56 protein-coding genes (2 of these 56 only partly in view) are annotated in these 55,739 nt (G+C 70.4%); 40 read left to right on the top strand and 16 right to left on the bottom strand.

Annotated features, from left to right (window positions below; genetic code table 11):
* Positions 1 to 194, top strand: the final stretch of a protein-coding gene (locus EFK50_RS19240) for a nuclear transport factor 2 family protein (protein ID WP_123229212.1). It extends 244 nt beyond the left edge of the window; only the last 194 of its 438 coding nucleotides appear in the window; its start codon lies off the left edge, out of view; the stop codon is at positions 192 to 194.
* 61 nt (positions 195 to 255) lie between these two features.
* Positions 256 to 816 (top strand): hypothetical protein, encoded by a 561-nt coding sequence (locus EFK50_RS19235; protein WP_123229211.1) that lies wholly within the window; start codon positions 256 to 258, stop codon positions 814 to 816.
* 18 nt (positions 817 to 834) lie between these two features.
* On the opposite strand, the gene EFK50_RS19230 is transcribed toward EFK50_RS19235, so the two are convergent.
* Both EFK50_RS19230 and EFK50_RS19225 read right to left on the bottom strand, forming a co-directional pair.
* A complete protein-coding gene (locus EFK50_RS19230; protein ID WP_221177503.1) occupies positions 835 to 1,677 on the bottom strand; it encodes an aldo/keto reductase in 843 nt (280 codons plus the stop codon).
* Between the two features lie 10 nt (positions 1,678 to 1,687).
* Positions 1,688 to 2,641, bottom strand: coding sequence for an EamA family transporter (locus EFK50_RS19225; protein ID WP_123229209.1), 954 nt, complete (start codon positions 2,639 to 2,641; stop codon positions 1,688 to 1,690).
* Between the two features lie 39 nt (positions 2,642 to 2,680).
* On the opposite strand from EFK50_RS19225, the gene EFK50_RS19220 reads away from it, so the two are divergent.
* From EFK50_RS19220 to EFK50_RS19190, 7 genes are all read left to right on the top strand, one after another.
* Positions 2,681 to 3,178 carry a MarR family winged helix-turn-helix transcriptional regulator gene (locus EFK50_RS19220; protein WP_123229208.1) on the top strand — a complete coding sequence of 166 codons (498 nt, stop codon included), beginning with the start codon at positions 2,681 to 2,683 and terminating at the stop codon, positions 3,176 to 3,178.
* A 193-nt stretch (positions 3,179 to 3,371) separates the two neighbouring features.
* A complete protein-coding gene (dnaK, locus tag EFK50_RS19215; RefSeq protein WP_123229207.1) occupies positions 3,372 to 5,231 on the top strand; it encodes a molecular chaperone DnaK in 1,860 nt (619 codons plus the stop codon).
* Positions 5,228 to 5,824 (top strand): nucleotide exchange factor GrpE, encoded by a 597-nt coding sequence (grpE, locus tag EFK50_RS19210; protein WP_123229206.1) that lies wholly within the window; start codon positions 5,228 to 5,230, stop codon positions 5,822 to 5,824. The genes dnaK and grpE overlap by 4 nt, the downstream gene beginning before the upstream one ends.
* An 83-nt stretch (positions 5,825 to 5,907) precedes the next feature.
* A complete protein-coding gene (dnaJ, locus tag EFK50_RS19205; protein WP_123229205.1) occupies positions 5,908 to 7,041 on the top strand; it encodes a molecular chaperone DnaJ in 1,134 nt (377 codons plus the stop codon).
* Positions 7,041 to 7,463, top strand: a complete 423-nt coding sequence (locus tag EFK50_RS19200) for a heat shock protein transcriptional repressor HspR (protein ID WP_123229204.1) — start codon at positions 7,041 to 7,043, stop codon at positions 7,461 to 7,463. Before dnaJ ends, EFK50_RS19200 begins: the two co-directional genes overlap by 1 nt.
* Before the next feature lie 203 nt (positions 7,464 to 7,666).
* Positions 7,667 to 8,977 (top strand): DUF445 domain-containing protein, encoded by a 1,311-nt coding sequence (locus tag EFK50_RS19195; RefSeq protein WP_246004243.1) that lies wholly within the window; start codon positions 7,667 to 7,669, stop codon positions 8,975 to 8,977.
* Positions 8,974 to 9,852, top strand: a complete 879-nt coding sequence (locus tag EFK50_RS19190; protein WP_221177486.1) for an Abi-alpha family protein — start codon at positions 8,974 to 8,976, stop codon at positions 9,850 to 9,852. The genes EFK50_RS19195 and EFK50_RS19190 overlap by 4 nt, the downstream gene beginning before the upstream one ends.
* Before the next feature lie 43 nt (positions 9,853 to 9,895).
* Here the strand turns inward: EFK50_RS19190 and EFK50_RS19185 are convergent, their stop codons facing one another.
* Together EFK50_RS19185 and EFK50_RS19180 are read right to left on the bottom strand one after the other, a co-directional pair.
* Positions 9,896 to 10,576: a hypothetical protein gene (locus EFK50_RS19185; RefSeq protein WP_123229203.1), complete on the bottom strand. Its 681-nt coding sequence runs from the start codon at positions 10,574 to 10,576 to the stop codon at positions 9,896 to 9,898.
* A gap of 92 nt (positions 10,577 to 10,668) precedes the next feature.
* Complete coding sequence (locus EFK50_RS19180; RefSeq protein WP_123229202.1) at positions 10,669 to 11,133, bottom strand: MarR family winged helix-turn-helix transcriptional regulator; 465 nt, start codon at positions 11,131 to 11,133, stop codon at positions 10,669 to 10,671.
* Positions 11,134 to 11,244: 111 nt separating this feature from the next.
* Between EFK50_RS19180 and EFK50_RS19175 the strand changes: the two genes are divergently transcribed.
* The 4 genes from EFK50_RS19175 (at position 11,245) to EFK50_RS19160 (ending at position 17,248) form a co-directional block, all read left to right on the top strand.
* Entirely contained in the window at positions 11,245 to 12,669 is a 1,425-nt protein-coding gene (locus tag EFK50_RS19175) for an MFS transporter (protein ID WP_123229201.1), read from the top strand.
* Between the two features lie 157 nt (positions 12,670 to 12,826).
* Positions 12,827 to 15,406, top strand: coding sequence for an ATP-dependent chaperone ClpB (gene clpB / locus EFK50_RS19170; protein WP_123229200.1), 2,580 nt, complete (start codon positions 12,827 to 12,829; stop codon positions 15,404 to 15,406).
* A 65-nt stretch (positions 15,407 to 15,471) separates the two neighbouring features.
* Positions 15,472 to 16,140: a hypothetical protein gene (locus EFK50_RS19165; RefSeq protein WP_123229199.1), complete on the top strand. Its 669-nt coding sequence runs from the start codon at positions 15,472 to 15,474 to the stop codon at positions 16,138 to 16,140.
* Between the two features lie 61 nt (positions 16,141 to 16,201).
* Positions 16,202 to 17,248, top strand: coding sequence for a hypothetical protein (locus EFK50_RS19160; RefSeq protein WP_123229198.1), 1,047 nt, complete (start codon positions 16,202 to 16,204; stop codon positions 17,246 to 17,248).
* Here EFK50_RS19160 and EFK50_RS19155 read toward each other — a convergent pair.
* Complete coding sequence (locus EFK50_RS19155; RefSeq protein ID WP_123229588.1) at positions 17,245 to 18,399, bottom strand: pyridoxal phosphate-dependent aminotransferase; 1,155 nt, start codon at positions 18,397 to 18,399, stop codon at positions 17,245 to 17,247. The genes EFK50_RS19160 and EFK50_RS19155 overlap by 4 nt on opposite strands.
* Positions 18,400 to 18,429: 30 nt before the next feature.
* Between EFK50_RS19155 and EFK50_RS19150 the strand changes: the two genes are divergently transcribed.
* Together EFK50_RS19150 and pyrE are read left to right on the top strand one after the other, a co-directional pair.
* Positions 18,430 to 19,176, top strand: coding sequence for a class E sortase (locus EFK50_RS19150; protein ID WP_246004242.1), 747 nt, complete (start codon positions 18,430 to 18,432; stop codon positions 19,174 to 19,176).
* Between the two features lie 25 nt (positions 19,177 to 19,201).
* Complete coding sequence (gene pyrE / locus EFK50_RS19145) at positions 19,202 to 19,741, top strand: orotate phosphoribosyltransferase (RefSeq protein ID WP_123229197.1); 540 nt, start codon at positions 19,202 to 19,204, stop codon at positions 19,739 to 19,741.
* Here pyrE and EFK50_RS19140 read toward each other — a convergent pair.
* Positions 19,724 to 20,437: a DedA family protein gene (locus EFK50_RS19140; RefSeq protein WP_246004241.1), complete on the bottom strand. Its 714-nt coding sequence runs from the start codon at positions 20,435 to 20,437 to the stop codon at positions 19,724 to 19,726. The genes pyrE and EFK50_RS19140 overlap by 18 nt on opposite strands.
* 135 nt (positions 20,438 to 20,572) lie before the next feature.
* On the opposite strand from EFK50_RS19140, the gene EFK50_RS19135 reads away from it, so the two are divergent.
* Positions 20,573 to 21,220 carry a TrmH family RNA methyltransferase gene (locus EFK50_RS19135; RefSeq protein ID WP_123229585.1) on the top strand — a complete coding sequence of 216 codons (648 nt, stop codon included), beginning with the start codon at positions 20,573 to 20,575 and terminating at the stop codon, positions 21,218 to 21,220.
* Here EFK50_RS19135 and EFK50_RS19130 read toward each other — a convergent pair.
* Entirely contained in the window at positions 21,217 to 21,576 is a 360-nt protein-coding gene (locus EFK50_RS19130) for a hypothetical protein (protein ID WP_123229196.1), read from the bottom strand. The genes EFK50_RS19135 and EFK50_RS19130 overlap by 4 nt on opposite strands.
* A gap of 72 nt (positions 21,577 to 21,648) precedes the next feature.
* Here EFK50_RS19130 and fbaA point away from each other — a divergent pair, with 72 nt between their 5' ends.
* Positions 21,649 to 22,680: a class II fructose-bisphosphate aldolase gene (gene fbaA, locus EFK50_RS19125; protein ID WP_123229195.1), complete on the top strand. Its 1,032-nt coding sequence runs from the start codon at positions 21,649 to 21,651 to the stop codon at positions 22,678 to 22,680.
* A gap of 106 nt (positions 22,681 to 22,786) precedes the next feature.
* Here fbaA and EFK50_RS19120 read toward each other — a convergent pair whose 3' ends face one another.
* Both EFK50_RS19120 and EFK50_RS19115 read right to left on the bottom strand, forming a co-directional pair.
* Positions 22,787 to 23,854: an acyltransferase family protein gene (locus EFK50_RS19120; RefSeq protein WP_123229194.1), complete on the bottom strand. Its 1,068-nt coding sequence runs from the start codon at positions 23,852 to 23,854 to the stop codon at positions 22,787 to 22,789.
* Between the two features lie 55 nt (positions 23,855 to 23,909).
* Positions 23,910 to 25,400: a DHA2 family efflux MFS transporter permease subunit gene (locus tag EFK50_RS19115; RefSeq protein WP_246004240.1), complete on the bottom strand. Its 1,491-nt coding sequence runs from the start codon at positions 25,398 to 25,400 to the stop codon at positions 23,910 to 23,912.
* A gap of 36 nt (positions 25,401 to 25,436) precedes the next feature.
* On the opposite strand from EFK50_RS19115, the gene EFK50_RS19110 reads away from it, so the two are divergent.
* Positions 25,437 to 25,850 (top strand): DUF3151 domain-containing protein, encoded by a 414-nt coding sequence (locus EFK50_RS19110; protein WP_123229193.1) that lies wholly within the window; start codon positions 25,437 to 25,439, stop codon positions 25,848 to 25,850.
* On the opposite strand, the gene EFK50_RS19105 is transcribed toward EFK50_RS19110, so the two are convergent.
* Complete coding sequence (locus tag EFK50_RS19105) at positions 25,829 to 26,752, bottom strand: diacylglycerol/lipid kinase family protein (protein WP_246004239.1); 924 nt, start codon at positions 26,750 to 26,752, stop codon at positions 25,829 to 25,831. The two genes, EFK50_RS19110 and EFK50_RS19105, sit on opposite strands and share 22 nt — an antisense overlap.
* A gap of 152 nt (positions 26,753 to 26,904) precedes the next feature.
* Between EFK50_RS19105 and EFK50_RS19100 the strand changes: the two genes are divergently transcribed.
* From EFK50_RS19100 to EFK50_RS19090, 3 genes are all read left to right on the top strand, one after another.
* A complete protein-coding gene (locus tag EFK50_RS19100; RefSeq protein ID WP_123229192.1) occupies positions 26,905 to 28,191 on the top strand; it encodes an adenylosuccinate synthase in 1,287 nt (428 codons plus the stop codon).
* 203 nt (positions 28,192 to 28,394) lie between these two features.
* Positions 28,395 to 28,670: a hypothetical protein gene (locus EFK50_RS19095; protein ID WP_148046237.1), complete on the top strand. Its 276-nt coding sequence runs from the start codon at positions 28,395 to 28,397 to the stop codon at positions 28,668 to 28,670.
* On the top strand, positions 28,642 to 30,195 hold the full coding sequence (locus EFK50_RS19090; protein WP_123229190.1) for a hypothetical protein: 1,554 nt from the start codon (positions 28,642 to 28,644) through the stop codon (positions 30,193 to 30,195). Before EFK50_RS19095 ends, EFK50_RS19090 begins: the two co-directional genes overlap by 29 nt.
* On the opposite strand, the gene EFK50_RS19085 is transcribed toward EFK50_RS19090, so the two are convergent.
* Positions 30,126 to 30,704 (bottom strand): TetR/AcrR family transcriptional regulator, encoded by a 579-nt coding sequence (locus tag EFK50_RS19085; protein WP_221177485.1) that lies wholly within the window; start codon positions 30,702 to 30,704, stop codon positions 30,126 to 30,128. The genes EFK50_RS19090 and EFK50_RS19085 overlap by 70 nt on opposite strands.
* Before the next feature lie 103 nt (positions 30,705 to 30,807).
* Between EFK50_RS19085 and EFK50_RS19080 the strand changes: the two genes are divergently transcribed.
* The 6 genes from EFK50_RS19080 (at position 30,808) to EFK50_RS19055 (ending at position 36,870) form a co-directional block, all read left to right on the top strand.
* Complete coding sequence (locus EFK50_RS19080) at positions 30,808 to 31,662, top strand: alpha/beta hydrolase (protein ID WP_123229189.1); 855 nt, start codon at positions 30,808 to 30,810, stop codon at positions 31,660 to 31,662.
* 85 nt (positions 31,663 to 31,747) lie between these two features.
* Entirely contained in the window at positions 31,748 to 32,971 is a 1,224-nt protein-coding gene (gene purD, locus EFK50_RS19075; protein WP_123229188.1) for a phosphoribosylamine--glycine ligase, read from the top strand.
* Positions 32,972 to 33,087: 116 nt separating this feature from the next.
* A complete protein-coding gene (locus EFK50_RS19070) occupies positions 33,088 to 33,633 on the top strand; it encodes a Uma2 family endonuclease (RefSeq protein ID WP_123229187.1) in 546 nt (181 codons plus the stop codon).
* A gap of 23 nt (positions 33,634 to 33,656) precedes the next feature.
* Positions 33,657 to 35,075 (top strand): adenylosuccinate lyase, encoded by a 1,419-nt coding sequence (gene purB / locus EFK50_RS19065; RefSeq protein ID WP_123229186.1) that lies wholly within the window; start codon positions 33,657 to 33,659, stop codon positions 35,073 to 35,075.
* Between the two features lie 68 nt (positions 35,076 to 35,143).
* The gene (locus tag EFK50_RS19060) at positions 35,144 to 35,731 is read left to right on the top strand and encodes an RNA polymerase sigma factor (RefSeq protein WP_123229581.1); all 588 of its coding nucleotides are present in this window, start codon (positions 35,144 to 35,146) and stop codon (positions 35,729 to 35,731) included.
* Positions 35,728 to 36,870 (top strand): hypothetical protein, encoded by a 1,143-nt coding sequence (locus EFK50_RS19055; RefSeq protein WP_123229185.1) that lies wholly within the window; start codon positions 35,728 to 35,730, stop codon positions 36,868 to 36,870. The genes EFK50_RS19060 and EFK50_RS19055 overlap by 4 nt, the downstream gene beginning before the upstream one ends.
* A gap of 122 nt (positions 36,871 to 36,992) precedes the next feature.
* Here EFK50_RS19055 and EFK50_RS19050 read toward each other — a convergent pair whose 3' ends face one another.
* Positions 36,993 to 37,658 (bottom strand): TetR/AcrR family transcriptional regulator, encoded by a 666-nt coding sequence (locus EFK50_RS19050; RefSeq protein WP_123229184.1) that lies wholly within the window; start codon positions 37,656 to 37,658, stop codon positions 36,993 to 36,995.
* An 80-nt stretch (positions 37,659 to 37,738) separates the two neighbouring features.
* Here EFK50_RS19050 and EFK50_RS19045 point away from each other — a divergent pair, with 80 nt between their 5' ends.
* The 3 genes from EFK50_RS19045 to EFK50_RS19035 all read left to right on the top strand — a co-directional run bounded on the left by EFK50_RS19045 (position 37,739) and on the right by EFK50_RS19035 (position 41,432).
* Positions 37,739 to 38,881, top strand: coding sequence for a phosphotransferase family protein (locus tag EFK50_RS19045; protein ID WP_123229183.1), 1,143 nt, complete (start codon positions 37,739 to 37,741; stop codon positions 38,879 to 38,881).
* On the top strand, positions 38,878 to 39,996 hold the full coding sequence (locus EFK50_RS19040; protein ID WP_123229182.1) for an Rv3169 family protein: 1,119 nt from the start codon (positions 38,878 to 38,880) through the stop codon (positions 39,994 to 39,996). The genes EFK50_RS19045 and EFK50_RS19040 overlap by 4 nt, the downstream gene beginning before the upstream one ends.
* Before the next feature lie 185 nt (positions 39,997 to 40,181).
* Positions 40,182 to 41,432 (top strand): hypothetical protein, encoded by a 1,251-nt coding sequence (locus EFK50_RS19035; protein ID WP_148046236.1) that lies wholly within the window; start codon positions 40,182 to 40,184, stop codon positions 41,430 to 41,432.
* A gap of 129 nt (positions 41,433 to 41,561) precedes the next feature.
* Here the strand turns inward: EFK50_RS19035 and EFK50_RS19030 are convergent, their stop codons facing one another.
* Complete coding sequence (locus tag EFK50_RS19030) at positions 41,562 to 42,098, bottom strand: DUF421 domain-containing protein (protein ID WP_246004238.1); 537 nt, start codon at positions 42,096 to 42,098, stop codon at positions 41,562 to 41,564.
* Positions 42,004 to 42,867, bottom strand: a complete 864-nt coding sequence (locus tag EFK50_RS19025) for an RNA polymerase sigma factor (RefSeq protein WP_123229580.1) — start codon at positions 42,865 to 42,867, stop codon at positions 42,004 to 42,006. The genes EFK50_RS19030 and EFK50_RS19025 overlap by 95 nt, the downstream gene beginning before the upstream one ends.
* 116 nt (positions 42,868 to 42,983) lie before the next feature.
* Here EFK50_RS19025 and EFK50_RS19020 point away from each other — a divergent pair, with 116 nt between their 5' ends.
* The 8 genes from EFK50_RS19020 to purQ all read left to right on the top strand — a co-directional run bounded on the left by EFK50_RS19020 (position 42,984) and on the right by purQ (position 50,425).
* Positions 42,984 to 44,282: an MFS transporter gene (locus tag EFK50_RS19020; RefSeq protein ID WP_246004237.1), complete on the top strand. Its 1,299-nt coding sequence runs from the start codon at positions 42,984 to 42,986 to the stop codon at positions 44,280 to 44,282.
* 13 nt (positions 44,283 to 44,295) lie between these two features.
* A complete protein-coding gene (locus EFK50_RS19015) occupies positions 44,296 to 44,784 on the top strand; it encodes an RAD23 family protein (RefSeq protein ID WP_123229178.1) in 489 nt (162 codons plus the stop codon).
* 58 nt (positions 44,785 to 44,842) lie between these two features.
* Positions 44,843 to 45,742 carry a phosphoribosylaminoimidazolesuccinocarboxamide synthase gene (locus tag EFK50_RS19010; protein ID WP_123229177.1) on the top strand — a complete coding sequence of 300 codons (900 nt, stop codon included), beginning with the start codon at positions 44,843 to 44,845 and terminating at the stop codon, positions 45,740 to 45,742.
* 121 nt (positions 45,743 to 45,863) lie between these two features.
* A complete protein-coding gene (locus EFK50_RS19005; RefSeq protein WP_123229176.1) occupies positions 45,864 to 47,414 on the top strand; it encodes a long-chain-fatty-acid--CoA ligase in 1,551 nt (516 codons plus the stop codon).
* Between the two features lie 70 nt (positions 47,415 to 47,484).
* Positions 47,485 to 48,921, top strand: a complete 1,437-nt coding sequence (locus EFK50_RS19000) for an LCP family protein (RefSeq protein WP_148046235.1) — start codon at positions 47,485 to 47,487, stop codon at positions 48,919 to 48,921.
* A gap of 57 nt (positions 48,922 to 48,978) precedes the next feature.
* The gene (locus EFK50_RS18995) at positions 48,979 to 49,449 is read left to right on the top strand and encodes an SRPBCC family protein (RefSeq protein ID WP_123229174.1); all 471 of its coding nucleotides are present in this window, start codon (positions 48,979 to 48,981) and stop codon (positions 49,447 to 49,449) included.
* A 71-nt stretch (positions 49,450 to 49,520) separates the two neighbouring features.
* On the top strand, positions 49,521 to 49,766 hold the full coding sequence (gene purS, locus EFK50_RS18990) for a phosphoribosylformylglycinamidine synthase subunit PurS (RefSeq protein WP_123229173.1): 246 nt from the start codon (positions 49,521 to 49,523) through the stop codon (positions 49,764 to 49,766).
* Positions 49,763 to 50,425 carry a phosphoribosylformylglycinamidine synthase subunit PurQ gene (gene purQ / locus EFK50_RS18985; RefSeq protein ID WP_123229172.1) on the top strand — a complete coding sequence of 221 codons (663 nt, stop codon included), beginning with the start codon at positions 49,763 to 49,765 and terminating at the stop codon, positions 50,423 to 50,425. Before purS ends, purQ begins: the two co-directional genes overlap by 4 nt.
* A gap of 13 nt (positions 50,426 to 50,438) precedes the next feature.
* Here purQ and EFK50_RS18980 read toward each other — a convergent pair whose 3' ends face one another.
* Positions 50,439 to 51,827 carry a glycoside hydrolase domain-containing protein gene (locus tag EFK50_RS18980; protein ID WP_183407920.1) on the bottom strand — a complete coding sequence of 463 codons (1,389 nt, stop codon included), beginning with the start codon at positions 51,825 to 51,827 and terminating at the stop codon, positions 50,439 to 50,441.
* A gap of 236 nt (positions 51,828 to 52,063) precedes the next feature.
* Here EFK50_RS18980 and purL point away from each other — a divergent pair, with 236 nt between their 5' ends.
* On the top strand, positions 52,064 to 54,325 hold the full coding sequence (purL, locus tag EFK50_RS18975; protein WP_123229170.1) for a phosphoribosylformylglycinamidine synthase subunit PurL: 2,262 nt from the start codon (positions 52,064 to 52,066) through the stop codon (positions 54,323 to 54,325).
* Positions 54,326 to 54,372: 47 nt separating this feature from the next.
* Positions 54,373 to 54,663: a sterol carrier family protein gene (locus EFK50_RS18970; RefSeq protein ID WP_183407919.1), complete on the top strand. Its 291-nt coding sequence runs from the start codon at positions 54,373 to 54,375 to the stop codon at positions 54,661 to 54,663.
* Positions 54,664 to 54,673: 10 nt separating this feature from the next.
* Here the strand turns inward: EFK50_RS18970 and EFK50_RS18965 are convergent, their stop codons facing one another.
* Positions 54,674 to 55,739: the 3' portion of an ELWxxDGT repeat protein gene (locus EFK50_RS18965; protein ID WP_123229169.1), read on the bottom strand. It continues 635 nt past the right edge of the window; only the last 1,066 of its 1,701 coding nucleotides appear in the window; the start codon falls outside the window, past its right edge — the gene reads right to left on this strand; the stop codon is at positions 54,674 to 54,676.

Below are 55,739 nucleotides of genomic sequence, written 5' to 3'. Positions count from 1 at the left end.
TGCCGGACGGTGAGATCCAGGCGAACGCCTACTTCCACAACCCGATGACCTTCGACTTCGGCGAGCAGAAGTTCCCGGTCGAGGTGACCGGGATCTACCGGCACACCTTCACCCGTACGGCGGACGGCTGGCGCTCGCGGAAGCTGCACGAGACCGTGCTCTGGCGCCGCGGGTTCGAAGCGCTCGGGATGTAGCGGCGGGGACGGCGGCCCACGATCGGCTGCCCCGGGCTTGACCGGCCCCTATCCTTGGCGCGTGAGCGAGAGCGAACCGGACCAGGACCGACAGCAGCAGATCATCGCTGCCGTCGTCAAAGTCGTCGGCGTCGCGCTCGCCATCGGCCTGGCGATCGGCCTGGGTACCTGGATCCTGGTCAAGGCGCTCGGCCTCGACAGCACCGACACCACCGGCCAGCCGATCCAGGTCGACCCGATCACGCCGTCGGCGCTGCCGACCACCGCCCTGCCGGACCCGACGCAGAGCAGCGACCCGACCGAGACCGAGTCGCCGTCCGAGCCGAGCTTCACCAGCAGCCCCGGTGACGAGAAGCTCCTGCTGAGCGCGTCCCCGCTCTTCGTCGACCCGATGCAGCGGATCAACCTCACCGGCCAGTGGCCCGGCCGCGATGCGGTGCCGCTGCTGGTGCAGCGGTTCGAGGACGGCGAGTGGGTCAACTTCGGCGTCCAGGTCCAGGTGACGGTCGGGACGTTCGACACCTACGTGCTGACCGGTCGCGAGGGCGACAACAAGTTCCGCGTCTTCGACCCCGAGACCGAGACCGCCTCGAACGCCGTCTCCGTCACCGTCGGCGACTGACCCGCGACGCGGCGACGGTCAGGGGATCCAGTCGAAGGTCGACGGGTTCGGTCCCCGGCGGCCGGACTCGCCCCGGTCCAGGGCGGTGATCGCTGCCAGGTCGTCGGCGCCGAGCTCGAAGTCGAAGATCGCCGCGTTCTCGCGCATCCGGGCCGGCGAGAGCGTCTTGGGGAAGACGACGTCGCCGCGCTGGACGTGCCAGCGCAGCGTCACCTGCGACGGCGTCCGGCCGAGGCGCTCGGCGATCGCGACGACGATCGGGTCGTCGAGGACGGCGCCCTGCGCGATCGGCGACCAGGCCTCGGTGAGGATGCCGGCCGCGGCGTCGGCAGCGCGGACCTCCTCGTTGCCGAAGTACGGGTGCACCTCGATCTGGTTCACCGCCGGTACGACGGAGGTCTCGGCGGCGAGCCGGGCCAGGTGGTCGACCTGGAAGTTGGAGACGCCGATCGAGCGGGCCCGGCCGTCCGCGGCGAACTCGATCAGGGTGTTCCAGGTCGAGACGTAGTCGCCGTCGTACCTCGTCGGCAGCGGCCAGTGGATCAGGAACAGGTCGACGTGGTCGGTGCCGAGGTCGGTCAGGGACTGGTCGAAGGCGCGGCGGGCGTCGTCCGGGCGGTGGAAGCCGTTGTTGAGCTTGGTGGTCAGGTAGACCTCGTCGCGGGCCAGTCCCGAGGCCCGGAACGCCTCGCCGACACCCTTCTCGTTGCGGTACATCTGCGCGGTGTCGATGTGCCGGTAGCCGGCCCCGAACGCGTCGGAGGTGACCTGGGCGGTGTCGGCCGGCGGGACCTGGTAGACCCCGAACCCGAGCTGCGGGATCGTGCTGCCGTCGTTGAGGGTCAGGTTCGGGACGTCGATGGAAGTCATGTCAGGCATGACAAGGGCGCGGCTCCGGGTATTCCCGGACGGCCACGGCGACCGGGGGAGTACGGCGGGTGAGCCGCTGGCCGGCGACCACGCCGCCGAGCACCAGGGCCATCCCGAATGCCTGAGCCACCCCGAACACCTCCGCCGCGAAGACCACGCCGAGCAGGGTGCCGACGACCGGGTTCACGAGTCCGATCAGCGAGGCGGCCCCGGCCGGCATCCGGGAGAGGTCGCGGAACCAGCAGTAGTAGGCGAGCGCGGTGCCGGCGATGCCGAGCCAGGTGAAGCCGAGGACGGCGCGGCCGTCGAGCGCCGGCGGGGCGCCCTCGACCAGCAGGCCGACCGGGAGCAGGGCCAGGCCGCCGACGACGAGCTGCCAGGAGACCAGGGTCAGCATGTCGGGCCGACCGCCGACGGAGTGCGCCGTCGTCGGAGCCGGCCAGCGCTTGATCAGCACGAACCCGACGGCCGAGACCAGCACCGAACCGGCCGCGGCGAGCAGGCCGACCGCGTCGACGTTCCCGGTGCTGCGCAGCACCAGCAGGGCGACTCCGGCGAGGCCGACCAGGGCGGCTCCGATCCGGATCGCGGGCGGGCGCTCGCCGATCACCGGCCAGGCGATCGCCATCACCGCGAGCGGCGAGGTGGCCTGCAGGGTGGCGGCCAGCCCGCCGGGCAGGTGGTACGCCGCCAGGAAGATCAGCGGGAAGAACAGCCCGATGTTGCACAGGCCCAGCACGATCGCCTTCCACCACCAGTCGCCGTGCGGCAGCTGGCGCCGGAAGGCGAGCAGGATCAGGCCGGCGGGGAGCGCACGGACCGTCGCCGCGAACAGCGGCCGGTCCGGGGGCAGGAAGTTCTCGGTCACGATGTACGTCGTGCCCCAGGCCAGCGGTGCGACCGCGGTGAGCAGGACGGTGCCGATGCCGGCCGATCCGGAGGACTTAGTTTCCATGGAAACAATAATAGTTTCCGAGGAAGATAAGATCAAGGCATGAGCGCAGAACTTCAGGACGGCATCGACCGGATCATCGGCCAGTGGGCCGTCGAGCGCCCGGAGCTGGACGCGTCCCCGATGGGCGTCGTGGCCCGGGTGCACCGGGCGGCCGACCTGCTCGACATCGGCCTGCGCCCCCCGTTCGCCGCCGAGGGCCTCAGTCACGGCGACTTCGACGTGCTCGCCTCGCTGCGCCGGGCCGGGGCGCCGTACCGGCTGAGCGCGACCGGGCTCAGCGCCACGATGGTGGTCACTTCCGGTGCGGTGACCAAGCGGGTGGACCGCCTGGTCGCCGCCGGCCTGGTCTCCCGGAGCGTCGCCGAGCACGACGGCCGTGGTCGGCTGATCGAGCTGACGCCGCTGGGCCTCGAGGTCACCGACCGGCTGGTCGCGCGGCACTGGGCCAACGAGGAGCGCCTCCTGGCCGGGCTCACGGTCGCCGAACGCGACCAGCTCGCGGGTCTGCTGCGCAAGCTGCTGGTCTCGCTGGAGTAGGGCTCCGCGAAGTTCGTGGCCGGATCGGGGAACAATCCGCGCTCGGTGCTGCGTTGAGCCCTGTGACAAGAGTTGAGTTGATCAGACTCAAGTTATTTGTCAGACTCTGCACCGCGGACCACCATGGTCCGCAACAGACTTCATCAGAAGAAAGCGCCCGGACTTCCCGGGCCACTCACGGAGGTAGAACAACATGGCACGTGCGGTCGGCATCGACCTCGGGACGACGAACTCCGTCGTCTCGGTCCTCGAGGGTGGCGAACCCACCGTCATCGCAAACGCCGAAGGAGCCCGTACGACGCCGTCTGTCGTCGCCTTCGCCAAGTCCGGAGAGGTCCTCGTCGGCGAGGTCGCCAAGCGTCAGGCGGTCACCAACGTCGACCGCACGATCCGCTCGGTCAAGCGCCACATGGGCACCGACTGGAAGGTCGACATCGACGGCAAGGACTTCACGCCGCAGCAGATCAGCGCCTTCGTGCTGCAGAAGCTGAAGCGCGACGCCGAGGCCTACCTGGGCGAGACCGTCACCGACGCGGTGATCACCGTGCCGGCGTACTTCTCCGACGCGCAGCGCCAGGCGACCAAGGAGGCCGGCGAGATCGCCGGCCTGAACGTCAGCCGGATCGTCAACGAGCCGACCGCCGCGGCGCTCGCCTACGGCCTGGACAAGGGCGACTCCGACCAGACGATCCTGGTCTTCGACCTCGGTGGCGGCACGTTCGACGTCTCCCTGCTCGAGATCGGCGAGGGCGTCGTCGAGGTGAAGGCCACCAGCGGTGACAACCACCTCGGTGGTGACGACTGGGACCAGAAGGTCGTCGAGTGGATGACCAAGAAGTTCAAGGACAACAACGGCGTCGACCTGGCCGCCGACAAGATCGCCCTGCAGCGACTCCAGGAGGCCGCGGAGAAGGCCAAGATCGAGCTCTCCAGCTCGGCCGAGACCACCATCCACCTGCCGTACATCACCCACGGCGAGTCCGGCCCGCTGCACTTCGAGGAGAAGCTCACCCGCGCCGAGTTCCAGAAGCTGACCTCGGACCTGCTCGAGCGCACCAAGAAGCCGTTCCAGCAGGTCCTCAAGGACGGCGGCGTCGCGGTCTCCAACATCGACCACGTGGTCCTCGTCGGCGGCTCGACCCGGATGCCCGCGGTCACCGATGTCGTCAAGGAGCTGCTCGGCGGCAAGGAGCCCAACAAGGGCGTCAACCCGGACGAGGTCGTCGCCGTCGGCGCCGCGCTCCAGGCCGGCGTGCTCAAGGGCGAGGTCAAGGACGTGCTGCTCCTCGACGTCACCCCGCTGAGCCTCGGCATCGAGACCAAGGGCGGCGTGATGACCACCCTGATCGAGCGGAACACCACGATCCCGACGAAGCGCTCGGAGATCTTCACCACCGCCGACGACAACCAGCCGTCGGTGGAGATCAAGGTCGCCCAGGGCGAGCGCCAGATGTGGGCGCAGAACCAGGCGCTCGGCAACTTCGAGCTGACCGGCCTGCCGCCGGCCCCGCGTGGCGTCCCGAAGGTCGAGGTCACGTTCGACATCGACGCCGACGGCATCGTGCACGTCACGGCCAAGGACCAGGGCACCGGCAAGGAGCAGTCGATGACGATCTCCGGCGGCAGTGCGCTGTCGAAGGACGACATCCAGCGGATGGTGGCCGACGCCGAGCAGTATGCCGAGGAGGACGCCAAGCGTCGCGAGGCCGTCGAGGTCCGCAACCAGGCCGACAGCCTCGTCTACTCGACCGAGAAGTTCCTCTCCGAGAACGACGAGAAGCTGCCCGAGGAGGTCAAGACCGAGGTCCAGGCCGACGTCGACGCCCTGAAGGCGCTGCTCGAGGACGAGAACGCCGAGGCGGACGCGCTGAACGCGGCCATCACCAAGCTGGGCGAGTCGAGCCAGAAGATGGGCGCGGCTCTCTACGCGGCCTCCGAGGCCGAGGGTGCCGAGAGCGCCGAGTCGGCCGACGCCGCGGGCGAGGACGACGACGTCGTCGACGCCGAGATCGTGGACGAGCCGGTCGAGGGCGCCGAGGACGAGTCCAAGTGACCTCGGACGTCCCCTTCGAGGGTGGGGAGCCGGCCGAGCCGGCTCCCCACGTCGAGGTCCCCGACGACATCTCCGGCATCGACAACCTGCTCGAGGAGGGCGGGCCGTTGGAGCCGCAGGACATCGCCGACGTCGAGGGCGTGGTCCTGGACCCGCTCGAGGCTGCTCAGCAGGAGGCGGCCGAGCGGACCGCGGACCTGCAGCGGCTCCAGGCGGAGTTCCTCAACTACAAGCGCCGGGTCGACCGGGACCGCGACCTGGTGCGCGAGAACGCCGTCTTCGCGGTGCTGGTGCCGATGCTCGACGTGCTCGACAACATCGACCGGGCTCGCGAGGCCGGCGAGCTCGAAGGTGGTTTCAAGGGCGTTGCCGAGCACCTCGAGCGGATCGTGGCCGGCCTCGGCCTGACCCGGTTCGGCGAGCCGGGCGACGCCTTCGACCCGACCCTGCACGAGGCCCTGTCGCACGTCGGCACGGACCCCGAGGTCGAGGTCGCGACGGCCAAGCACATCGCCAAGGCCGGCTACCGGATGGGCGACCGGGTGGTGCGAGCAGCGCAGGTGCTGGTCGTCGACCCGGAGAACGAGAACTGATCGGACGTCGAGCCTGTCGAGACGCGGTGCGAAAGTGCATCTCGACAGGCTCGATGTCCGGATGACCCCGAGAGGAGGGGTGGATGAGCAACGCTGACTGGGCGAACAAGGACTTCTACAAGGTCCTCGGTGTCGACAAGGACGCCGACCAGGGCGTGATCAAGAAGGCCTACCGCAAGCTCGCCCGCGAGAACCACCCCGACTCCAAGCCGGGGGACAGCGTCGCGGAGGACCGCTTCAAGCAGGTCGCCGAGGCGTACGACGTCGTCGGCGACGCCGGCAAGCGCAAGGAGTACGACGAGATGCGCGCGCTGTACGCGGGCGGTTTCGGCGGGCACCCGAACTTCGGCGGCCAGCCGGGCGGGAACTTCGGGGGGCAGGGCGGCTTCGACATCTCCGACCTCCTCGGCGGGTTCTTCGGCGGTGGTGGCGGTGGTGCGCCGCGCAACCAGCGCCGGGCGACGCGAGGGTCCGACCTCGAGACCGAGGCCACGATCTCCTTCACCGATGCGCTCGACGGCACCACCATCTCGTTGCGGCTCTCCGCGGAGTCCGCCTGCGAGACCTGCCGGGGGACCGGTGGCAAGCCGGGGACCAAGCCGCACGTCTGCCCGACCTGTGGCGGCGCCGGCATGGTCGTGAACAACATGGGCGGTGGTTTCGCCATGAACGAGACCTGCCCCGAGTGCCACGGCCACCAGGTCGTCTACGACGAGGCGTGCCCCACGTGCCGCGGGTCGGGCCGGGGCACCTCCAGCAGGACGATCCAGGCGCGGCTGCCCGCCGGCGTCAAGGACGGCCAGCGGATCAGGCTCAAGGGCAAGGGTGCGCCCGGGGAGTCCGGCGGTCCGGCCGGCGACCTCTTCGTCAGCGTCCGCGTCGCCGCCCACCCGATCTTCGGGCGCAAGGGCGACAGCCTGACGCTGACCGCGCCGGTGTCGTTCGACGAGGCCGCGCTCGGTGCGCAGATCACGGTGCCGGTGCTCGGCGGCACCCCGGTGACGCTGCGGATCGCGCCGGGCACGCCGACCGGGCGGGTGCTCCGCGTCCGCGGCCGGGGCGTCACCGGCAAGGGCGGGGTCAAGGGCGACCTGCTGGTGACCGTCGAGGTGCAGGTGCCGAGCGAGCTCAACGCCGCCGCCCGGGAAGCGCTGCTGGCCTATCGTGAAGCCACCAGCGGAGACGACCCGCGCGCGGGCCTGGTGGACGGGAGCTGATGATGCCGCGATCGGGAGCAACCCCGGGTGGCCGAGGCCCCGGCCCGGCGACGCCGGTCTACGTGATCAGCGTCGCGGCCGAGCTCACCGGCCTGCACCCGCAGACCCTGCGCCAGTACGACCGGATCGGCCTGGTCTCGCCCGGGCGGACCGGGGGCGGCGGTCGGCGCTACTCGCTCAACGACATCGAGGCGCTCCGGGTCGTCGCCGAGCTGACGGCCGCCGGCATCGGCCTCGAAGGCGTACGCCGGATCATCGACCTGGAGAACCAGGTGCTGGCGCTGCGCGCGCGCAACGCCGAGCTGCTCGAGCGGGCCCGCGCGTTGCAGGCAGCGCTCGACCAGACCGCCGCGGCGCTGGCCGAGCGCCGACCCAACCTTCCGGCGATTCGACCGCCGGGGACGTTGCACCGGTTGCTGTAGGGCGCGCGGCCCAGGCTCCTCCGCCCTGCTCGGGGTGGCCCCGTTCCGCTGCTCCGGGACCGTTTTCGGACCAAATCGGCGCATTGGGACCCCGAATCGGTCCGTTGGCTGGCGAGCAGTGACTGAACCTGCTCCAAGCCGTTAGTGTCAGCGACTATCTCGTAAGGGACCGAACGCGACGATTGCGGGGAACAGTGGCGGCGTTGGAGACTGACTGGTTCTTCCGTGACGTGGACCTGCACGGCTGGATCCACATCGCGACGATTCCGGTGTTCACCGGCGTGATCGGTTTCCTGATCAACTGGACCGGCCTGATCATGCTGTTCTCGCCGGTGCGGTTCTACGGCTTCTCGGTCCCCGGGCTCAAGCAGCTGGCGCGAGTCCTGCCGCGGAAGCTGCAGGAGGTTCCCGGCATCCTGCAGGGCGGGGTCGGCTGGCAGGGCATCGTCCCGGCGCGTGCGGCGAAGATGGGCAGCATCGCGGTCGACAAGGCGATCACCAAGCTGGGCACGCCCGGTGAGTTCTACCAGCAGCTCGAGCCGGACCAGATCGCCGAGCACATCGTCAGCGTCTTCGAGCCCGACATGCCGCGGATGATCGAGGACATCATGGCCCGCGAGCACCCGAACCTCTGGCGCGACCTCCCGCGGCCGGCCCGGCAGGCGATCATCGCCCGGGTCCAGCTGCAGATGCCGACGGTGGTGCACGGCATCACCGACGAGATCGGCGTGCACATCGACCAGCTCCTCGATCCGAAGATCATGGTGATCGACCACTTCGAGGCGAACCCGGCGCTCGTCGTCCGGATCTTCCGGGACTTCGGTCAGAAGGAGCTGAACCTGATGGTGGCCTTCGGGTTCATCTTCGGCTTCCTGCTCGGCATCCCGGTGGCCATGGTCGACCACTGGTTCGGACTCTGGTGGCTGCTGCCGATCCTCGGCATCATCGTCGGCTGGGTGACCAACGCGCTCGGCATGTGGCTGATCTTCGAGCCGCCCGAGCCGAAGCGGATCCTCGGGATCACCTGGCACGGCCTCTTCCTGCGGCGCCAGGACGAGGCCGCCGAGGTCTACGCGCAGATCATCGCGGACGACGTGATCACCCTGGAGCGGATCGGTGACTTCCTGCTCGACGGGCCGCGCGGCGACCGCACCCGGCAGATGATCGCCACCGCGATGCTGCCGGCGATCGACCAGGCGGCCGGGCCGGTGCGCGGCGCCGTACGGATCGCGATCGGCTCGAAGCGCTTCGACAACATCCGGGACGCCGTCGCTGCCGAAGCCGTCGACCGGACCATCACGCCGTTCCGCGATCCCGAGTTCAGCAAGCGCCAGGCCGACAAGATCCGGACGCTGGTCGCGGCCCGGACCAAGGAGCTGCCGCCGCGCGACTTCGTCGACATGATGCGCTCGGCGATCAAAGAGGACGAGTGGATGCTCTACGCCCATGGCGCGATCATGGGATTCGCCGGTGGGGTCATCCACCTGGCGCTCTTCGGGGTAGGGGGAAAGTGAACACCAACGGGAACGACCGCACGGAACGAGATCGCGCGCCCGCCGTCTGGGAGGGCGCGGCCGACGCGCTGCCCGGGGTGGCCCGGATCGCCGGTACGGCGTGGCTGCGGTCCGCGTCCTGGGCGGCCGGCTCCAGCGCCCGCTCGGCGCGCAACCTCGCGCGCGCGTTGACGGATCCCACCGCGGCCGGCGAGCTGGTCCGCGGTGTCGCCACCGATCTCGCCGACGCCACCCGGGCGATCTCCACGGTGGCCGCCAAGGTCTCCAGCGGCGTACCGATCCCGATGGCGTTGTTCGAGGCCAGCGTGACGCTGACGTCGGTGATGACGCCCGAGGAGCCGGAGCGCCAGCGCGAGCTGTCGTTGCGCGAGCGCGGCGAGGACCTGCTGCGGCGCTCGCGGGACGTGTGGAGCGAGGACGTGGCGCACCCGGCGTACGGACGGATCCTCGACGAGGTCGCTCCCGACGAGGCCCGGATCCTGATGCTGTTGCTCCGCGGCGGCCCGCAGCCCTCGGTCGACGTCCGCACCGGCGGGCCGGTCGGGATGGTCAGCTCGTCGCTGCTCTCCGCCGGCCTGACGATGATCGGCCCGCGCGCCGGCGTCCGCTACCTCGACGAGGTGCCGGCCTACCTGAACAACCTTTTCCGGCTCGGCCTGATCTGGTTCTCCCGCGAGCAGCTCGAGGACCCCCTGGAGTACCAGGTCGTGGAGGCGCAGCCCGACGTGCTCGAGGCGATGCACTCGGTCCGGTTCGCGAAGGTGATCCGGCGCTCGATCCACCTGACGCCGTTCGGGACCGATTTCTGCAAGACCTGCCTGGTCGACGCCGAGGAGACCAAGGACCTGCCCGAGCACGAGGTCCCGGAGGACTGACGAACGGCCGCCCCCGAGGGAGCGGCCGTGCGTCGAGGCAGGGCTACTTGCTGCTGCGGCCGGCGAGCCGGGTGTGCGGCAGGGTCGCAGCCGGGTTCAGCGTGTCGATCCGGGTCGCGGCGATCTGGATCGGCTCGGAGGGCAGCGTCGAGAAGTTGTTCGTCGCCTCGCAGTGCAGGGCCACCGTGGTGCCGGCCGGCAGCCGGACGATCCCGCTCCCGGTGAGACCGGCGGACACGGAGCCGGGCGCGACCCGGTTCTCCGCGAAGTACGTCGTGCCGCTGCCGGTGTTGCGGAAGAAGTAGCAGGCCGCGTAGCCGCTCGAGGTTCCGGCCAGGTACGCCGAGTAGTCGAGGAGGTAGTTGCCGGCGGGCAGCGGGATGGCGATGTTGGTCGACGACGTCGCGCTGTCGATCGCCGTGGTCCAGACCCAGGACGTCGTCTTGAGCTGTGACGAGTCGAGGCCGTCGACCCGGTCGGCGTTGAGGTTGACGACCTTCCCCTTGCCGTTGACGGCGAGGGGCGCGTTGGCGGTGGACTTGGTCTTGACCTGGAGGCCGGTGCCCGGGGTGGTGCGGGTGATCGAGGTCATCTTGGAGGCGGTGTTGATCTTGCCGGCCAGGATCGCCTTGCCGGTGGTGGCGAGTGCGACGGTGTTGGCGGCGAGGACCAGCACGGTGACCGCGCCGATCACGGTGAGCAGGGTCGTGAGCTTGGAGCGCATGGGAGTCCCGATCTTGTTGGTGGGGCGGACTCTCCATCGTGATCGGGGGCCACCGCGCGCAACAGTCGGGTTTCCGCTCGTTCGTCAGCGGATCAGGGACGGGGCCAGGGCCTGCCTTCGCGGTCCTCGATCGAGGTGTTCAGCTTCGCCAGCAGGCGGTGCAGCTGATCGACGTCGTCCGGGTCCCAGGTGGCGAGCAGCTGGCTGATGTGGCCGCGCTTGACGTTCCGGTCGCGTTCCAGCAGCTCGAGACCGGTCCTGGTCGGCTGCAGCAGCTGGGCGACTCCGCCCGCCGGATCCGCGACCCGTTCGACGAGGCCCTTGTGGCGCAGCGCGGCGATCTGCCGGTTCACCGTGGAGATGTCCAGGCGGAACGCCTCGGCCAGCTGCTTGAGCGTCATCGCCCCGACCTCCAGGCGGCAGAGCAGCTGGTAGCCGGATCGGTCCAGGCCCAGGTCGGGGGCGTGCTGGGCCGAGCTCAGCTGGTGGCGCGCCAGCAGGGTGAGCTCCAGCTCGAGGACGCGGACCGTCGAGGCGATGTCGGTCGTGGTCGGCACTGTGACGCTCCTCTCGTGGGCACCTGGATGTGCATAGTACACACGATGTGTACGATACACATCGGTACGGCGCGCTCAGCCGCGGTGCCTCCGCTGCTTGGAAGGACCCTGATGACGCAGACCGCGTCCGCCCCGATCGGACTCGACCCGGACCGGAAGGTCGCGCACCCCACCGCGATCGTCGCGATCGGGTGCTTCTGCGGCATCGTCGTCGCCCTGACCCAGACGATGATCGTCCCGCTGGTCCCGCTGCTCCCGAGCCTGCTGCACACCTCGGCCGCGAACGCCTCCTGGGCGGTGACGGCGACGCTGCTCACCGCGGCGGTGATGATGCCGATCTCCGGTCGCCTCGGCGACATGGTCGGCAAGCGGCTGATGCTGGTGCTCAGCCTGGCGGCGCTGGTGATCGGCTCGGTGCTCTGCGCACTCTCGGACAGCCTGCTGCCGATGGTCGTGGGGCGCGGTCTCCAGGGCGTCTCGATGGGGGCGATCGCCCTCGGGATCAGCATCATGCGCGACGAGCTCCCGGCGGACCGGGTCGGCCCCGCCGTGGCCCGGATGAGCGCCACCCTCGGCGTCGGCGGTGCGATCGGGCTCCCGGTCGCCGCGGTCATCGTCGAGAAGGCCAACTGGCACGCACTGTTCTGGATCGCTGCCGGGCTCGGCGCGCTCTGCCTGATCGCCGTCCTCGCCGTCGTCCCGGAGTCCCCGGTGCGCACCCCCGCACGGTTCGACGTCCTCGGCGCGATCGGCCTGGCCTCCGGTCTGGTGATGCTCCTGCTCGCGATCAGCAAGGGCGGCGACTGGGGCTGGGGCGACCACCTCACCCTCGGCCTGCTCCTCGGCTCGCTCGTGGTGTTCGCGATCTGGACCTCGTGGGAGCTGCGCGTCGCGGCACCGCTGGTGGACCTCCGTACGACGGCGCGGCCGCAGGTGCTCTTCACCAACGTCGCCTCGATCGGCGCCGGCTTCGCGATGTACGGGATGTCGCTGGTGCCGATCCAGCTGCTGCTCGCCCCGGAGGCGACCGGCTACGGATCCGGCCTCACCCTGATCCAGGCGGGCCTGGTGCTGATGCCCGGCGGCCTGATGATGTACCTCTTCTCCGGCATCGGCGCCCGGATCACCGCCGCTCGCGGTCCGCGCGCGGCCCTGATGACCGGCGTGGCGATCATCGCCGTCGGCTACGTCGTGCTGCTCTTCCTGCGCGCCGAGTGGTGGCAGATCTCGATCGCCGGTGCGATCACGAGCGCCGGGGTCGGTGTCGCGTACGCCGCGATGCCGGCGCTGATCATGGGCGCGGTGCCGGTCCACGAGACCGCGGCGGCCAATGGACTCAACGCGCTGATGCGCTCGGTCGGGACCTCGCTCTCCGCCGCGGTCGTCGGCACCGTGCTGGCTCACCAGACCGTCCGGCTCGGCGCGATCGAGCTTCCCTCCGAGCGGGGGTTCACGATCGTGGTCCTGATCTCGCTCGCTGCCTCGGCCGTCGCCCTGGCGCTCACGCTCGCCATTCCCCGCCGTACCCCGGCCTAGGTCCGTCCCCTCGGATCGGGCCTCTTGAACGGACCAATTGGGCCGATTCAACGGGGAAAGTTGAGGGGAATGGACTCAACTTTGGTTGCGTTGCACTGGTGACGGGCGGATCGAAGTCCGTCACGATGGAGCACACGGAGCCCTGGAGGGGGAGTTCATGGACGGGTCGAAGTTCACCTCGCGCAGCGTCGAGGCGATCAACGCCGCGCAGACCGCCGCAGTCGCGGCCGGGAACGCGCAGCTGGAGCCGGCGCACCTGGCGTTCGCGCTGCTCCGCCAGGACGGCGGCATCACCCCGAGCCTGCTGGCGAAGGCGGGGGTCGACGCGGGTGCGCTCGGCGCCGCCGTCGACGAGCTGACGGTCCGGCTGCCCAGCGCCTCCGGCGCGACCGTCGCGACGCCGACTGCGTCGCCCGCACTGACCCGGGTCTTCGCGAAGGCGATCGAGGTCGCCGCCGAGATGTCCGACGAGTACGTCGCCACCGAGCACCTGCTGCTCGCGCTGGCGGTGGTGGACAGCCCCGTCAAGGAGGCGCTCGCCCGGGCCGGCCTGACCGAGTCGGCGCTGCGGGAGGCGATCGGCGCCGTTCGCGGCAACCGCAGGGTCACCAGTCCGGACGCCGAGGCGTCGTACGAGGCGCTGGAGAAGTACGCCGTCGACCTGACCGCGCAGGCCGAGGCGGGCAAGCTCGACCCGGTGATCGGCCGGGACGCGGAGATCCGCCGCGTCGTGCAGGTGCTCTCCCGCCGTACCAAGAACAACCCGGTGCTGATCGGTGAGCCCGGCGTCGGCAAGACCGCCGTCGTCGAGGGCCTCGCCCAGCGGATCGTCGACGGCGACGTACCGGACTCCCTCAAGGGTCGCCGGCTGCTCAGCCTCGACCTGGCCGCGATGGTGGCCGGCGCGAAGTACCGCGGCGAGTTCGAGGAGCGGCTCAAGGCCGTCCTCGAGGAGATCAAGTCCTCCGAGGGCCAGGTGATCACGTTCATCGACGAGCTGCACACTGTCGTCGGCGCGGGTGCCAGCGGCGACTCCGCGATGGACGCCGGCAACATGCTCAAGCCGATGCTCGCCCGCGGTGAGCTGCGGCTGATCGGCGCCACCACCCTCGACGAGTACCGCGAACGGATCGAGAAGGACCCGGCCCTGGAGCGCCGCTTCCAGCAGGTCTTCGTCGGCGAGCCGACGGTCACCGACACCGTCGCGATCCTGCGCGGGCTCCAGGAGAAGTACCAGGCGCACCACGGCGTGAAGATCACCGACGCCGCCCTGGTCGCGGCCGCGATGCTCTCGGACCGCTACATCACCGGGCGGCAGCTGCCGGACAAGGCGATCGACCTGATCGACGAGGCCGCGTCGCGGCTGCGGATGGAGATCGAGTCCTCGCCGGTCGAGATCGACCAGCTGCGCCGCTCCGTCGACCGGATGCGGATGGAGCAGCTGGCGCTGGCCCGCGAGTCCGACGAGGCCTCGAAGGATCGGCTGGAGAAGCTGCGCGTCGACCTGGCCGACGCCGAGGAGGAGCTGCGCAGCCTCGAGGCTCGCTGGGAGCGGGAGAAGACCGCGCTCGAGGGGTCGGGTGAGCTGCGCAAGCAGATCGACGCCCTCCGGGTGGAGGCCGACCGGCTCCAGCGCGACGGCGACCTGGCGCAGGCCTCCGAGATCCTCTACGGCCGGATCCCGACGCTGGAGAAGCAGATCGAGGCCAGTGAGGGCCACGAGGTCGTCGAGAACCCGATGGTCTCCGAGGAGGTCGGTCCCGGCGAGATCGCCGAGGTGGTCGAGGCCTGGACCGGCATCCCCACCGGGCGGCTGCTGGAGGGCGAGACCGCCAAGCTGCTCCGGATGGAGGAGATCATCGGCGAGCGGCTGATCGGGCAGGCGGCCGCGGTGACCGCGGTCTCCGACGCCGTGCGACGCTCGCGGGCCGGCATCTCCGACCCCGACCGGCCGACCGGGAGCTTCCTGTTCCTCGGCCCGACGGGTGTCGGCAAGACCGAGCTCGCCAAGTCGCTGGCCGACTTCCTCTTCGACGACGAGCGCGCGATCGTCCGGATCGACATGAGCGAGTACTCCGAGAAGCACTCGGTCTCGCGGCTGGTCGGCGCACCTCCGGGCTACGTCGGCTACGACGAGGGCGGTCAGCTCACCGAGGCCGTCCGGCGCCGTCCGTACTCGGTGGTGCTGCTCGACGAGGTCGAGAAGGCGCACCCGGAGGTCTTCGACATCCTGCTGCAGGTGCTCGACGACGGCCGGCTCACCGACGGGCAGGGCCGCACCGTCGACTTCCGCAACGTGCTGCTGATCCTGACCAGCAACCTGGGTTCGCAGTTCCTGGTCGACCCGCTGCTCGACGAGGACGCCAAGCGCGACTCGGTGATGGCGGTCGTGCGGCAGGCGTTCAAGCCGGAGTTCCTGAACCGGCTCGACGAGGTGGTCATGTTCGACGCCCTCGGCAAGGACGAGCTGGCGCACATCGTCGACCTGCAGCTGGCGGCCTTCGATGCCCGCCTGGCGCCGCGCCGGATCACCGTCACGGTGACCGACTCCGCGCGGCTCTGGCTGACCGACCACGGCTACGACCCGGCGTACGGCGCCCGGCCGTTGCGCCGGCTGGTGCAGACGGCCATCGGCGACCCGCTGGCCCGGATGCTGATCGGCGGCGCGGTGGGCGACGGGCAGCACGTGGTGGTGGACTCCGAAGGCGAGGGCCTGGCGCTGCGCGTCACCGGCTGACCTCGGACGCGGATGGTCCGAACGGGCTACTGACCAGGCCCGTTCGGGCCAGTAGCGTCGCGAGGGTGAAGAACCTTCTCGGTGTCTCGGTCCTGGCCGCTTCCCTGTTCCTCGGTGCCTGCGGCAGCGACGATCCCGCTGCCGAGCCGGACCCCGGCTCCACGACGGCACCGACCACCCCGGCCTCGACCGGCCCGTCCTCCGGGCCGTCCACGGGATCGTCGACCGACCCTGCCCCGAGCGACGGAGCGTCCCCGACCGGGGACGGCGACCTGGACTGCCTGATCGCGGGCAGTCCCTGGCGGGTCAGTACGACGGACCTCGCCAGCCAGTTCGCGGGCGTGATGCGCGGCATCAACGTCACCAGCACCCGGATCGCCGGCAACCAGACGCTGACGGTCGGTGCCGACCTGCGGGCGACCTTCGCCGACAACACGACCACCACGGTCAAGGTCGCCATGGGCAACGGGCTGACGATGGTGATGGTGCAGAAGCACCGCGGTCAGTCGTCGGGCCGGCTGCGTGCCTCCACCGGCAAGCTGGTCGGGTACGGCTGGACCGGTCGGATCCGCGGCAACACCAAGGTCACCATCAACGGCCGCGCCGCCGAGGCGCCGTTCTCGATGCCGGCCGGCAGCATCGGCGACCACCCGATGACCTACGACTGCTCGGGCGCGACGATGAACCTGAGCGTCGAGGGCTCGCCGTTCCAGTACCTCTTCAAGTCCAGCTGACCGCGAGCGCGCGACCGCACGCGGTCGCCAGCGGTCAGGGTGACCTTGGTTGAATGGGCGCATGACTTCCCCGGACGCGAACGCACGCCCGAGCCAGGTCACCCTCGCCGGATGGGCCGCCGTGATCGCGTCGGTTCTGCTGGTCCTGGCCGTGTTCGACGCGATGTCGGGGCTGAACTCGCTGGCGACCCGGGACCGGCTCACGGAGGCGGTCTCCGGGAAGTCGTTCCAAGACCTCGGGATCACCGTCGACGACGCGCTCGGCATCATGCGCTGGGCGATCCTGGTCACCGGAGCCGCCGCCGCGGCAGCGGCGATCCTCGGCTTCTTCGTGCTCCAGCGCAACAAGGGTGCCCGGATCGGACTCACCGTCGCCGCGGTGCCGATCGTGCTGGCCGCGCCGCTCACGGGAAGCTTCCTGGGCATGTTCGTCGGTGCCGGAGCGGCGGTGCTCTGGTCGCGCCCCGCCCGGGACTGGTTCGCCGGGCGGGCGCCGACGCCGCCCGCGGCCCGGATCACCCCGCCGGCTCCGACCCCGCCGCCGGACGTCGCGCCCTGGCAGCCGCCGGTCCCGCCGACACCCGGAGCGCAGCAGCCGCCGCCGATGCCCGGCTGGGGACAGGCGCCGCCGGCCCCGGGGCCCCCCGGTCCGGTGCCGATGGCGGGTCCGCCTCCCCAGCAGGCGGCGCCGAGTGCGATGCCGCGTCAGGTCCGCACCGCTTGCCTCCTGACGTGGATCTTCTCCGGCATCACCGCCCTCCTCTGGGTGGCGTTCCTGGTGGTGCTCGCGGTCGACTCCGAGCCGCTGCTGACGGCGGTCAAGGACACCCCGACGTGGGACGCGCGCTTCGACGACGACGTGCTCACCACCGCCTTGGTGGTGACGAGCGTGTTCTTCCTGCTCTGGTGCGTGGCCGCCTCGGTGCTGGCGGTGTTCGTCTGGCGCCGCGCGTACGCCGCCTGGATCCTGCTCGCGGTCTGCGTCGGCGCGGCAGCGCTGGTGAGCGCACTCGCCTTCCCGGTCTCGCTCGTGCACCTCGTCGCCGCCAGCTTCACCACCGGGATGCTGGTCACGAAACCGAGCCGGGACTGGTTCGCGGGGCGTTAGTTCTTGAGGCCCGCGCGCAGCCGGCCCAGCCCCTCCTCGATGACCTCGAGTCGCTTGCAGAACGCCCAGCGCACCAGGTGCCGGCCCTCGTCGAGATCGTCGTAGAACACCTGGGACGGGATCGCGACGACCCCGGCCTTCTCCGGAAGGGCGGCGCAGAAGGCGCGCCCGTCCGCGAACCCGTAGGACGACACGTCGGTAGTGACGAAGTAGGTCCCGGCCGGCCGGTGGACGGTCAGGCCGAGGTCGGCCAGCCCGTCGCAGAGGACGTCCCGCTTGGCCCGGAGGTCGGCGGCCAGCGCGACGTGGAAGGCGTCGTGCTCGTTCAGCCCGACGGCGACCGCCGGTTGCAACGGAGCCCCGGAGGAATAGCTGAGCCAGTTCTTGACGCCTTCCACCGCGGCGACCAGGTGCTCGGGACCGCTGGCCCAGCCGACCTTCCAGCCGGTGACCGAGAAGGTCTTGCCGGCGCTGGAGATGGTCAGTGTCCGCTCGAACATCCCGGGCAGCGTCGCCAGCGGGACGTGCGGCTCCTCGAACGTGAGGTGCTCGTAGACCTCGTCGGTGACCACGATCAGGTCGTGCTCGATCGCGACCGCGGCGACGCCCTCGAGCTCGGCCCGGGTCAGCACGGTGCCGGTCGGGTTGTGCGGGGTGTTGAGCAGGATCAGCCGGGTGCGCGGGGTGATCGCCGCGGCCAGCTCGTCGAGGTCGAGCCGGAAGTCGGGGGCGCGCAGGGTCACCGGTCGTCGTACGCCGCCGGCCATCTGGATCATCGCCACGTAGGAGTCGTAGTACGGCTCCAGGACCACCACCTCGTCACCGGGGTCGACCAGGCCGAGCAGGGCGCCGGCGATCGCCTCGGTCGCACCGGTGGTGGCGACCACCTGGTGCCGGTCGAGGGTCAGGCCGTAGTGCCGCTGCTGGTGGGCGATCACCGCGTCCAGCAGCTCCGGGGTCCCGTGGCCCGGCGGGTACTGGTTGCGCCCGCCGCGCAGCGCCTCGACGGCGGCCTCGAGCATCGCGCTCGGACCGTCCTCGTCCGGGAATCCCTGACCCAGGTTGACCGAGCCGGTACGGACCGCGAGGGCGGACATCTCGGCGAAGATCGTGGTCCCGATGCCGTCGAGCCGGTGCGCTTCGATGCCCATGTTCAGACAGTAGTAGTTCACAATGTGCAGGTGACCGTTGATGACGACCTGATCCCGGAGACGGATTCTCCGGCTCCCGGGCGGACCCCCGAGAAGCCGAAGCGGTCGACGGCACGCCGGATCACCTTCCTGGTCGGCATCGGGCTGATCCTGGCCGGGCTAGGGCTGCTCGGCTACGTCGCGTGGCAGCTCTGGGGGACCAACTGGGTCTCGAAGCGGCACCAGCGCGAGATCACCACGAACCTGCAGGAGGACTGGGCGGCCGGTGAGGGGTGCGACACCTACTGCCCGCACGGCAAGGCGTCCGCGCTGATCCGGATCCCCAAGTTCGGCCAGAAGTACGTCGTCCCGGTCATCGAGGGCACGTCCCAGGACATCCTCGCCCGCGGCTACGGCCACTTCGAGGACACCGCCGCGGCCGGACAGGTCGGCAACTACGCGCTCGCCGCCCACCGGGTCACCCACGGTGAGCCGCTGCGGCGGATGCCGGAGCTGCGTCCCGGGGACAAGGTGATCGTGGAGACGCGGAAGTTCACCTACACCTACGTGCTCGACACCGACCCGAACAAGCTGGTGATCCCCTTCACCGGGACCTGGGTGCTGGACGCGATTCCGCGCAACCCGGACGGCGGGCCGCAGCCGAAGCAGGTGAAGGGGCAGAAGCTGATCACGCTGACGACCTGCTCGGAGATCTTCCACACCGACAACCGGATGATCGCGTTCGGGCACCTGGTCGACACCGTCCGCAAGACGAAGCTGGCGCCGGTCAACCCGTAGTTCCGGTTCGCGTAACCTCACCCCCATGGCTGATCGCGATGTACTCCTGGACCAGGTCAACACCAAGGCCGTCGTGCGCGGCAAGGTCACGCTGGCCTCCGGCCGCGAGGCCGACTACTACGTCGACATGCGCCGGGTCACCCTCGACGCCGACGCAGCCCCGGCGATTGGCCGCACCGTGCTGGCGCTCACCGAGGACTGGGAGTACGACGCGGTCGGCGGCCTGACCCTGGGTGCCGACCCGATCGCGGTCGCGATGATGCACCAGGCCGCTGCCGCCGGCCGCCGCCTCGACGCGTTCGTGATCCGCAAGTCCCAGAAGGTGCACGGGCTGCAGAAGCTGATCGAGGGCCCGGACGTCGCCGGCCGCCGGGTGCTCGCCGTGGAGGACACCTCGACCACCGGGGGATCGGTGCTCGAAGCGGTCGCCGCGCTGCGGGCCGCGGGCGCGACCGTGGTCGGGGTCGCGGTCGTCGTGGACCGGGACACCGGTGCCCGCGAGGCGGTCGAGGCCGAGGGACTCGAGTACCGCTACGCGGTGGGCATCTCAGATCTCGACATCTGACCCGGACGCCGTCGGGGCCGCCGTGCGGGCGGCCGCCTCGCGCCGGTGCTTGAGCCACTCGTAGGCCACCGGGATCACCGAGAACAGCAGGATCGCGAGGATCGCGAAGTCGATGTTGTCGGAGAGGAACGGGCCGACCTTCGGCACGTTGCCGAGGAAGTAGCCGAGCATCGTGATGCTGAGGACCCAGAACGCCGCGCCGACCGCGCTCCAGGTCAGGAAGCGTCGCCGCTCCATCGACGCGACACCGGCGACGACGGTGACGTAGGTCCGCACGAACGGCACGAAGCGGCCGATCACCAGGGCCTTGTTCCCGTGCTTGTCGAAGAACTCGGTGGTCTTGTCGAAGTACTTCTTCTTCAGGATCCGGCCGTCCCGCTGGGTCAGCGGCGGTCCGATCGCCCGGCCTATCTCGTAGCCGGCGACGTTGCCCAGCACGGCCGCGGCTCCGAAGATCAGCATCCCGAAGAGGAGGCTCAGCCCGTTGTTGTCGACCAGGACGTCGATCCGGTCGGTCGCGAAGAAGAGGCCCATCGCGAACAGCAGCGTGTCGCCGGGCAGGAACGGGAAGAGCAGCCCGCACTCGACGAAGATCATCGCGACGCTGATCCAGAAGAACTCCTGACCGAACTCGGCAAGCCACCAGTTCGGGTCCATCCACTTGATCCCAAGGATCTGCACGACGTCGACGATCACGCGCTGAGCGTATCTGGCCCGACCTGAACCTGACCTGACGTTCCACGCACCGTGCGTCCGGCTCGTAGGGTTGTCCGCGTGACCGCGCCCGAGGAGCCCCAAGAATTCATCGAGCAGCGGGCTCCCTACGACCCGATGCCGAACGGTCCGGCCGAGGTCGGGGTCGGTCCCTGGGAGGGACCGCTACCGACCGGGGACCAGTACGACGCCGAGCTGCTGGCCCACGGGGACCGGCGCAACGTGGTCGATCGCTACCGGTACTGGACGATGGCGGCGATCGTCGCGGACCTCGACTTACGGCGGCACGACTTCCACGTGGCCATCGAGAACTGGCAGCACGACTTCAACATCGGCACCATCGTCCGGTCGGCGAACGCGTTCCTCGCCGCCGAGGTGCACATCGTCGGGAACCGGCGCTGGAACCGGCGCGGCGCGATGGTCACCGACCGCTACCAGCACGTCCGGCACCACGCCGATGCCGAGGCGCTGGCGGCGTACCTGCGCGACGCTGACGGGGGACCGGTCCGGCTGCTCGGCATCGACAACCTGCCGGGCTCGGAGCACCTGGAGACGATGGAGCTGCCGCGCCGGGTGTGCTTCCTCTTCGGCCAGGAGGGACCCGGGTTGTCGGAGGGTGCCCGCGAGGCCTGCGACGGGACGTTCTCGATCGCCCAGTTCGGCTCGACGCGCTCGATCAATGCCTCGGCTGCTGCTGCGATCGCGATGCACTCCTGGGTGCGAGAGTACGCCGACCTCGGCGACGAGGTGGCCTGGCGGGGTTAGCCGATCGTGCCCGGGATGCCGTAGAAGCCGTAGGGGATCTGGTGCGCGACCGCGGTGACCAGGTTGACCACCGCGAGCACGAACCCGATGAGCGCCAGGACCCGGGCAGTCTGGGCCAGGCTCAGTTCCCAACCGGAGGTCAGCCCGTTCGCCGCCGCCATCGCCAGGGCGAGCACGGCACCGGCGACGAGTGTGGCGACCATGCCGGCGAGGAAGGCGCCGCCGCGACCCATCGGGAACGAGTCCCCGAAGAGGGCGATGAACGTGACGGAGATCCGGTTCAGGCTGCCGAGGAGCAGCAGCACCGCGAGCGTGAAAGCGGCGATGGCGCGGGCCTGGGGGGTGAGTGTGACCATGCGCCCGACGCTAGCGGCGCTCTCGTCTAGGGTTGGCCACATCCGGACCGGTTTCCCGAGGAGTTTTTTCGCATGCCCATCGCCACCCCTGAGAAGTACGCCGAGATGCTCGATGCAGCCAAGGCGAACTCGTTCGCCTTCCCTGCCATCAACGTCTCCTCGTCGCAGACCCTGAACGCCGCCCTCCAGGGCTTCGCGGACGCCGGCAGCGACGGCATCATCCAGGTCTCGACGGGCGGTGCGGAGTACCTCTCCGGCCCGAGCGTGAAGAACATGGTCACCGGCTCGGTCGCCTTCGCCGCGTACGCCGCCGAGGTCGCCAAGAACTTCCCGGTCAACATCGCGCTGCACACCGACCACTGCCCCAAGGACAAGCTCGACGGCTTCGTCCGCCCGCTGGTCGCGATCTCCGCCGAGCGGGTCGCCCGAGGTGAGGCGCCGCTGTTCCAGTCGCACATGTGGGACGGGTCCGCGGTCGCGGTGGACGAGAACCTGCAGATCGCCGAGGAGCTGCTCGCCCAGTGCGCCGCCGCCAAGATCATCCTCGAGGTCGAGATCGGCGTTGTCGGCGGCGAGGAGGACGGTGTCGTCGGGGCGATCGACGAGAAGCTGTACACCACCCCCGAGGACGCCCTGGCCACCGTCGCCGCACTCGGCACCGGTGAGAACGGCCGCTACATGACCGCGCTGACCTTCGGCAACGTGCACGGCGTCTACAAGCCGGGCGGGGTGCACCTGCGTCCCGAGATCCTCAAGAACGCCCAGGAGGCCGTCGTCGCGAAGCTCGGCCTCGCCGCCGGCTCGAAGCCGTTCGACCTGGTCTTCCACGGCGGGTCCGGTTCGACCCCGGAGGAGATCGCGGCCGCGGTCAGCTACGGCGTGATCAAGATGAACGTCGACACCGACACCCAGTACGCGTTCACCCGGCCTGCCGCCGCGCACATGTTCAGCAACTACGACGGCGTCCTCAAGGTCGACGGCGAGGTCGGCAACAAGAAGGCCTACGACCCGCGCGCCTGGGGCAAGGCCGCCGAGGCCGGCATGGCCGCCCGCGTCGTCGAGGCCTGCGAGAACCTGAGCAGCGTCGGCAAGTCGATCAACTGATCAAGGCCGCGCCAGCGGACTCGACCAGCTCGGTCATCGAGCCCAGTCGGTCATCGAGCCCAGCTCGGTCATCGAGCTTGTCGAGATGTGGTGACGTGCCCGCAGACTAGGCAGCCGTCGAGACCCGGCCCGCGAATCGGCTCTTCAGCCGGAGCGCGGGCCGTTCGACGTACTGCCAGGAGAGAGCCGAGATCGCCAGCGTGATCGCGGTCCCGACCACGAACAGCAGCCGCGCGCCCAGGTCGGTGTGCTTCATCAGCACCATGATCACCGGGTAGTGGAACAGGTAGGCGCCGTACGAGACCTTGCCGATCCAGACCAGCGGCGCCCAGGAGAGCAGCGCCCCGACACCGCTGGTGCGGACGCCGTCCAGGTGCACGAGCAGGGCGACGGTGAGCAGCGCGGCCGCCGGTGACTGCCAGATGATCGAGCGCTGGTCGGTGTAGATCGAGAAGGTCCAGCCGGCGAGCAGCAGCACCCCGAAGGCGCCGCCTATCAGCCAGCCGGTCCAGCGTCGTACGGCGGGAGCGTCCGGATCGCGCGCCGGCCGGGCGGCGAGCACCAGCGCGACCAGCGCGCCGAGCAGCAGCTCGAAGGCGCGGGTCCAGGGCACGTAGTAGGCCATCGGGAAGCGGTCCGCCTCGGGGGCCGATTGCAGCACGAACAGCGCGTAGCTGACCAGGATCCCTCCGACCACCCAGGCGGTGGCCCGCGAGCGCCGGAGCAGCAGCCAGCCGACCACCAGCGGCCAGACCAGGTAGAACTGCATCTCGACCGCCAGGCTCCAGGTGTGCCCGAGGTGGCCGAGCTCGCTACCGCCGAGGCCCCAGAGGAGGTTCTCGACGTACAGCCCGGCTCCCGCGGCCGTCTTGAGGTAGCCGACGAAGGTGCCGCCGTCGCCGAGGGTGCCGTAGAAGAAGGCGCCGAGCACCAGCATCACCAGCAGTGCCGGGTAGAGCCGGAGCAGTCGGCGCACCCAGAAGTCGCGCAGGCTCACCGCTCCCGAGCGGTCGTGCTCGCGGACCAGGACCAGGGTGATCAGGTAGCCGGAGAGGACGAAGAAGATGTCCACCCCGAGCCACCCGCCGGTGGCCGGCTTGAGGGCGGCGTGGAACGCGATGACGGCCAGCACGGCGAACGCGCGGATGCCGTCGAGCTCGGGCCTGTACTCCATGGCGCGCAGCCTTCCACGGAACCTGCTGCGCGTCCGGAGAACGTCGCGCTCAGCCTCACTCGGCGTTTGCCGGGACCGCCTTGGTGCTCGCGACCGGCGCGAAGTGGCTCGGGCGCTCGTAGAGCAGCACCGCGAGGAAGCCGAGGACCAGCACGGCCGGGACCAGGAGGAGCGACTGCGACATCGCCTCGCTGAACTTGTCCGCGACGCCCGGCGGCAGCGGCCCGCCGCCTCCGGCCTCGTGGCTCTGCAGCTTCTCGAGCCCGTGCGCGGCCAGCCGGCTGTCGATCAGCACGGCGATGCCCGCGGAGCCCAGCACCGCACCCACCTGGCGCAGCGCGTTGTAGACCCCGGAGCCGGCACCGGCCAGGGTGATCGGCAGGTTCCGGGTCGCGGTCGCGGTGAGGACGGCCCAGAGGAACGAGCTGCCGACACCGATCAGGCCCATCGCTACCAGCAGCTGCCACAGCGGGGTGTCGGTCTTGAGCAGGAGTGCCGAGAGCAGCATCGCGCCGATCAGGACCAGGAAGCCGAAGCCGGTGAGGATCCGCGGGTGCACCTTGTCGCTGAGCTTGCCCACCATCGGCGCCAGCACGATCGACATCACCGCCATCGGGATCAGCAGGCAGCCGGCCTCGGTCGGGGAGTAGCCGCGGACGACCTGCGCCCAGAGCATCAGCGGGAAGCCCATCGCGGTGAAGCTGAAGCTCACCGCGGCGATGCCGAGGTTGGAGATGGAGAAGTTGCGGTCCGCGAACACCTTCAGCGGCATCAGCGGCTCACCGGTGTTGCGCGACTGGACGAGGACGAAGACGGCGATCACGACGATGCCCCCGGCGATCATCGTCCAGATCGTCGGGGACCAGTGCTGCTGCTTGCCCTCCTGGATGCCGAAGACCAGCAGGAACATGCCGACGCCGCTGAGGGCGACGCCGAGCCAGTCGAACTTGTGCTTGTGGGTCTCCAGGCGCGGCACCAGGCGGTAGGCCAGGGCGAACGCGACCAGGCCGACTGGCACGTTGATGAAGAAGATCCACTCCCAGCCGAGACCGTCGGTCAGCACGCCGCCGAGGACCGGGCCGACCAGGGTCGCGACGCCGGCCGTCGCTCCCCACAGCGCCATCGCGCTGCCGCGGCGCTCGACCGCGAAGATCCGGGTGATGATCGCCATCGTCTGCGGCGTCATCATCGACGCGCCGAAGCCCTGGAACACCCGGGCGATGATCAGGCCCTCGATGCTGCCGGTGAGACCGCACCACAGCGACGCCGCGGTGAAGAGGGCGAGACCGGTCAGGTAGAGGTTCTTCGGCCCGAACCGGTCGCCGAGCCGGCCGGTGATCAGGACCGGGACGGCGTACGCGAGCAGGTAGGCGCTCGTCACCCAGACGACGGAGTTCACGTCCGCGTCCAGGTCCTCGATGATCGCCGGCGTCGCGACCGTCACGATCGTCGTGTCGAGCAGGATCATGAAGAAGCCGATGCACAGCGCGATCAGCGCCGGCCAGGGGTCGCGCTCGGTGGTCGGCGCGGGAGAGGTTGGGGTCACGGGACAACTCAACACCCTAGGAGGGACAATTACTCCATGAGTTTTCCCGACCTGATGTCCGGCCCGCCCCCGACCCGCCTTCCCGAGGACCCGGCCGCCGCCGCCCTGGCCGCCGGCGACGAGCCCCGTGCCGTCGTCCGGCAGCACCCGGAGTCCCCGCTGGCCTGGGCCGTCCTGGCCGAGCAGGCCCTGGCCGACGGCAGCGACGACGTCGTCGGGTACGCCTTCGCGCGGGTCGGCTACCACCGCAGCCTCGACCAGCTCCGCCGCAACGGCTGGAAGGGCCACGGCCCGGTGCCGTGGGACCACGTGCCCAACCGGGGCTTCCTGCGGGCGCTGGCCGCCCTCACCAAGGCGGCGGGCGCGATCGGTGAGACCGCGGAGGAGCAGCGCTGCGGCGAGTTCCTGCGCGACTCCAGCCCGGAAGGCTACGACGCGCTGCTGGGCTGAGTCCTGGTCTGGGTCGGCGCCAGCATCGTGTACGCCGCCGGCTCGACGTGCCAGGTACGCCGGCGCTCCGGGCCGCTGATCTCGCCGTCGGCGCTGATCCAGAAGTCCTCGCCCGAGATCGAGACCTGCTTCCCGGTCAGGGTGACGACGTCGTCGCGCTCCGGGTGCGTCCGCCGGAGCACGTCGAGCGCGTAGCCGACCCGGGCGAGCGGATCGGCGGCGTACGAGATCATCACGTCCAGCATCCCGCTGCCGGGGTCGGCGCCGGGGGTGATCTCCGCTCCGCCGCCGACGCTGCTGCCGTTGCCGATCGCGACCATCAGCACGTGCCGGTCCATGTCGGCCACGACCTCGCCGTCGACCTCGATCCGGAGCCGCACGTACGGCGGCCGGATCGCGGTCAGCACGGCTCCGATCGGGTAGCCGACCACGCCCAGGCCGAACGGTCCGAGCCGCTCCTTCCAGGTGGCGCCGGTACGACTGGCGCGGGCGCTCGCGCCGGCATGGACGTTGTTGACGACGACCTCGCCGAGCTCGTCGACCAGGATGTCCATCGGCCGGGGCGTGGCGCTCAGCAGGGCCTCGGCGGCCTCGGCCGGGTCGAGCGGGATGTCGAGGGCACGGGCGAAGTCGTTGCCGGTGCCGAGGGGCAGCAGGCCGAGGGTCTTGCCGCCCAGGTCGTTGCGCCGGTGCAGGGTCGCGACCACCGCGTGCAGGCTGCCGTCGCCGCCGGCGACCACGATCGGCCGGCTGCCGGCGCGGTGCAGGATGCCGTCCAGCTCGCCCGGGTTGCTGGTCTCGCAGACCTCCACCGAGGCCCGGGTGCGGAGCACCTCCAGCGCCGTCCCGAGATCGTCGGCGTGGCCGGCGTCGGCGTGCGTGATCAGCAAGAGGGGTTCCACGCCGAACACCGTACGCGGCGGACCCGAGCGGGCCGGCAGAGGCCGAATTCTGGTAACGTGACGCCGCAAGAGCCCCGTGCTGTTGCACGACGGGCTCTTCTGCATTCCGGCGGGAGCCCGCCCTCGTTGTCGGAACAGGTGGAGGCGAGCAGATGCCCGCGATCGTGGTCCTCGGAGCCCAGTGGGGCGACGAAGGCAAGGGGAAGGCGACCGACCTTCTCGCGACCAGCCAGCCCATCGACTACGTGGTCCGCACCAGCGGCGGCCACAACGCCGGGCACACGATCGTCGTCAACGGCGAGAAGTACGCCACCCACCTGCTGCCCAGCGGCATCCTGACGCCCGGCGCCACCTCGGTGATCGCCAACGGCGTGGTGGTCTCGCCCGAGGCGCTGTTCCGCGAGCTCGACGGCCTGATCGAGCGCGGCGTGGACGTGGCCGAGCTGGTGGTCAGCTCGAACGCGCACGTGATCGCGTCGTACCACTCCACGATCGACAAGGTCAGCGAGCGGTTCCTCGGCAAGAACCAGATCGGGACGACGGGCCGCGGCATCGGACCGGCGTACGGCGACAAGGTCAACCGCGTCGGCATCCGGGTCGCCGACCTCTTCGACGAGAAGATCCTGCGCGAGAAGATCGAGGCCGCGCTGGAGGTCCGCAACCAGGTCCTCTCCAAGGTCTACAACCGGCGCACCGTCGACGTCGACGCGGTCGTCGAGGAGCTGCTGGCCTACACCGAGCGGCTGCGGCCGATGGTGGCCGACACCAGCCTGCTGCTGAACAAGGCGCTGGACGACGGCAAGACGGTCCTTTTCGAGGGTGCCCAGGCGACCATGCTGGACGTCGACCACGGCACCTACCCGTTCGTGACCAGCAGCAACCCGGTGGCTGGCGGCGTCTGCGTCGGCGCCGGCATCGGCCCCACCCGGATCGACCGGGTGATCGGTGTGATCAAGGCCTACTCGACCCGGGTCGGCTCGGGTCCGTTCCCGACCGAGCTCTTCGACCAGGACGGCATCGACCTGCAGCGGATCGGCGGCGAGATCGGCGTCTCGACGGGTCGCACCCGGCGCTGCGGCTGGTACGACGCCGTCGTCGCCCGGTACGCCGCCCGCGTCAACGGGCTGACCGAGTTCTTCCTGACCAAGCTCGACGTGCTCGACACCTGGGAGCGGATCCCGGTCTGCGTGGCCTACGAGATCGACGGCGTCCGGCACGACGAGATGCCGATGACCCAGACCGAGTTCCACCACGCCAAGCCGGTCTACGAGTACTTCGAGGGCTGGAACGAGGACATCTCCGGGTGCCGCTCGTTCGAGGACCTGCCGAAGAACGCGCAGGTCTACGTCCGGGCGCTCGAGGAGATCTCCGGCGCGCCGTTCTGGGCGGTCGGCGTCGGTCCGGGCCGCGAGCAGACGGTCGTCGTCACCCCGCGCTGACTCCTCGCCGGATCCCGACGGGTCCGAAGATTTCCCGGAAACCGCTCGCGGAGAAGTCGGCCTGTGGATAACGTCAATCAGCCGCAGCCGCCGTCCAGACTGGCAGCATGGCTGTCAACGCTCCGCTGCTAACCTGGCGCCCCCCGTGGGAGGAACTCCGAGATGACGCCGCACCCCGTGCCGTGCCGGATCCGGAGGCTGCCATGAGCGAGCACGCCCACGAGCAGCACACCTTCGGGATCGACTGGAGCTGGCCGTCCCGCAAGCTGGCCGAGCTCCGGCTCGAGCGGGAGCGCCGGTCGAAGCTCATGGTCGCGCCGGGGCTCCGCTTCCCGGACCCGACGGACCTGGACGAGTTCACCGTCGCCGACCTCCGCCTGATCCAGGCGTTCTACGCGAAGCGCTCCGACGAGATCGGTCCGCTCTACTACGCCGGCAACGTTTCCGACGATGCGCCCGACGACGCTACGGAGGCGTGAGCAACGGTCGCTGCGCAGCCTCATCGACAGCGACGACTACGCCGACCGCCTGTACGCCGGCAGGGTGATCATCAGGATCCTCGATCCTGAGCTCGGCTTCCTCGACCGAGCCACCGAGCACATCGAGATCCAGTCGCTGACGTTCAACCAGCGTCGTACCGAGTTCCAGCTCCGGCCGGTCCGTCTGCAGAAGGTGGCCAAGGAGATGCGGGTCGCCGTCGACATCACCCCGATCGCGCTGGTCCCGAAGCTGCTCTTCCACCACCAGCGCTTCACCGGGAGCGACGGCCTGAACGTGCCGATGGTGACCCGGCGGGAGAACGCGCGGATCGCGCAGTGCCACCTGGTGGCCTACGCGGTCGATGCCGATCCGGAGCTGCAGCCGCCGTCGGTCGATCTCTGGAAGTACCTCGGCGAGTGCGTCGGCCGGTTCCCGGAGCAGTTCGAGGGTGACGAGGCCAAGTTCCGGAACCGGGCCGCCCGCCACCTGAACCGGCTGAACTCGTCCGCCGACCGCGTCTGGTTGCGCCGGGCCAGCGCGATCCCCGGGTGGTCGCGCCTCCTGGCCGGCTACGAGGACAACTTCCTGCTGACGCCGCGGTTCCCGGTGCCGGTCACGGCGGAGGCGGCCGAGTTCACGATCGAGTACGCCGAGCCCAGCGGCAGCGGCGGGCCGGAAGCCCTGGTCCGCGAGCTCGGCATGCTGAAGATGCCGTGGCGCCCGGTCGCCTTCCGGGTCAACGAGGTCGGGCGAGCCCGGAGCCACTTCGTCCACCTGCACGCGCCCGCCGGGACCTTCCTGGGGTTCTCCGGACTGCAGCGGATCAAGGAGGAGGCGAACCTGCTGCGGCACCGTTCGGTGTCGGCCCGCTCGTCGTCCACCTTCTACATCCGTCGCCGCTCGATCCCGCGGCCGCGGTCGGTGACCCTGCTGGCGACCCTCTGGCCGGATCCTGCGGGATACCTGCGGCCGCTCCAGCTCGTCGGCTGGTACACCTTCGGGGTCACCGCGAGCTTCCTGTTCATGAGGTGGCCGGACGCACCGGGCTCGCGCTTCCTCGGTCAGCTCGACGGCTCGATCAGCCTGCTGCTCTTCCTGCCCGCGCTGCTCGTCGGTTGGCTGTTCCGGCCGGACGAGAGCGAGGTCCGGCGCTCGCTCGTCTACCGCTACCGGCTCCAAGGAGCCCTGTGCGTGGTGGTGATCTGGCTGAACCTGGCGCTCGGGTTCTTCAAGTTCGGCGAGGAGACCAGGACGTACGACGTCGTCACCGTCGTGTACGCCGTGACGACCTTCGCGGCGGCGTACCTGGCGTCCTCGATCAACCGGTACTTCTTCCAGGTCCACGAGGCGCACGGTCTCGCACGCCAGCGGGACTCGGTGCCCTCCCGCGGCGTCGGGTCGTTCGTGCTCGAGTCGGCGCTCCCGCAGCACGACCCGGACGACGAGGACGATCTTCAGCCGAGCCCGACCACCGACCGCGCCGTCCGGCGGAAGTCGGCCGAGACGGTATCGCCGTCCAGGTAGACCCCGACCAGCGCCGCGTCGCGCAGGAGCACCAGGCTCGCCGCCACCCGCTCGGCATCGGCCACGGAGGCGGCGTCGAGGACCGCGGCGAGCGTGCTGCGGAACCAGGTCCGGTGCCGTTCGATGATCTGCCGGATCTCGCCGTCGGCGTCCGGGTACTCGGCGGCGGCGTTGATGAACGGGCAGCCCCGGCGGTGGTAGCGGGTCGCGTCCTCGGCGATCCCCTCGATGACCGCCGCGACCAGCTCGGTCGGTGACCCGCCGGCCTCGGCCGCTGCGGCGAAGTAGCCGCGGATGATCGCGTCCTCGCGCTCCAGGTAGGCGGCGACCAGGGCCTCCTTGCCGGGGAAGTGCCGGTACATCGTCGCGCGGGTGGTGCCGGCCTCGGACAGGATCCGGTCGACGCCGACGCCCTTGATGCCCTCGGCGTAGAAGAGCCCGGCGGCGGTCTCGAGGAGGCGGTCGCGCGGGGAGCTCGACTCGGACGGGATGGGTGTGGCCACGGTCACCTCAGAACACTAGCGGCCGGCCCTTGACAACCGGTCCTCGGAATAGCCATAGTAGAACGAACGTTCTTTCTACACAACATCACTACCGACAAGGAGCACGACGATGAACACGATCACCACCCGCGAAGCACAGGAAGTACGCGCCGCCAACGAGTCCGGCAAGCAGCCGGTCGTCTTCGTCCACGGACTGTGGCTGCTGGCCGAGAGCTGGAAGCCGTGGCGCGACCACTTCGAGGCGCAGGGCTACAGCACGGTCGCCGTCGACTGGCCCGAGGACCAGGGGTCCTTCGCCGAGGCGCACGCCAACGCCGACTCGCTGGCCGGTACGTCGGTCGCCGACGTGGCCGACCACGTCGCCGACGTGATCGCCGGTCTCGACCGCAAGCCGGTCGTCGTCGGGCACAGCTTCGGCGGACTGCTCGTCCAGATCATCGCCGGCCGCGGGATCGCCGCCGCCACCATCACCATCGACCCGGCACCCAGCAAGGGCGTGCTGCCGCTGCCGTTCTCCAGCCTGAAGGCCGCCTTCCCGGTCCTGGGCAACCCGCTGAACTACTCCAGGACCGTGACGCTGACCTTCGACGAGTTCCGCTACGGGTTCGCCAACGCGGTCAGCGAGGAGGAGGCGCGGCACCTCTACGACACCGTGCACACCCCGGCCCCCGGCCGCCCGCTGTTCCAGGCCGCCACCGCCAACGTCAACCCGTGGGCGAAGACCAAGGCGAACAAGAAGAACCCCGACCGCGGCCCGATGCTCGTCGTGACCGGCGAGAACGACCACATCGTCCCGTTCGCGATGGCCAACGCGGCGTACAAGAAGCAGCGCAAGAACGCCGGCGTCACCGAGATCGTCGAGATCCCCGGCGTCGGGCACTCGCTGATCATCGACTCCGGCTGGGCGACGGTCGCCGACACCGCGCTCGACTTCCTGGCCCGGCAGGGGGTCACCGCCGAGTGATCGGCCGTGAACCCGACCCACGGGCCGCGTCCGGTGTTCGTAGCCGGCGCGGCCCGTCGTCGTGCACCGACTAAGGTCAGTGCACGTGAAGACACTCGTGATCGGTACCGGTGGCCGCGAGCACGCCCTCGCCCTCGCGCTCGCGCGGGACCCGTCGGTGACCGAGGTGCACGCCGCCCCCGGCAACCCGGGCATCGCCGGCGTGGCGACGCTCCACGACGTGGACCCGATGAACCCGGCGGCCGTGGCCGACCTCGCCGCCGCCCTCGACGTCGACCTGGTCGTTGTCGGCCCCGAAGCTCCGCTGGTTGCCGGCGTCGCCGACGCGGTCCGCGAGCGCGGCATCTCCTGCTTCGGGCCGTCCGCCGAAGCGGCCCAGCTCGAGGGGTCGAAGGCGTTCGCCAAGGACGTGATGGCCGCGGCCGAGGTGCCCACCGCGATGGCGCACGTCTGCACCACCCAGGACGAGATCGAAGCGGCACTGGACGCGTTCGGGGCGCCGTACGTGGTGAAGGACGACGGCCTGGCCGCAGGCAAGGGCGTCGTCGTCACCGAGGACCGCGAGGTCGCACTGGCGCACGCGCTGGCCTGCGAGCGCGTCGTGATCGAGGAGTTCCTCGACGGCCCCGAGGTCTCGTTGTTCGCGATCACCGACGGCACCACCGTCTTCCCGCTGCAGCCGGCCCAGGACTTCAAGCGGATCGGCGACGGCGACGCCGGTCCGAACACCGGCGGCATGGGTGCGTACACCCCGCTGCCGTGGGCGCCGGACGGTCTCGTCGACGAGGTGCTCGAGCGGGTGCTGCAACCGACCGTCGACGAGCTCGCCCGCCGCGGCGCGACCTTCTCCGGACTCCTGTACGCCGGCCTCGCGCTGACCAAGCGCGGCACCAAGGTGATCGAGTTCAACGCCCGCTTCGGCGACCCCGAGACGCAGCCGCTGATGGCGCTCCTCGACTCGCCGCTCGGCGTCCTGCTCAAGGCGGCCGCCGACGGGACGTTGCACCAGACCGAGCCGCCGCGGTGGAAGTCCGGGGCCGCGGTCGCCGTGGTGATGGCCAGCGCCGGCTACCCGGAGTCCTCGCGCTCCGGTGACGTGATCACCGGCGTCTCCGACAACCCGTGCGACGTGATCCACGCCGGCACCGCGCTCGTCGACGGTGACCTGGTCACCGCGGGCGGCCGGGTGCTGGCGGTCACCGCGGTCGGCGACGACGTCGCCGACGCCCGGGCCAAGGCGTACCGCGGTGTCGCCGCGGTCAGGTTCGACGGTGCGCAGCACCGGACGGACATCGCTGCCGGCATCTGAGGCCTGTGGATTGATCGAGCGGGAACGCGCCGTTCGCTGCCAGACTTTCCGCTTGCCCGATCCGGGGTGAGAATGGGAGGAGCCTGGATGTGTCTGTCGTACCGAGGGAGGTTGCCATGCCGGTCGCCGAGCCTGCGCTGCAGCGGTTCCGGATGTCGTGGGAGGAGTACCTCGATCTCCCCGAGAAGCCCAAGGCTGAGTGGGTCGATGGCGAGGTCGTGGTGACGCCGCCGGTCTCGGCCGATCACGGGTACGCGGTGCTGGGACTGGGTTCCGTACTTCGATCCGCCCTTCCTAGCCTCTCCGTGGTGACCGAGGTGGGTGTGCGTCTCCCGCGCAATCGGCTCCGGGCGCCCGACCTCATGGTGCTGGATCGCTGGCCCGAGCAGAAATGGGTCACGCTCGCGCCGGTCCTCGTCGTCGAAGTGCTTTCGCCGTCGACGCGTTCCGAAGACACTGTCCGCAAGTCCGCCGAGTACGCCGAAGGTCGCGTCGGCCAGTACTGGATGCTCGACCCCGACCTGCGAGCCCTCGATGTCTACGTCAACCGAGACGGCGGGTGGGACCTGCTCCTCCACCTCGATGACGACGATCCGGTAGGTGACGTCGTCGTCGGTGACCACGGCACCGTCCAGCTGGACCTGCGCGACCTGCTGCGCTGAGATCTCGTGGGAGAATCAGGGACGTGACCGTCCCCAACGTCCTCGCCACCCGGTACGCCGGAGCCGACCTCGCCGCGATCTGGTCCCCCGAGCACAAGATCGTGCTGGAGCGACAGCTCTGGATCGCCGTCCTCAAAGCCCAGAAGGACCTCGGCATCGAGGTGCCCGACGGTGTCGTCGAGGCCTATGAGGCCGTGATCGACCGGGTCGACCTGGACTCGATCGCGGCTCGGGAGCGGATCACCCGGCACGACGTGAAGGCCCGCATCGAGGAGTTCGGGGCGCTCGCGGGGCACGAGCACATCCACAAGGGGATGACCTCCCGCGACCTGACCGAGAACGTCGAGCAGCTGCAGATCCTGGCGTCGCTCGGCCTGGTCCGCCAGCGCGTCGTCGCGACCCTGGCCCGGCTCGGCCGGCTGGCGACCGAGCACGAGGCCCGGGTGATGGCCGGCCGGTCGCACAACGTCGCCGCGCAGGCGACCACGCTGGGCAAGCGGTTCGCCACCATCGCCGACGAGATGCTGGTCGCCCTGGCCCGGCTCGACGACCTGGTCGCGCGCTACCCGCTGCGCGGGATCAAGGGTCCGATGGGCACCGCCCAGGACATGCTCGACCTGCTCGACGGTGACGAGGAGAAGCTCGCCGACCTGGAGCAGCGCGTAGCAGCGCACCTCGGCTTCGAGCACGTCCTCACCAGCGTCGGTCAGGTCTACCCGCGTTCGCTCGACTTCGACGTCGTGTCCGCCCTGGTGCAGATCGTCGCCGGTCCCTCGAACCTGGCCACCACGATCCGGCTGATGGCCGGCATCGAGCTGGTCACCGAGGGCTTCAAGGAGGGCCAGGTCGGTTCCTCGGCGATGCCGCACAAGATGAACACCCGGTCCTGCGAGCGGGTCAACGGCCTCGCGGTGATCCTGCGCGGGCAGCTCTCGATGGTCGGCGAGCTCGCCGGCGACCAGTGGAACGAGGGCGACGTCTCCTGCTCCGTGGTCCGCCGGGTCGCGCTGCCGGACGCGTTCTTCGCCACCGACGGCCTCTTCCAGACCTTCCTGACCGTGCTCGACGAATTCGGTGCCTTCCCGGCGGTGATCCAGCGCGAGCTCGACCGCTACCTGCCGTTCCTCACCTCGACCAAGGTGCTGATGACCGCGGTGCGCAACGGTGTCGGCCGCGAGGAGGCGCACGAGGCGATCAAGGAGCACGCCGTCGGGGTCGCGCTGGAAATGCGTCAGGGCCTCGCGGTCAACGACCTCTTCGACCGGCTCGCCGCGGACACCCGGCTCGGCCTCACTCGCGAGCAGATCGCGGCCCTGGTGGCCGATCCGATCGAGTTCACCGGTGCGGCGGTCGCGCAGGTCCAGGCCGTCGTACGGCAGATCGAGAAGGTCGTCGCCGCCGATCCTGCTGCCGCGGCGTACTCGCCGGGAGCGATCCTCTAGCCCGTCTAGCTCGGGACTCGAGCCGCCTCGCCTGTCACGATCAGGTGCGAGGAGGACATGTGCGTGACGTGACCCGTAGCGACAGCGACGCCGAAGACCGGTTCCGTACCTTCTACACGGCGCACTTCGAGGCGCTGCTCGCCTACGCCGTACGACGGGTCGAGCAACCCGCCGACGCGGCGGACGTGGTGGCCGACTCCTTCCTGGTCGCCTGGCGCCGCCGGGCGACGCTGCCGGCGGGGGACGAGGGCCGCCTCTGGCTGTACGGCGTCGCGCGCAAGGCCCTCGCCAACCACCACCGCGGGGGTCGGCGCCGGGATCGGCTCGGCCAGCGGCTGCGCGAGCGCCTCGCGGAGACCACCTTCCCCGATCCCGGCCACGAGCTCGCCGAGCGGGACGCCGTACGGGATGCCCTGTCGCGGTTGCCCGACCTCGATCGCGAGGTGCTGACCCTGACGGTCTGGGAAGGCCTCGAGCCCCGTGAGATCGCCGAGGTGCTGCGCCTGCCCGCGGCCACGGTGCGGCAACGGCTCTCCCGGGCGCGCACGCGATTGCGAGCTCTTGCCGGTGACGATCCCGGGCCGCCCGGACATGTAGCACTCGAAACACCGAGAGCTTCTGTCCGTCCCGTGCTCGTCCCCGAGGAGAACCGATGAACGACTTCCGCCTGAAGCAGGCCGACCCGTACGACGCCGACGCCGTCGCCGACCTGGCCGGTGCCGACCTCGCCCTGCTCGACGAGATCATCGTGACGCCGGACGCCCGGCTCGCTGACTGGCGTCCGAAGCAGCGCTCGCTGCGCAGCCGGCTGGTCCAGGCCGGCGCGGCCGCAGCCGTCGTCACCGCGCTGGTGGCGGTGCCGACACTGGTGGCGAACGACCCGGACCCGGCCGGTCCCGGCACCACGGCTCCCAGCGCCGACCCGGTCGACGACGACCCGACGGTGGTCACGCCGATCCGGTACGCCGCGGCGGTCGTCAAGGTCGCCCGGGCGAACCCGCGGATCCTGGTGACCGAGGGCGGCTGGAAGGTGCGCAGCGTCGAGGGCTTTGATCCGACGGCCGGCCAGATGACCTTCCAGCTCGGGCCGGACAAGTGGGTCGAAGAGGAGCTGGCCTCGGGTTCGTCGCGTACCAACGAGGCCCCGCAGCTCAGCGTCTCCTGGTACCCGGCCTCGCAGTACGACGGCTACCTGCAGAGTCGTGCGGAGAAGGGCAACGACGTCCGGCAGGAGCACGTGCTCGGGCAGGACGCCCAGGTGGTCAGCTACGCCGCCGGGGACCACGCCGTGATGCTGCCGCCCGAGGGCAAGGTGTTCCTGGAGCTGCGCGGCCGGCTCGGGGATCGCGCGGCGTTCCTGGACTTCCTGCAGAACGACCTCGCCAAGGTCGGTGTCAAGGAGTGGCTCCAGGCGATGCCGGCGTCGGTGGTGACCGTGCGCAACGAGGCCACCGCCGTCGCGACGGTCCTCGACGGCGTACCGCTGCCTCCCGGCTTCGTGACCAAGGGCCTCGGCACCGGGGTCGCGCTGGACCCGTACCAGTTCGGTGCGAAGGTCGCCGGCGCGGTCGCCTGCGGCTGGCTGGACGAGTGGACCCGGGCGCGTGCGGCCGGCGACGCCGAGGCCCAGCAGCGCGCGGTCGACGCGATGGGGACCAGTCGCGACTGGAAGGTGCTGCGCGACATGGACGTCGAGGGCGACTACCCCGAGGTGGTCTGGGGCTACGCCGACCGGATCGCCAGCGGCGCGGCGCCGGCCGGGTACCGCAGCGGACTCGGCTGCCCCGGCAACTGAACCCGGTCGAGGTGGGGGTCCCGCGCGCCGGGACCTCCACCTCGACGGACCAGACGGGCCTGGTCAACGAACCAGACGGGCCCCTCGACGGATACACGGGCCCACTCGACGGATACACGGGCCTAGTCGGCGGGGTGGCGTTGCTCCAGGCCGACGAGCAGGCAGTCCAGGGCGAAGGTGAACTGGGCGTCCGGGTCCGGGCGGGCGGCGACCATGTCCGCCAGGTGGGGGAGGTCGGCCGAGCGCAGGCCGACGCCCCGGCCGAACTCGGCGAACTGCGGGTCCTCGCCGTCTGCCGCGAGCGCCTGCTGCCAGGCCTCGCCGAGGGCCAGCGTGTAGACGTGCTGCACGCAGTGCTGGACCTCGGCGGTGCTGAAGCCGGCGGCGACCATCACCGCGGCCAGGTGCTCGATCCGGTCCAGCCGCGGGCCGGTGGGCGCGCTGGTCAGCCGCACGTACTGGAGCAGCTGCGGGTTCGCGACGACGGCAGCGCGGGTCGCCCGGGCGAAGGCGGTGATCCACTCCTGCCAGGTGGCGCCCTCGGGGGGCTCGAAGTCGTCGTACTCGGTCTCGTCGAGGATCCGTGCGGCGACCAGGGCGAGCAGCTCGTCGCGGTCGCGGACGTGGTTGTAGAGCGCGGCGGTGCCGACGTCGAGCGCCTTCGCGACATCGGTCATCCGGAGGTCCCCGGGATCCTGCACGGTGCCGAGCGCGACCGCGGCGGAGACGATCTGCTCCCGCGAGATCCGTTGCGGTCGGCCGCGGCGGCGCTGCTGGGGAAGATCCATGCCGAGATAATACTGAAGCGCATCAGAAAATGGCTCCGGAACCCTTGACAGGCAGGAACGTGTTCTAGTTCTGTAGCCGGATGAGCACAGAGCAACCGCCCCAAGACATGCATCTGCAACGGAGCAGCCGCGACACCGACGCGATGGCGCGGACCCTGACCGGGTGGTTGGCCGGCCAGCTCCCCGACGGCGCCGACGTGGAGATCGCCCTCTCCGGGGCTTCCGACTCCAACGGGATGTCCAGCGAGACGATCTTGGCCGACGTCACCTGGACCGCGGGCGCGACCCGGACCACGCACGGCTTCGTGATCCGGATGGCGCCGGCGCCCCAGGACGTGCCGGTGTTCCAGACCTACCGCCTCGACCACCAGTACGAGGCGATCCGCCTGGTCGGCGAGCTGTCCGGCGTACCGGTTCCGACGCCGCGGTGGCTGGAGCCGACCGGCGAGGTGCTCGGGCAGCCGTTCTTCTTCATGGAGCGGATCGACGGCATCGTGCCGCCGGACGTGATGCCGTACACCTTCGGGGACAACTGGTTCTTCGACGCCGCCGAGGCCGACCGGCGCCGGCTGCAGGACAGCACCGTCCGGGTGATCGCCGGTCTGCACTCGATCGCCGATGCCGCCACGACGTTCGGGTTCCTCGACGACCGCTCGCTGCCCGGCGAGACCCCGTTGCGCCGGCTCTTCGAGAAGGTCCGGTCCTGGTACCAGTGGGCCGCCGCCGAGCTCGCGCCGTCGCCGCTGATCGACGAGGCGCTCGCCTGGCTGGAGGCCAACTGGCCGGAGGCGGACCGGTCCGACAACGTGGTGCTCTCCTGGGGCGACTCGCGGATCGGCAACTGCCTGTACGTCGACTTCGAGCCGGTCGCGGTCCTCGACTGGGAGATGGCCGGCATCGGTCCCCGCGAGCTCGACCTCGGCTGGATCGTCTTCGCGCACAAGGTGTTCCAGTCGATCACCGACGTCTTCGAGATGCCGGGCCTGCCCGACGTGCTGCGCGCCGAGGACGTCCGCGCGACGTACGCCGAGTCGACCGGGGTGGAGGTCGGCGACCTGCGCTGGTTCGAGATCTACTCGGCCGTGATCTGGGGCGTGGTCTTCATGCGCACCGGCGCCCGCCAGGTCCACTTCGGCGAGCTGGACGGCCTCCCCGAGGACGTCGACACCCTCTTCCACCACGCGCCGCTGATGCGCGCTCTGCTCAAGGAGGCAACCGCATGATCGGCCCGCTGGACGAGTACCCGATCCACCAGGCTCCGCTGCCGATGAATCGGCCGGCGAGCAGCGACCGGAACTTCTACGACCGCTGCTACTTCAACGCGATGGACACCTCCGACGACGCCGGTGCCGAGCGCATGATGCTGATCACCGGTCTCGGCTACTACCCGAACCTCGGGGTCAAGGACGCCTACCTGCTGCTGCGCCGCGGCACCACCCAGACGGCGGTGCACCTCTCCGACGCGATCGACCAGAACCGCCTCGACCAGCGGGTCGGCAAGTACGCCCTGGAGGTCGTCGAGCCGCTGCAGAAGATCCGGCTGGTCCTCGAGGAGACCGAGGGGATGGCGATGGACCTGACCTGGGACGGCTCCTGCGACGTCGTCCAGGAGATGCCGCACCTGATGCTGGCGAGCGACACCCGGCCGACCCTGGATGCCCAGCGCTTCGCGCAGCTCGGCTCGTGGAGCGGCACGCTGTCGGTCGACGGCGTCGAGACGACGATCGACCCGGAGACCTGGATGGGCAGCCGGGATCGGTCCTGGGGGATCCGGCCGGTCGGGGAGGCCGAACCCGCCGGACGTCCGCAGGACCCGCCGATGGAGGGCTTCTACTGGCTCTACGTGCCGCTGCGCTTCGAGACGTTCTCGATCGTGATCATCGTGCAGGAGCAGGCCAACGGCTTCCGTACCCTCAACGACGTCACCCGGGTCTGGAAGGACGGCCGGGTCGAGCAGCTCGGCTGGCCGCGGATCGACATCACCTACGCACCGGGCACCCGGATGCCGACGCACGCGACCCTGTCCTGCACCGCGCCGGACGGCAGCCCGGTCGTGGTCGAGGTGGAGCCCCGCACGCACGTCGTCCTGCACCTCGGCGGCGGGTACGGCGGCGACCCGCAGTGGACCCACGGACAGTGGAAGGGTGACAACTTCAGCGAGCGGGTCTCCTACGACCTGACCGACCCGGCGCTGGCCGGGATGATCCCGTTCGGCGTGATCGACCACTGCGCCCGCGCCACCTGCGACGGCGAGGTCGGGCACGGCCTCTTCGAGCACGGCACCTTCGGCCGGCACGACCCCAGCGGGTTCATCGACTGGAGCAACGACCGCCGCTGACGTCGTACGGGAACCTGCGAATGTCGCTGGTGTGACGGTGGGACGCCCCATCGGCCCCACCAGCGACATTTGCATGTCCGGCGACGGGCGGGCGGGGCGATATCCCTCAACCACGCGGATCGGATGCCGATAGGGGCGGCACCACGTGCACCCCAGGACGGGGCGCGTCAGGGAAAGGAAGCCCCATGCAACTCAATCCCCGATCGGCGACGACCCGCGCCCAGGCGGCACTCTGCGTCCTCGCAGTGACCGTCGGACTCACGGTGGCGCCGTCGCTGCTGGTGTCCGCGGATGCCAGCAGCAACCGGAGCTCCGCGGTCAGCGCCGCGTGCACCTCGGCGAAGAACGCGCTCACCCAGGCGAAGCGCCAGCAGAAGGCGGCCAAGGCCAGCGTCCTGAAGGCCCGCAAGGCCGTGAAGAAGGCGAAGCACACCCACCGGCCGGCGAAGGTCCGCAAGGCCAAGAAGGCGCTGGCGCGGTCCAACGCGCGCTACAACACCTGGAGCAACGCCGTGACGAAGCGGCAGTCCCGGGTCGGCCAGGCCTGCGCGGCCCCGACGTCGGCGGCCCGGGCGAACGGGATCGGCAAGCAGCTGAGCCTGCTCGGCCTCGGTAGCGGTCTGGACCTCGGCGCGATCGACGCCTCGCAGCTGACCAGCCTGCTCAACCAGCTGCTGCCCGGGGTGACCACGAACCTCGACGCCGGCCGGCTGACCGCTCTGCTCAGCGGGTTCAACGCGGGCAACGACCTCGACGCCACCGACGCGCTCGCGCTCCTCAGCGGGGTGTTCTCGCCGAGCCAGATCCTCGCGCTGCTCGAGGGCACCGCCTCGCCGGAGCTGCTCACCGACCTGGCCGAGCACCTCGTCGGCCAGCTCAGCGGGCTCGCCGGCAGCTTCCCGATCCCGGGCGGATTCGACCCGACCGGCCTGTTCCAGACCTTCGCCGGCATGTTCGGCGGCCTCGGTCCGGCCCAGCTGGGCTCGTTGCTCCAGCTGGTCACCGGTGCGCTCGGCTCCGGCGCGACCACGTTCGACCTCGGCCAGCTGACCAGCCTGCTGGACTCGCTGATCCCGGGCGCGAGCGACCAGTTCGACGCCGGTCAGCTCACCTCGATGCTCGGCGCCCTCAACGGCGGCGGACTGAGCGCGGGCACGCTGAGCAACCTGCTCGGCGGGCAGTTCTCGATCACGCAGCTCCAGTCGGTCATCTCCGGTACGGCGGGCCAGGCGCTGCTCGGCACCGTGATCGCCCAGGTGATGGCGCAGGTGGCCACCGCCGGCGCCGGCGGGCTGGCCCTCCCGGGCGTGCTCGACCTGACCACGCTGACGAACCTGGTCACCACGGTCACGAGTCTGCTGACCTCGCTGACCGGAGGCGGTGGGGTGCTCCCGATCGTCTGCGGCCTGATCCCGCTGCCGCTTCTCTGCCCCTGAGATCGTCGGGGTGCCCGTGCCCGGGCACCCCGATGACGGGCTCGTCACCGGTCAGGTCAGCGGGGCCGGACCTGGTCGGACCGGGCACCGGCCCGAGCAACCGACCGCTCCGCCAGAGTCCGGCCGGGCTCAGGTCCCCGCGGCCAGCAGCCGGTCCAGCTTGGCCTCGAGCCGGGCCACGTCGGCGCGGGTCGCCGACTGCAGATCGGCGCGCAGGGTCGCGACGATCGCACCGCCCGGTTCGATCGTGGCCAGCTCCACGTCGGCGACGCCGTTCGCGTTCTGCCGTCGCAGTGCCGCGTCCGCATCCGCCTGGCGCAGGCCCTCGTGCCGGAGCGCGTCGAGATCCCAGCTGCCGTTCTCGGCGATCACGGTCGGGGTGCCCTCCACCACCCGGGCGACGGCATCGCTGCGCCGGGTCAGCCGGACCACGACGGCGTTGAAGCCGATCAGGACGACCGCGCCGATGACACCCCCGAGGAGGGTGTTGTCCGGGCCGATGATCGCGTTCTGGACGACGTTGCTGACCAGCAGCATCACGACCAGGTCGAAAGCGTTGAGCTGGGCCAGGTCACGCTTGCCGGCCAGCCGGATCAGGACGGCGAGCACCAGGTAGACCGCGATCGTGCGGATCACCTTCTCGGCCACCGGAAGGTCCAGGTTCATCATGTCGTTCCACATGCGGGCATCGTCTCCCAGAAACCATCCCGGCGCCGATGCTCCGCAGCTCCGCGACGGTCGCGGCGCAGGTCGCGCAGCCGACCAGGTGTGCCTCGACCAGGCCGCGCCGGGCCTCTGACCCGCGCACGTAGCCGGGGAGCAGGCCGGCGATCCGACGGCAGCCGTCCGCGGCGCGGGCGTTCGTGTGCTGCGCGAGGTACGCGACCCGCAGCGCCTCGCGGGCCCGGAAGGTGAGCTGGGCGACGGCGGACGGACTGATCCCGATGATCTCGGCAGCCTCGGCGGTGCTGCGGCCCTCGACCGCGGTCAGCCACAGCGCCCGGCGCCACCGGTCCGGAAGGGAGGCGAAGGCGTCGGCGACGAGCTGGTCCTCGATCAGGTCGTCCCACGGTTCGTGGGCCGGGGCGAGCCGGTCGAGACCGGCGAGGTCGTCGACCAGGAGCAACCGGCGGCCCTTGGCCGAAGCGTCGTAGTACGAGTTGCGGATCGTGGTGACGAGGTAGGAGCGCAGCGCGAGCTCGGGGCCCCGGCCGCGGCGCAGCAGTGCGAAGGCGCGGGTGAAGGCCTCGGCGGTCAGGTCGGCGGCCTGACCGGGACCGGCGATCGCGGCGGCGATGCGGAGCACGGCGGAGTGGTGCCGCCGGTACAGCTCGGTGAAGGCGTCCAGGTCGCCGGAGCGGACCAGGTCCAGGCACTCGGGGTCGGTGAGGTCGTGCAGGTCGATGGGTGCGGGTGCAGCGGGCAGGATCGTCATACGGGCTCTGTCTCGTCGGGACTGGTGCCCGTCCAGCGTGCGCCGACGCAGCGGCCCCGCGGATGCGCCGAATTGCCTGTTTTCGCCCTCGGCGCGCGCTCTGGGACGATGGACCCGTGACCTCCCGACCGCCGGCAGCAGACCGCGCCGGCGCCATCTGGGTGGTCGCGGTCGGCGTCTACATGCTGGCCGTGTTCCACCGGTCCTCGCTGGCCGTCGCGGGCCTGGCGGCGACCGAGCGGTTCGACATCTCGGCGTCCCAGCTCGCGACCTTCACGATGCTCCAGCTGCTGGTCTACGCACTGATGCAGATCCCCGTCGGCCTGCTCGTCGACCGGTTCGGCTCCCGGGCGGTGCTGGCCTCGGGCGCGGTCCTGCTCACCGGCGCCCAGGCCGGGTTCGCCTTCGCCGACACCTACCCGCTGGCGCTGCTGGCGCGGCTCTTCGTCGGTCTCGGCGACGCGATGACGTTCATCTGCGTGCTCCGGCTGGTGAGCACCTGGTTCGCCCCGCGGCGGATCCCGGTGATGATCCAGGTCACCGGCCTGATCGGCCAGCTCGGCGCGATCACCGCCGCGGTGCCGATGACCTGGGCGCTGAGCAACCTGGGGTGGACCAAGTCGTACCTGGTCGCCGCGTCGCTCGGCATCGTGATGACCGCGGCACTGCTGCTGGTCGTCCACGACGCTCCCGACGCGCGCAACCTCCGCGGTCCGGCGATGCGGCCGGCCGCGATCCGGCGCAGCCTCGCCGACTCCTGGAGCCATCCCGGCACCCGGCTCGGGTTCTGGATGCACTTCAGCACCCAGTTCAGCGCGACCGTGCTCGGCCTGCTCTGGGGGTTCCCGTTCCTGGTCAAGGGCGAGGGTCTCAGCGAGCACGCCGCCGGCCTCCTGCTGACCGTGATGGTGGTCGCGATGATGGCCGCCGGCCCGCTGATCGGCTGGCGGATCACGCTGCTGCCCTGGCACCGCTCGACCCTGGTGCTCTCGATCCTGGTAGCGATCGTCGCGGTCTGGACCGTGGTCCTGGCGTGGCCGGGGGAGGCGCCGCTACCGGTGCTGGTGGTGCTGGTGGTGGTCACCGGGATCGGCGGCCCGGCCTCGGTGATCGGGTTCGACCTGGGCCGGACCTCGAACCCGCCGCACCGCCTGGCCAGCGCCACCGGGATCATCAACCAGGCGGGCTTCTTCGCCAGCCTGATCCTGGTGATCGCGATCGGCCTGATCCTCGACTGGCGGACGCCGGGAGCGTCGACCGACTACTCGCCCGACGCGTTCCGCTGGGCGATGAGCTTCCAGTACCTGCTCTGGGCGATCGGCCTGGTCCAGATCGTGCGCTACCGGATCAAGGCCCGGGCGCGGCTGCGCGTCGACGACCCGGACGAATGGGCGGCTCAGTCCGGGCTGATCTGAGTACGCTCCAGCCATGCCTCGAACCCGCGGTCGCGCGATCGGCGCGCTCGTGCTCGCCCTCGCCTTCGGCGTCGTCGGCTGCGGCGGTGACGAGAACCGGAAGGCGTCGCCGGAGCCGGCTCCCAGCAGCGCACCGAGCGGGACCGGTACGCCGACGGCGTCCCCGACCTCGGCCGGAACGCTCCGCCCCGGGCTGCCCAGCGACCTGCCGGCCGCGTTCCCGGTGGTCGCGGGCACGGTGACCGATCGGTCCAGCAGCGGCGAGGAGGGGCGCAAGGGCTGGAGCTTCCACGTGACGGTCCGCCAGGCCGTCGCCGGCTGCTTCGAGGAGGCGATCGTGAAGCTGGTCGAGGAGGGCTGGACCAAGCAGGGCGAGACGGCGGCCGGAGGGACGCGGCAGGCGCAGCTCACCAAGCCCGGGTACGCCGTCATCGTCGAGGCCGAGGCGGACGGTCGGGACGGATGCGTGCTCGGTTACCAGGTCGGGCAGGTGGGGGACTGATCTCGGGCGCTCGATAGGCTCCACGCGTGGTCCTCGCTGCGCTAGATAGGCTCCACGCGTGAGTGGCGATCTGAACATCCCTGACGCACCCGTCATCGAAGGTGCCGAGCACCTGCACTCCGGGAAGGTCCGCGACCTCTACCGGATGGTCTCCGGGGAGCACGCCGGGCGGCTGCTGATGGTGGCCAGCGACCGGATCTCGGCGTACGACTTCGTGCTGGACAGCACCATCCCGGACAAGGGCGCCATCCTCACCCGGATGTCGCTGTGGTGGTTCGACCAGCTGGCCTCGACGGTGCCCCACCACGTCGTCTCGACCGACGTCCCGGCGGCGGTCGCCGGTCGCGCGGTGCTCTGCGAGGAGCTCGCGATGTTCCCGGTCGAGTGCGTCGCCCGGGGATACCTGACCGGGTCGGGGCTGCTGGACTACCGCGCCACCGGCGAGGTCTGCGGGATCTCCCTTCCGGCCGGGCTCGAGGACGGCAGCCGCCTGCCGGCACCGATCTTCACCCCGGCGAGCAAGGCTGCCGTCGGCGACCACGACGAGAACGTCTCCTACGACGCGGTGGTCGGCGCCGTCGGTGCGGAGACCGCGGCGGCGCTGCGCGAGCTCACCCTCACGATCTACGGCCGCGCCGAGGAGATCGCCCGCGAGCAGGGAATCATCCTGGCCGACACCAAGTTCGAGTTCGGTGCCCGCAGCGACACGACCATCGTGCTCGCCGACGAGGTGCTCACCCCGGACTCCAGCCGGTTCTGGCCGGCGGCGGAGTGGGAGCCCGGCCGGGCGCAGGCGTCGTACGACAAGCAGATCGTGCGGGACTGGCTGACCTCCGCCGAGAGCGGGTGGGACCGCGCGTCCGGGGACCGGCCGCCGGCGCTGCCGGAGAGCGTGATCGCGCACACCCGGGCCCGGTACGTCGAGGCGTACGAGATCCTCACCGGCGAGAAGTTCTGAGGGTTTTCCACAGGCCCGCGCGGGCTTGATGGTGAGGATGATGACCGGTGTCCAACGGTCGCGCCGAAAGTTGTCGCCTCCTGTCAAAGACGCGGACCAGGATGGTGGCTAGGTTTACCCCATGCTGAATCTGTCGATCTTCCTCGAGGACTCCGCCCGCCGCTACCCCGACCGGGACGCCCTGGTGCTCGGCGAGACCCGGCTGACCTACGCCCAGGTCAACGGTGCCGCCAACCAGGTCGCCAACCTGCTGGTCGAGCTGGGTGTCGCGCCCGGCGACAAGGTCGCGCTGACCTGCCCGAACCTGCCGTACTTCCCGATCATCTACTACGGCATCCTCAAGGCCGGCGCCGTTGTGGTGCCGATGAACGTGCTGAACAAGGGGCGCGAGGTCACCTACTACCTCGACGACTCCGACGCGAAGGTCTACTTCTGCTTCCAGGGCACCCCTGACCTGCCGATGGGTGCCGAGGGCGCCGTCGGCGTCGAGGGCGCCGCCAGCCGTCCCGAGTTCATCGTGATCACCGCCGACCCTGCCGCGCCGTCCCCGGTCCCCGGCGCCCGGACGCTCACCGAGGCGCTCGCCGGCAAGTCCCCGGTCTTCGAGGCCGTCCTCGGTGACGAGACCGCCACCGCGGTGATCCTCTACACCTCGGGGACGACCGGGCAGCCGAAGGGAGCCGAGCTCTCGCACACCAACCTGGTGATGAACGCGCTGACCTGCAACCGGCTCTTCGGCTCGAAGCCCGGGAGCGACGTGCACCTGGTGACGCTGCCGCTGTTCCACTCGTTCGGGTCGTCGGTGCAGATGAACGCCGGCTTCTCGATGGGAGCGACCCTGGTGCTGCTGCCGCGGTTCGAGGCGGGTCCCGCGATCAGCCTGCTCCAGTCCGAGGAGGTCACCTTCTTCGCCGGGGTTCCGACGATGTGGTGGGGCCTGCTCGGCGCCTTCGACGAGAGCGTGGACGTCGCGAAGATCGCGAAGAACCTGCGGATCGGCGTCTCCGGCGGCGCCAGCCTGCCGGTGGAGATCATCAAGAACGTCAAGGAGACGCTGGGCGTCACCATCCTGGAGGGCTACGGCCTCTCGGAGACCTCGCCGGTGGCCACCTTCTCCGACCCGGATCGCGAACCGCGTCCCGGCTCGATCGGGATCCCGATCTGGGGCGTCGAGTGCAAGCTGATCGACGAGGACTGGAACGAGGTCGAGGGCGCCGACGCGATCGGCGAGATCGCGATCCGCGGCCACAACATCATGAAGGGCTACCTCAACCGGCCCGAGGCGACCGCCGAGGTGATGAAGGACGGCTGGTTCCGCTCCGGGGACCTCGCCCGTCGTGACGAGGACGGTTTCTACTACATCGTCGACCGCTCCAAGGACATGATCATCCGCGGCGGCTACAACGTGTACCCGCGCGAGATCGAAGAGGTGCTGATGACGCACCCCGACGTCTCGCTGGCCGCCGTCGTCGGCATCCCGCACGAGTCGCACGGCGAGGAGGTGAAGGCGTTCGTGATCCGCAACGCCGGCGCCGCGATCACCGAGGACGAGCTGGTCGCGTGGGGCAAGGAGCAGATGGCGGCGTACAAGTACCCGCGCATCGTCGCGTTCGTCGACGCGCTGCCGATGACGGCCACCGGGAAGATCCTGAAGCGCGAACTGGTCGACTGACCCGCCTGGAATCGGACCGTCTCCGCCGAACCGGCTGAGCGGATTTGCCTGAGCGCCTAGGCTCTAGCGCGTGTCCAGGGGTTCTCGGCACGCCCCGACGCACCGTCAGGGGCGGCACAAGGCGGCCCGTCCCGACCAGGTCGGTACGGCGCTGAAGCGTGCCCTCGTGGTGACGCTGGTCCCGGCCCTGATCCTCGGTGTGATCGGCGGCGTGCTCGCCAAGGTGGCCTCCGGGCCGATCAAGGACCTGGTCTTCAACCCGAGCGCGCTGCTCTGGGTCGTGGTCGTGCTGGCCGCAATCTGGGTGCTCTGGATCGCGCTGATCTGGCGGGTCTACTCGTTCAACCGGTCGCACACGGCCACCCGGGGGATGCGGGTCGCCGGAGCGCTCGGCGTGATGCTGATGTGCCTCGCGGTCACCGCGCCGATGGCCAAGGGAGCGCAGTACGCGCTCGTCCAGCGGGACCTGATCAATTCCGTCTTCGGCGGGAACTCGAGTGCGACCACCCCGAAGGACGCCACCGAGGAGAACCCGTGGGGCAACCGCAAGCGCGTCAACGTGCTGCTCCTCGGCGGTGACGGGTCGGTGCACCGGCCGGGGGTCCGCACCGACTCGGTGATCCTGGCGAGCATCGACACCCGGACCGGCAAGACGGTCCTGTTCAGCCTGCCGCGCAACCTGCAGGACGTGCCGTTCAAGCCCGGCTCCAAGCTGGCCGCGCTGTACCCGAACGGCTTCACCAACGGGACGGCGGACAACGCCGAGTACTTCCTGAACGCGGTCTACCGCAACGTCCCTGCCGTGCACCCCGGAGTGCTCGGCAAGACCGCCAACGAAGGCGCCGACGCGGTGAAGCTCGCCGTCGCAGGTGCCCTCGGCATCCCGGTCGACTACTACGTGCTGGTCAACCTCGCCGGCTTCCGCCAGCTCGTCGACGCGATCGGCGGGATCACCGTCAACATCAACGAGCGGGTGCCGATCGGCGGCAACACCGACGCCGGCATCCCTCCGGATTCCTACCTGGAGCCCGGCCCGAACCAGCGCCTCAACGGATTCAACGCCCTCTGGTTCACCCGTGGCCGGTACGGCTCCACCGACTACAAGCGGATGGAGCGGCAGCGCTGCGCGATCAACGCGATCGCGAAGGAAGCCAGCCCGACCAAGATGCTGAAGCGCTACACCCGGCTGGCCAAGGCCAGCAAGGAGATCGTCCGGACCGACATCCCGCAGAAGCTGCTGACCGCCTTCGTCGACCTCGCCGGCAAGGTGAAGAGCAAGCCGATCAAGGCCGTCGGGTTCGAGCGCAGCGCCGAGTTCGACCCGAACAACCCGGACTTCGACTTCATGCGGACCGCGGTCGCCAACGCGCTGAAGCCCGCCGTCCGGAAGCCGTCCGCCGGGGGATCGACCGGCACCCCGGGCAACGGGTCCACGCCGTCGTCGAACGAGACCCCGAGCAAGGCGAGCAACGCCGAGGACGACTGCGCCTACCAACCTGTCTCCTAGTCCTGCCCGAACGCAGCGCCTAGGCTGGTCGGCATCCCCTCTCCCCAGGAGCATCCGATGGTCGCGCCGTACCTGCTCTCCTCGTCCACCGTCGTACCGGCCTCGCTCGAAGCGGCCTACGACGGCGTCATGAACGCTCCGCTGGAGGAGCTCTTCCCGCACCGCGCCGGCGTGATCCCGCCGATCAAGGAGTGCACCGGGCAGGAGGGACCGTGGGCGACCGTCGGTCAGACCCGCACGGTCGTCCTCGCTGACGGCACCAGCAACCTGGAGACCCTGAAGAAGGCGGAGCGGCCCGGGGTCTACCAGTACCGGCTCACCGACTTCACCGGACCGATGAAGGCGCTCGTCGCGGCCGTCGACGGCCAGTTCTCCTACGTCCCCGAGGGCGACGGCACCCGGGTCACCTGGAGCTGGTCGATCACCCCGAAGAACGCGGTCGCGCGCCTGGCGCTGCCCGTCGTCGGCACCTTCTGGCGCCAGTACGCCGCCAAGATGTGGCCGCTGTACGCCGCCCGCCTGGCCTGACGCCGAGATCCCGCGCCGCCGCCCGTAGACTGGGGCCCGTCCCCGCATCCTTCTCCCTCCAGGAGCACCCCGTGGCCCGTGTCGTCGTCGACGTCATGCCCAAGCCCGAGATCCTCGACCCGCAGGGCAAGGCCGTCCTCGGCGCCCTGCCCCGCCTCGGCTTCGTCGGTGTCGCCGACGTCCGCCAGGGCAAGCGCTTCGAGCTCGAGATCGACGGTGAGCTCACCGACGAGCGGCTCGCCGAGGTCAACGAGATGGCGGAGAAGCTGCTCTCCAACCCGGTGATCGAGGACTTCAAGGTCTCGGTCGTCGCATGAAGGTCGGGGTCGTCACCTTCCCCGGCTCGCTCGACGACGCCGACGCCCGCCGCGCGGTCCGGCACGCCGGTCACGAAGCCGTGGCCCTCTGGCACGGGGACCACGACCTGAAGGGCGTCGACGCGATCCTTCTGCCCGGAGGCTTCTCGTACGGCGACTACCTCCGCTGCGGCGCGATCGCCCGCTTCGCCCCGGTGATGACCGAGGTCGTGGACGCGGCCAAGGGCGGGATGCCGGTCCTCGGCATCTGCAACGGCTTCCAGATCCTGTGCGAGTCGCACCTGCTGCCGGGCGCGCTGATCCGCAACGACCACCGCAAGTTCGGCTGCCTCGACCAGAAGCTGGTCATCGAGAGCAACCGGACGGCCTGGACGAACCAGTACGAGGTCGGCCAGGAGATCACCATCGTCCTCAAGAACGGTGAGGGGTCGTTCGTCGCGGACGAGATGACCCTCGACATGCTCGAGGCGGAGGGACAGGTCGTCGCGCGCTACGTCGGCAACCCGAACGGGTCCCAGCGCGCCATCGCCGGCATCAGCAACGCAGCCGGCAACGTCGTCGGACTGATGCCGCACCCCGAGCACGCCATCGAGGACCTGGTCGGTCCGGGCACGGACGGGCTGGGCTTCTTCACCTCGCTGGGCGCGCTGACGGTCTAGCCTCCGGCAGGACCTACCAGGTGCCCTTGCTGAAGGCACCCCAGGTGACCTTCGCGATGATGCCCTCGGTGGGCTTGATCCCGTTCGCGATCTGGTAAGCCCGCGCCGCCTTCTGGGTCGACGCGTCGTAGATCCCGGTGATCTTGATCAGGCCGGGCCCGCCGGCGTTCAGGGTGCGCTGGGCCCGGATCACGTCGGCCCCGCGGACGCCCGGCTTGAGCGTCGTACCGGAGTTCCCGGCGCTGAGCAGCGAGACCCAGTCGGCGCGGGTGAAGCCCTTCCGCACCGGGTGCTTGACCCGCTTCTGCCAGGAGGCGACGGCCTTGGTCGTCATCGAGTTCCACTTGCCGGTGACCGGCCAGGTGTAGAGCCCGCGCTGCTTGAGCAGGCACTGCAGCGGGACCACCATCCCGGGCCGGCGGGTCGGGGTGGCGTAGCGGTAGGTCCAGCGGTTGATCGACGCGGTCGTGCACTTGGCGTCGTACAGCTTGCTCCCCTCGGGGGTGCTGATCGGCGGGGGCGTGCTCGCCTGGCCGCGGAGGTCGAGGTAGTTGCGGTCGATGTTGATCGTCACGCCGCCCCACTTCTCGTTGTGGCCGCCCTGGTACTGGTGGATCCGCGCGCCGGGCCAGCCGTCGCTCCGGATGTAGGTCGAGTTCGTGTCGGCCTTGTCGTTCCAGTCGGCGATCCAGATCTGGTCCGGGAGGGCGACCTTGTTGCCGGGAGTGACCCGGGCGTCGTCCAGGATCTTCATCCCGGAAGCCGCGCTCGAGTACACGCCGGAGACGTAGCCGAGCTGATGGATCTGGTTGGTCCAGGCACCGAGGAACCAGAGCGAGGAGGCCTTGCAACTGGCGATCTTCGGGTTGAACGCCTCGAGGTCGTAGTACAGGGTGCTCCTCGGCACGATGCCGAGCCGCTGCGCGGCCGCGACGGCGATCCGGGCCTCGGCGCGGCCCTGGGAGCGGGCCTTCGCGTAGGTGTCCGCCGGGTCGGCGCTGATCCTGTTCTTCTGGTAGCGGTCGCGGGTCGTGCACGACGCCTGGGCGCCCAGGTGGATCGGCAGCAGCCGCCAGCCGGCTGCGAGCTGGGTGCGCACCCACGTGGGCGTGAGGTTGGTCTGCTTCTGGCAGAACCGCAGCGAGCCGGAGATGTAGATCCCGGCAGCCCGGAACGGCGAGCTCTTCCGCCAGGCGGTCATCGCGGCCTGGCTCGGCGCCTCGCACTGGTCGAATCCGTAGCCGGTGAAGTTCCCGGGCGTGATCGGGTTGGCCGTCGTGCTCGCGGTGAGGCGGGCGGACGAGGTCGTCACGGTGATCGCGACGACCGCGACGAGGCCGACGACGAGGGTCGTCACGAGGCTGTGCCGCAGGGCGGTCGCCAGGCGTGGCAGGGCTGACATCAGGAACTCCAAGCGTGGGGAAGTACGCGAGAACTCGGTCACCATAACCTCAGCAGTAACACCAGTAACAGAGGTTCGGACGAACTACAAACTTGTAATTCGTCCGGTTCGTCCCGCTCCTGCCCTGGCGCCGGGTCGCCGGTGGACCGCGCGCCGACGCCCGCGCCGGACCGGATAGATTTGGCCGTGACATCCCCCGATCCCGGAGCGCACCCTTCGTGTCTGAATCACCCGACGTGCCTGACGCCCCTCGCCCGACTCTCGACACCGTTGCCGTCGCGACCCAGGATCCGGGACGCGAGCAGCCCTGGGCCGACCTGGGCCTGAAGGCCGACGAGTACGCCGAGATCCGCGAGATCCTCGGCCGCCGCCCCACCAGCTCCGAGCTGGCGATGTACTCGGTGATGTGGAGCGAGCACTGCTCCTACAAGTCCACCAAGGTGCACCTCAAGCAGTTCTCCGAGATCCCCCAGGAGACCCCGGTCGGCAAGATGCTCGCCGGCATCGGCGAGAACGCCGGCGTGATCGACGTCGGCCAGGGCTACGCGGTCACCTTCAAGGTGGAGTCGCACAACCACCCGTCGTTCGTCGAGCCGTACCAGGGCGCTGCGACCGGCATCGGTGGCATCGTCCGCGACATCCTCGCGATGGGCGCCCGTCCGGTCGCGGTGATGGACCCGCTCCGCTTCGGCCCCCTCGACGAGCCCGACACCCACCGGGTGCTGCCCGGGATCGTGGCCGGCGTCGGCGGCTACGGCAACTGCCTCGGCCTGCCGAACATCGGCGGCGAGGCCGTCTTCGACGAGACCTACCTCGGCAACCCGCTCGTCAACGCGCTCTGCGTCGGCGTGCTCCGGCACGAGGACCTGCACCTGGCCAAGGCCTCCGGCGTCGGCAACCAAGTGATCCTGTACGGCGCCCGCACCGGCGGCGACGGCATCGGCGGCGTCTCGGTGCTCGCCTCCGAGACGTTCGACGCGGACGGCCCGGCCAAGCGCCCGAGCGTCCAGGTCGGCGACCCGTTCATGGAGAAGCTGCTCATCGAGTGCACCCTGGAGATCTTCGCGGCCGGGCTGGTCGCGGGCATCCAGGACCTCGGCGGCGCGGGCCTCTCCTGCGCCACCTCCGAGCTGGCGAGTGCCGGCGACGGCGGCATGCACGTCGAGCTCGACCGGGTGCCCCTGCGCGACTCGACGCTGGCACCCGAAGAGATCCTGATGAGCGAGTCCCAGGAACGGATGATGGCGGTCGTCGAGCCCGCCGACGTCGAGGCGTTCCTGGCGATCTGCGCGAAGTGGGACGTCGAGGCCGTCGTGATCGGTGAGGTCACCGACGGCGAGCGGCTGATCATCGACTGGCACGGCCAGACCGTGGTCGACGTCCCGCCGCGGTCGGTCGCGCACGACGGACCGACGTACAACCGCCCGTTCGCCCGGCCGTCCTGGCAGGACGCGCTCCAGGCCGACGGCGCCGAGAAGCTGGCCCGCCCGGCGACCGGCGACGAGCTGCGGGAGACCGTGGTCCGCCTCGCGGCCAGCCCGAACCTCTGCGACAAGTCGTGGATCACCGACCAGTTCGACCGCTACGTGCTCGGCAATACCGTGCTCGCGCAGCCGAGTGACAGCGGCATGATCCGGATCGACGAGGAGACCAACCTCGGCGTCGCCGTCTCCACCGACTGCAACGGCCGGTTCGCCAAGCTCGACCCGTACGCCGGCGCCCAGCTCGCGCTGGCCGAGTCCTACCGCAACGTCGCCACCGGCGGGGCCAAGCCGCTGGCGATCAGCGACTGCCTGAACTTCGGCTCGCCGGAGGACCCGGACGTGATGTGGCAGTTCGCCGAGGCCTGCCGCGGGCTCAAGGACGGCTGCCTCGAGCTGGGCATCCCGGTCACCGGCGGCAACGTCAGCCTCTACAACCAGACCGGCGAGACCGCGATCCTGCCGACCCCGGTGGTCGCCGTGCTCGGGGTGATCGAGGACGTCACGAAACGCACCCCGACCGGCTTCCAGGCCGCGGGCGAGGCGGTCTTCCTGCTCGGCGAGACCCGCGAGGAGCTCTCCGGCTCCGAGTGGGCGAGCGTCGTGCACGGCCACCTGGGCGGTAAGCCCCCGGTGGTCGACCTGGCGGCGGAGAAGGCGCTCGCGGAGCTGCTCGCCGCCGGCGTCGGCCTGCTGACCTCGGCGCACGACCTCGCCGACGGCGGTCTCGCGCAGGCCCTGGTCGAGTCCGCGCTGCGCCACGACGTCGGGGTCAGCGTGGAGCTCGCGGGCGACGCGTTCGTGGGCCTGTTCGCGGAGTCCGCCGGTCGCGTCGTCGTCACGGTGGCCGCCGCTGACGGTGCCGCCCTGGAGGCGCTGGCCGCCGGCCACGGCGTCCGGGCGACCCTGCTCGGCACCACTGGCGGCGACGCCCTCGAGGTCGCCGGGCAGTTCACGCTGCCGATCGCCGAGGTCCGCGAGGCCTGGTCCGCGACCCTCCCGGCTGCGCTGGCGTAGTCGAGCGCTGGCCCGGTCGGACGTCGAGACTGTCGAGACGCGGTGAGATGACAGAGCACCTGACCCCCAAGCAGCTCACCAAGCACTACCTGGCCCTGCTCGTCGAGAAGGCCCCCGGCTACGCGGTCGAGGTCCGCGTCCCGCCGTACGGCGCGGTGCAGGCCGTCGAGGGCGGCCGGCACACCAGGGGCACCCCGCGCGCGGTCGTCGAGACCGACCCGGACACCTGGATCGCGGTCGCGACCGGAGCGATGACGTGGCAGGACGCCATCGACCAGGGCCTGATCCGGGCCTCCGGCGAGCGCACCGACCTCTCGCCCTACCTCCCCTTGGACTGAGGTCTCGCGGTCAGCCTCGGACGACCTTGACCTTGACCACGGCAGAGTGCGCTGCCTGGCCGTCGACGTTGCCGCCGAAGGAGACCCGGAACCGGTGCGTGCCCTTCCGCAGCCGCTTGGTGATCCGGATGCTGGCCCTGCCGTTGCGCAAGGTGGCCTGGCCGTAGACGGTGGTGCCCGACTTCAGGACGACCCGGCCGGTCTGCGCGCGCCTCTCGTCCGTGATGTACGAGGAGACGGAGACCGGAACCTGGATCCTCCGCTTCTTCGCGGCCCGCAGCGTGTACGACCGGCGCGGCGCGGCCCGGACCGCGGTCCTCGGAACCGTGTAGGCCCAGAGCTCCGCTCCCGCCGCCGGGTCGCTGCTCCGGCTCCGCATCATCACGATCGTGCTGCCGAGGTAGCCGAGGACGTGGTCGTGGACCGTGGTCCCGGGCACCGGCCTGATCTTGCCGTCGTACCGGTACAGGTAGGAGGCCCCGATGTCGCTGTCGAAGGCGAACCCGCTGCTCCCGGGGACGATCACTCCCGGCGACGACGATCCGGGACCGGGCACGACGTCCTTGAACAGCCTGGTGCTCGGGTTGTTGCCCTGCGTGAACCACAGCTCGCGCCCGTGCGCGACGCTGGTTGCCGAGAAGAAGATGCCCCAGTCGCTGAAGGCGACCAGGTGGCCGGGGGTGAGACCGCTGGCGGGGTCGCCCGCGTAGACCAGGTGCGCGTCGGTGTCGCTGCCGGCCCGGTCCAGGCCCCACAGCTCGTCGCGGATCCCGTCGGCGGTGGCGGCGAAGACGACGTCGTGGGACAACGGGTCCGCTACGAACTCCCGAGGGTCGCTGCTGCCCGGTCCCGGATTGATGTCCTTGACGAGCGCGGCGGTCTCCTCGCCGGAGAAGGACCACGGCTCGGTCCCGAGGTTCGTCGTCGCGCTGAACACGACCGACGCGCCGACCTTGGCGAAGTTCGAGGGGTCCGAGCTCGGGGGCCCCGGGTTGAGGTCTCCCCGTGACGTCGTGCTCGCGAGGCTGCCGGCACTGAACCAGGGCTCGCGGCCCGTGGCGGAGGTCGTCGCCGCG

Origin of the sequence: Nocardioides marmoriginsengisoli, from assembly GCF_003725695.1 — a bacterium.
Taxonomy (GTDB): Bacteria; Actinomycetota; Actinomycetes; order Propionibacteriales; family Nocardioidaceae; genus Marmoricola; species Marmoricola marmoriginsengisoli.
This window is presented reverse-complemented; position numbering and strand designations above follow the sequence as displayed.

Excerpts from the sequence above, each read along its gene's own strand:
- EFK50_RS19055 (WP_123229185.1), top strand. The coding sequence starts at position 35,728 with ATGAACGACTTCCGCCTGAAGCAGGCCGACCCGTACGACGCCGACGCC.
- EFK50_RS19045 (WP_123229183.1), top strand. The coding sequence starts at position 37,739 with ATGAGCACAGAGCAACCGCCCCAAGACATGCATCTGCAACGGAGCAGC.
- EFK50_RS19110 (WP_123229193.1), top strand. The coding sequence starts at position 25,437 with ATGAGTTTTCCCGACCTGATGTCCGGCCCGCCCCCGACCCGCCTTCCC.
- EFK50_RS19185 (WP_123229203.1), bottom strand. The coding sequence starts at position 10,576 with ATGCGCTCCAAGCTCACGACCCTGCTCACCGTGATCGGCGCGGTCACC.
- EFK50_RS19160 (WP_123229198.1), top strand. The coding sequence starts at position 16,202 with ATGACTTCCCCGGACGCGAACGCACGCCCGAGCCAGGTCACCCTCGCC.
- EFK50_RS19070 (WP_123229187.1), top strand. The coding sequence starts at position 33,088 with ATGCCGGTCGCCGAGCCTGCGCTGCAGCGGTTCCGGATGTCGTGGGAG.
- fbaA (WP_123229195.1), top strand. The coding sequence starts at position 21,649 with ATGCCCATCGCCACCCCTGAGAAGTACGCCGAGATGCTCGATGCAGCC.
- EFK50_RS19005 (WP_123229176.1), top strand. The coding sequence starts at position 45,864 with ATGCTGAATCTGTCGATCTTCCTCGAGGACTCCGCCCGCCGCTACCCC.
- EFK50_RS19025 (WP_123229580.1), bottom strand. The coding sequence starts at position 42,867 with ATGACGATCCTGCCCGCTGCACCCGCACCCATCGACCTGCACGACCTC.
- EFK50_RS19095 (WP_148046237.1), top strand. The coding sequence starts at position 28,395 with ATGAGCGAGCACGCCCACGAGCAGCACACCTTCGGGATCGACTGGAGC.
- EFK50_RS18995 (WP_123229174.1), top strand. The coding sequence starts at position 48,979 with ATGGTCGCGCCGTACCTGCTCTCCTCGTCCACCGTCGTACCGGCCTCG.
- dnaK (WP_123229207.1), top strand. The coding sequence starts at position 3,372 with ATGGCACGTGCGGTCGGCATCGACCTCGGGACGACGAACTCCGTCGTC.
- EFK50_RS19155 (WP_123229588.1), bottom strand. The coding sequence starts at position 18,399 with ATGGGCATCGAAGCGCACCGGCTCGACGGCATCGGGACCACGATCTTC.
- EFK50_RS19050 (WP_123229184.1), bottom strand. The coding sequence starts at position 37,658 with ATGGATCTTCCCCAGCAGCGCCGCCGCGGCCGACCGCAACGGATCTCG.
- EFK50_RS19030 (WP_246004238.1), bottom strand. The coding sequence starts at position 42,098 with ATGAACCTGGACCTTCCGGTGGCCGAGAAGGTGATCCGCACGATCGCG.
- pyrE (WP_123229197.1), top strand. The coding sequence starts at position 19,202 with ATGGCTGATCGCGATGTACTCCTGGACCAGGTCAACACCAAGGCCGTC.
- EFK50_RS19040 (WP_123229182.1), top strand. The coding sequence starts at position 38,878 with ATGATCGGCCCGCTGGACGAGTACCCGATCCACCAGGCTCCGCTGCCG.
- dnaJ (WP_123229205.1), top strand. The coding sequence starts at position 5,908 with ATGAGCAACGCTGACTGGGCGAACAAGGACTTCTACAAGGTCCTCGGT.
- EFK50_RS19090 (WP_123229190.1), top strand. The coding sequence starts at position 28,642 with ATGCGCCCGACGACGCTACGGAGGCGTGAGCAACGGTCGCTGCGCAGC.
- clpB (WP_123229200.1), top strand. The coding sequence starts at position 12,827 with ATGGACGGGTCGAAGTTCACCTCGCGCAGCGTCGAGGCGATCAACGCC.
- EFK50_RS19135 (WP_123229585.1), top strand. The coding sequence starts at position 20,573 with ATGCCGAACGGTCCGGCCGAGGTCGGGGTCGGTCCCTGGGAGGGACCG.
- EFK50_RS19175 (WP_123229201.1), top strand. The coding sequence starts at position 11,245 with ATGACGCAGACCGCGTCCGCCCCGATCGGACTCGACCCGGACCGGAAG.
- EFK50_RS19200 (WP_123229204.1), top strand. The coding sequence starts at position 7,041 with ATGATGCCGCGATCGGGAGCAACCCCGGGTGGCCGAGGCCCCGGCCCG.
- EFK50_RS19100 (WP_123229192.1), top strand. The coding sequence starts at position 26,905 with ATGCCCGCGATCGTGGTCCTCGGAGCCCAGTGGGGCGACGAAGGCAAG.
- EFK50_RS19120 (WP_123229194.1), bottom strand. The coding sequence starts at position 23,854 with ATGGAGTACAGGCCCGAGCTCGACGGCATCCGCGCGTTCGCCGTGCTG.
- EFK50_RS18980 (WP_183407920.1), bottom strand. The coding sequence starts at position 51,827 with ATGTCAGCCCTGCCACGCCTGGCGACCGCCCTGCGGCACAGCCTCGTG.
- EFK50_RS18970 (WP_183407919.1), top strand. The coding sequence starts at position 54,373 with ATGACAGAGCACCTGACCCCCAAGCAGCTCACCAAGCACTACCTGGCC.
- EFK50_RS19035 (WP_148046236.1), top strand. The coding sequence starts at position 40,182 with ATGCAACTCAATCCCCGATCGGCGACGACCCGCGCCCAGGCGGCACTC.
- EFK50_RS19225 (WP_123229209.1), bottom strand. The coding sequence starts at position 2,641 with ATGGAAACTAAGTCCTCCGGATCGGCCGGCATCGGCACCGTCCTGCTC.
- EFK50_RS19130 (WP_123229196.1), bottom strand. The coding sequence starts at position 21,576 with ATGGTCACACTCACCCCCCAGGCCCGCGCCATCGCCGCTTTCACGCTC.
- EFK50_RS19080 (WP_123229189.1), top strand. The coding sequence starts at position 30,808 with ATGAACACGATCACCACCCGCGAAGCACAGGAAGTACGCGCCGCCAAC.
- purQ (WP_123229172.1), top strand. The coding sequence starts at position 49,763 with ATGAAGGTCGGGGTCGTCACCTTCCCCGGCTCGCTCGACGACGCCGAC.
- EFK50_RS19220 (WP_123229208.1), top strand. The coding sequence starts at position 2,681 with ATGAGCGCAGAACTTCAGGACGGCATCGACCGGATCATCGGCCAGTGG.
- EFK50_RS19015 (WP_123229178.1), top strand. The coding sequence starts at position 44,296 with ATGCCTCGAACCCGCGGTCGCGCGATCGGCGCGCTCGTGCTCGCCCTC.